The organism is Cellulomonas sp. NPDC055163, assembly GCF_053607065.1.
The window spans coordinates 209,404-260,364 of the sequence record NZ_JBSGSU010000001.1; the positions used below are offsets into that span (position 1 = coordinate 209,404).

Consider the following 50,961-nt stretch of genomic DNA (forward strand, 5'->3'; position numbering starts at 1 on the left):
CAATCTGGGGTCCCGCTAACCAACACACTGTCTCGAGGCCCCGGGGGGGTGTTGTTGTGGGGGACCGAACAAGACATGGCCTCCCCTGTTGCGGGGGGGGGGGGGACGGCTGGTCCGGCGGCCGTCACCGCCGCGCCCACCGGCTACGCCTGCACGCCCCGGCAGCCGCGCGTGCAGTCCGTCGCCCAGAGGCCCGCGAGCGCGGCGAGCCCGTCGTTGCGGACCAGACGCTCGCCGTTGGGCCCGACCCGGGTCGCGCTCGGGGTCGTCGGGGTGGTGCCCGGGCCGCCTCCCGGCGCCGGTGTCGTGGCGCCGGGGCCGGGGGCACCGCCCACCGGGGTCGGCGTCGGGGTCGGCGTGGGGGTGCCCCCGGCGGGCGACGGCGTGGTCCCGGGCGTCGGCTGCGAGCCGCCGGGCGCCGGTGTCGCGCTGCTGCCCTGGTACACGAGCCCGCCGGTGAGCACGCTGGTCCGCCCGTTCTTGAACAGCGTGACGTCGTAGGTCCCGGCGACCGCCGACGGGGTCCGGAACACGACCGACGTGCTCGAGCTGCTCAGGACGTCGGCGGTGCGCGTGCCGCCCACGCGGACGCCGATGCCTGCCTCCAGGGCCGTCCCGGTCACGGTCACGACGGAGCCGCCCGCGGTGCTCACGTGCACCGGCGAGATGCTCGTGACGCGGAACGCGCCGACCTGGTCGTAGCGCCGGACGTCGGGGGCCGCGGAGGGCGTTGTCGGCGTCGGCGTCGGCCGGACCGTCCCCGGGGTGGGTGATGTGCTCGGCGCGGGTGAGGCGGTCGTCGAGGGGCGCGGGGTGGCCGCAGGGCTCGGGCTCGTGCTCGGTCGCGGCGTCGGCCGGGGTGTCGTGCCGGGCGCCGGTGCCGGGCCCGGTGCGGGCGTCGTCCCCGGCGCCGGGGTCGTGCCCGGGCGGGGCGTCGCGCTCGTCGTCGGCCTCGGCGTCCCCGGCGCCGGGGTGGACCCGTTGCCCGGCGACGTGCTGGGCGCGGGGACGGCGCCCGGAGTCGTCGGGCGGGGTGTGGCGCCCGGCGTCGTCGGCCGGGGCGTGGCCCCCGGGGTCGGCGCGCCGCCGCCCGGCGCCGGGCCGCTCGGCGGCGGTGGGGTCGCGGACGAGCTCGGTGCCGGGGCCGGTTGCGCCGCGGCGGCGACGACGAGCGGCGCCGCGTACGGACGGGTGAGCGGCTGACCGTCCTTGAGCACCTGGGCGGTCAGGCCGAAGCTGCCGGCGCCGAGCGTCAGCGCCGGTCGCACGTCGAGTGCGCCGAGGAACGGCCGGGTCCCGAGGTCGATCGTGACCTGCCCGGCGTCGTCGGTCGTCAGGGTCCGCCCGTCGACGGTGACGTCCTCGCCGGCGACGGCCCAGATCTCCCCGTCGACGAGCATCGCGAGGCCGAGCACGAGCCGGTACGACCCGGCCTCCGCCGGCGACGTCACCGTGACCCGCGGCGTCTGGGCGCCCGGCGTCCCGGTCATCCCGGCGAACGCGTACGTCGCGGCGTCCGTCCCCACGACGGCTCCGACGTCCGCGAGGTCGAGCCTGGCCCCGGTGACCGACCGACCCGCGAACGCCGGGCGACGCTCCGCGTCGGACAGGATGTGGTCGACGACGTCCTGCACCGGCATGTCGGGACGCAGGCTGCGGTACAGCGCGGCGGCCGCGGCGACGTGCGGCGACGCGATCGAGGTGCCGTCGAGCACGACGTACCCACCGCCGGGCCACGGTGCGACGACTTTGGAGCCGGGCGCGAACACGTCGACCGACGCCGCGCCCCAGGCAGAGTGGCCGGCGATCGTGTCGGCCGCGGTCGAGGACCCGACCGTGATCATCCCGGGATTCGTGAACGAGGCCGGGTAGAGCGGGGCGGCGTCCCGGTTCGCCGAGTCGTTGCCGGCCGCGACGACGACCACCACGCCCTTGGCGACGGCGTAGTCGATCGCGCCGCGCAGCTGGTCGAGCGCGTACCCGCCGAAGCCGCCACCGAACGAGCCGTTGACGACGTCGGCACCGTTGTCCGCCGCGTACCGGATCGCCTTCGCGGCGAGCAGGACGTCGATGCTCGTGCCGCCCCCCACGACGAGCGGCATGATCTGCGCCTTCGGTGCGACCCCGGCGCTCCCGCTCCCGTTGCCGGCACGGGCAGCCGCGGCACCGGAGACGCTCGTGCCGTGCGACCCGAGCGTGCCGTTGTCGAGGTCCGACGAGCCGACGTAGAAGTTCCAGCCGTGGCAGTCGCCCGGGAGGCCGTTGCCGTTCGTGTCGGCCGACCCGCACGCCTCGGTCGGGTTCGTCCAGAGCGCACCCACCAGGTCCGGGTGGTCGGTGTCGAAGCCGGTGTCGACGACGGCGATGACGGCACCCTGACCCTGGGTGGCCTCCCACGCGGTCGGGGCGTTCACGTCGGCGCCCGCGACGGCGGTCTGCTGGTAGGCGTTCGAGCCGGTGTTCTCGATGTTGTAGCCGTACTGGGCCCAGAGCGGGTCGCTCGGCGGGGCCGCGAGCACCGGGGCCTGCGGCGACGCCTCCGCGGCCGCCACACCGGGCAGCGCGGCGACGTCGTCGAGGTCCAGACGCGTCGCGACGAGGACGCGCCCGCCGTCGAGCGGCTGGGCGGACACGACGCCGGGTTGCGCGCCGAGCGCGGACACCGCCGCCGGGTCGACGGGGAGGGCGAGGACCTCGGGGGCGGACGCCACGGTCGTCGGCGGGACGGCGGTCGGCGCCACGGCCGGCGGCGTGAGGGCGGGCGCGGCTGCGGGTGCGGGGTCGACCGGCGCGGCGAGGGACGGCGCGCCGGAGCCCGGGACCGGAGCCGGCGCGGCCCCCGCCGCCGGCTCGGCGAGCGGGTCGGCGAGCGCGGTGACCTCGCCGCTCCCGCCCTCGGTGATGACCATCGCGCCACGGTCGGTGACGTAGTACGCGACGGTCCCGTGGTCCTCCGTGTGCCCGTCGAGGCCGAGCTGGGCCTGCGCCCGGGCAAGCAGCGTCAGGTCGACGCGTGCACGGTCGGTGGACCAGGTGCCGGTCGACGGGGCGTCCGGTGCGGCCGGCTCGGGCCGGGTGCTCGGCGCCCCGGTGGCGGGTGTCGTGGTGTGCCGCGTCGTGGCCAGGGGCGCGGGAGCGGGGTCCGCGAGGGCGGGGCCGACGGGACCGGTGGCGGTGGTGCCGGGTCCCGACGGCGCGCCGCTCGGCGTCGCCGTGGCCTCGGCGGCGGCCGGCGAGCCCTCGAGCACGACCACGTACCGGTGCAGGCCGTCGCCGCCGCCGAAGTCGTCGGCGTACGCCACGGCCTCGCCCCCGCCCAGGACCGAGACGCCGAGCGGGACGGCGAGCGCGACCGCGGCGGCGGCTCCGGTCCAGGTGCGGCGCGGGGTCATGGGGTCTCCTTCGGGACGGCGTGCGCCCGCCCCATCGGCAGCCCACGCGCGACGTGAGCGAGGACCCCGTCGGCGAACGGGTGGCGCTGCACATCACCCCGGCCGATCGGGCGACGCGCATCCCTCGGGCGGGGGCCGGCCGCTCCGTGCGCCCTACCGGCTCAGCGCGGCGAGCACCTCGTCGGTGGTCGCCGTCTCGCCGAGCACCGGGAACACGCCGTCGACCGCGTGGCGGTAGCCGACCTCCGTCAGGTCGGTCGTGGCGTCGACCACGACGACCACGTGGAAGCCCGCGTCGTACGCGCCCCGGGCGGTCGACTCGACGCCGTAGGACGTCGCGAGCCCGGCGAGCACGAGCTGCGTGACCCCGCGCTCGCGGAGGCCGGCCGTGAGGGTCGCGTCGAGCGAGCTCCAGCCGTGGTGCTCCGCGCGCAGGTCGTCCGGCTGGGCGTCGAGCTCGGGCACGAGCGCGAGCGCGGCCTCAGGGACCGGCGGACGGTTGCCCCCGAGCTGCGTGCGTCCGGGCGGCGGGGCGTCGAGCCGCGCGGTCGTCAGCGCGACGGGGAGCCCTCGTTCGCGGAAGGCGGCGGCGAGCCGCGCGGACCGTCGGACGACGTCGGCGGTCGGGTGCACGGTCGGGCTCGCCACGGTCGCGAGCTGGAGGTCGACGACGACGAGGGCCGGCGTGGGGTCGAGGACGCTGAGCGGCATGAGGGTGCTCCTTCGGGTGCGGGGTGTCGAGCACCAGTGTCGACCGCCGGCGGGTTCGGATCTCATCGCCAGGTCGGCGTGCCGAAAGACTTGCCAGCGTCACATCAGCGATATATCGTTACCGCATTAACAGAGTAACCGCTCTCTCCCGGCGTCCGAGGCAGCCGAGCGTCCACGCTCGCGCCCCGCGCCGCACCTGCCGCCCCGATCGCCTGGTCCGCGGCGCCCACGAACCCCAGGAGACCTCCCATGCGACACCCCCATCACCACCACCGCGACCTCCCCTCCGACCGCGACCGCACCGAGCGCCGCGGACCCGACCCCGCCGACGCCATGACCGGCCGGGCGTGGCGCGTGCGCCGCAACCGCGGCGGCTTCCCCGGCTTCCCCGCCGACGACTCGGGCACCGAGCCCGGGCGCCGCGGCGGGCCGGGCGGACGCCGGGGCGAGAGCCCGTTCGGCACCCACCCGGGCGACCCCTCCGGCGGACCCGACGGCATGTCCCGCGGGCCCCGTGGCTCGTTCGGCGGGCCGGGCGGGCCCGGCGGACCGTTCGGCGGGCCCGGCGGACCGTTCAGCAGCCACGCAGGCGGCCCCGGCGGCCCGTTCGGGCACGGCCACCCCGGGGGCGGCCCGTTCGGGCCCGAGCACGGCTTCGGCCCGCACATGCGCGGCCGCGGACCGGGCCGCGGACCCGGGCGGCGCGCCGGGCGCGGCGACATCCGCGCCGCCGTCCTCCTGCTCCTCGTCGAGCAGCCCATGCACGGGTACCAGCTCATCCAGGAGATCGGCGAGCGCACCGGCGGTCGGTGGCGCCCCAGCCCGGGCGCGATCTACCCGGCGCTCTCGATGCTCGAGGACGAGGGCCTCGTGACCATCACCGCCGAGCAGGGTCGCAAGCTCGCCCGGCTCACGGACGCCGGCCAGGCGTACGTCACGGAGCACGCCGACGAGCTCGGCAGCCCCTGGCAGGACGCCCAGGACCGCCCGGTCCACCCCGGCCGCGCGCTCCGCGAGGCCGTGGAGGCGCTCGGTGCCGCCGCCGGGCAGGTCGCCCGCACCGGGGACGAGGCGCAGACCGCGCAGGCGCTCGCCGTGATCGACCGCGCGCGCCGCGAGCTCTACCTCGTGCTCGCGGGCGAGCCCGGCGTCGGAGCCGGGGCCGGCGGCACCACACCGCCCGCCCCGGGCCCCGACGCCTGACCTCGGACACCACGCGGCCGTCGCCCTCCCCGGGCGGCGGCCGCTGCCCGTCGTCGTCGGCCGAGCCGTCGGGCCGCACCCGGCAGGCCGCGCCCGTCACGCCCGAGCCTTCAGGCCGCAGCAGTCACGCCCGAGCCGCCGGGCCGCAGCCGTCACCCCCGAGCCGCCAGGCCGCGCCCGTCACGCCCGAGCCGCCAGGCCACGCCCGAGCCGCCGGGCTGGTGCCGTCACGCCGGCGTCGTCGCCCGGTCCTCGTCCCGGACCACCGGGCGCAGCTCGACCGTGCCGTCGCCGGGGAAGACGAGCCCCGCGACGAGCTCGACGAGGTCCGCCGGGTCCTCGGTCTCGATGACGTAGAAGCCGCCGAGCTGCTCGACAGTCTCCGAGTACGGCCCCTCGGTCACGACGTGCCGCGTCTGCCCCTCGGGGATCCGCACGAGCGTCGACGTCGTCGCGCGGCGCAGCTCCTTGCCGGACGTGATGCGGTGCCCGCGCTCGGCGCACGCCCGCGTGAAGTCCTCGTGCTGCCGGTCGATCGTGGCCGCGCGCTCGGCGTCCATCGCGACCCAGACGGCCTCGTTCCCGTGCAGCAGGACGGTGTACTCCGTGGTCATGTCGTTCCCCGTCGTGTCCGGGGGGCACCCGGTGGGCGCCCGTCACCAGCATGACGCGCAGGACCGGCGCCGATCGACAGCCGGCGGCAGCTCGTCCGCGCACCGCGTCCGGCGCCGTCGCACCGGGCCGTCGCCGACGCCGTCGCTCGGGGCCGCCCCCGCCCCCGCCACACCGGGCCGTCGCCGCCTCCGCCGTCACGCCGAGCGGCGCGCCCCGACGAGAGCGACCCCGTCCCGCACCGGTGCGGCCGCGAGGAGCTCGCGCGCCGCGACGCCGATCACCGCGCTGTACGTCGGGTACGCGAACTCGACGCGCGCGAGCGTCGCGAGGTCGACGCCCGCCGCCATCGCCGTCGTGACGGCCTGGATGACCTCGACGGCGTTCTCCCCGACGGCGTGCGCGCCGAGCAGGAGCTCGCGGCGGCGGTCGGCGACGAGCTTGAGGAAGCCGCGCGGGCGGTCGTCGATGATCGGGCGTTCCATCGCGGAGTACGGGACGTGCGCGACGAGGCACCCGGCGTCGCGGGCGCGCGCCTGCTCCTCGGTCAGCCCCACGCCGGCGTAGTCGGGGTCGGTGAACCCGCCCGCGGGCAGGAGGTGGTGCGGGGTCCGGCGGGTCGCGCCGAGCACCGCGTTGCGCGCCGCCGCCTCGGCCTCGACGTGCGCGGCCTGCACGAGCATGGCCTGACCGTTCGCGTCGCCGGCCGCGAGCACGTGCGCCGCGCTGGTGCGCAGGTACTCGTCGACCACGATCCGCCCGCGCTCGACCTGGACGCCCGCGGCGTCGAGCCCGAGGCCCTCGACCGACGCCGGCCAGCCCGTCGCCATGACGACGTCGTCGAACGTGTCGTGGTGCTCCGCGCCGCCGGCCTGCCAGGTGAGCACGATGCCCGCGCTGTCGTCCGCCTGCCGCAGCGAGACGACCTGCTGGACCGAGGTGACGACCCGCACGCCCTGCTCGGTGAACGCCTGCGCGACGGCCGCCGACACCGCGTCGTCGGTCTGCGCGAGGATCCGTGGCGCCACCTCGAGCAGCGTGACGTCGCTCCCGAACGCGTTGAAGATCGTCACGAGCTGCGCGCCGGTGTTGCCGGCGCCGACCACGGCGACGCGGCGGGGCAGCCGCGGCAGGTCGAGCACCTGCTCGGGGAGCGTCGCGAGCTCGGCGCCCGGCACGGGGAGCCGGCGCGAGTGACCGCCGACGCACAGGATCACCTGGTCGGCGCGCAGCGTGCGCCCGGAGGCCTCGAGCACGACCTCGTGCGGCGAGACGAACCGCGCCCGGCCCTCGAGCACGAGGTCGACGCCGGCGGCGCGCAGCCGGTCGGGCTCGTTCTTGACCGCGAGCACACGCTCGACGGTCGCGCGCACGCGGGCGACCGTGGTGGGCCAGTCGATCGTCTGCTCGGTGACCGTGATGCCGTACGCGTCGGCGGTGCGGACCTCGCGCATGAGCCGGGCCGTCTTCGCGAGCACACGGGTCGGCACGCAGCCGGTGTTGACGCACGTGCCGCCCGTCCGCCGCGCCTCGACGACGGCGACCCGCGCGCCGAGCTCCGCGGCGCGCAGGGCGGCCGCCGTTCCCGCCGGGCCGGCGCCGATGACCAGGACGTCGTACGAGTCGTTCATGCCCTCACTGTCCGCGGCGGCGCGCGGTGCCGCGACCGCTCGGGAGGCGGTTCACAGGAAGCCCGTGCGGCGCCTCTCAGGAACGAGACGCACCTCACACAGCGCCGCCGCGCGCGCGTCCCCGCGCGCGGGCTCGCCGCGAGCGGCGGCGGCAGCGGTCGTCGCCCGGGCATCCCCAGGCGTCGGTCGCGCCGACGTCCGCAGGCGGTCGGTCGTGGAGCCGTCAGGCCGGCGGTGGAGCGGTGCTGCGGCGCACCACGAGCTCGGTCGGCAGCACGACGCGCTCGGGCGCGGCGGCCTCCCCGGCGCGGGCGCGCTCGATCGCGCGGGTCAGCGCCCCCGCGGCGGCGCGGCCCTTGGCGACGAGGTCCTGCCGGATCGTCGTGAGCGCGGGGCGCATCCGGCTCGCGAGCGCGCTGTCGTCGAAGCCGACCACGGAGACGTCGTCGGGCACGCGGAGCCCGAGGTCCTGCGCGGCGTGCACGACGCCTAGCGCCATGAGGTCGGAGAAGCACAGCACCGCGGTCGGCCGGTCGGGGGTGTCGAGCAGCAGCCGGGCGCCCTCGTAGGCGTCGGGCTCGGTGTTGCCGGGCACCTGCGCGGCGCTCACCTGCACGCCCGCGGGACGCAGCACGGAGAGCCAGCCCTCGACGCGCGCCCAGTCGACGTACGTGGTGCCCGCCAGCTCCGGCTCGACGAGCCCGTGCGTCCCGCCGTACCCCTGCGTGAGCAGACCGACCGAGCGGTGACCGAGCGCGAGCAGGTGCCGGGCGCCGAGCCGTGCGCCGCCGGCGTCGTCGAGCAGCACGCTGCCCGAGCCCGGCAGCGGCTCCTGGTCGACGAAGACGAGCGGGAGCCGGCGCTTCACGAGCCAGTCCAGCGCCGGGGCGCTGCCCGCGCAGGAGTAGACGAGCGCGCCGTCCATCGGGATGTCGCGCGCGGGGATCATCGCCGCCGATCCCGTCGAGGGCAGCAGCGCGAGGGCCAGGCCGGTCGGCGCGAGCTCCTCGGCGAGGGCGCCGAAGAAGCCGGTCGCGATCTCGTCCTGGAACGCGGTGCCGATCGACTCGGTGAGCAGGACGCCGACGGCTCCGGTGGTGCCGCGGGCGAGCGCGCGCGCCGCGGGGTCGGGGCCGACGTAGCCGAGCTCGTCGGCTGCGGCCAGGATCGTGCGGCGCAGCTCGGCGGAGAGCTGGTCGGGTCGCGAGAAGGCGTTGGAGACCGTCATCCGGCTCACGCCGACCTTCTCGGCGACCGTCTGGAGCGTCACGCGCCCCACGGCGCCACCCGGTTCCCCGTCATGGGGTCCAGGGTAGGTCGCCGCGGGGCACCCGACGGGCCCGGGGTGCGCGACCGCGACGGTCGCGGAGGCGTCCGGGCCCGACGGGTCAGTGCGCGGGGTGCGCACCGGACGGGGTGCAGCGCGGGGCGACCGCGTCACCGAGGTGGTGCAGGGCGGTCGCGAGGGCGCCGCGCGTGCGGCGGGCCACGGGCGGCCGCTCGTGCTGCGGGCGCGGCTCGACGACGGGCGCGCCGGGCCGTGCGCTGTGGGACTCGAGCAGGGTGGCCCTGCGGGACAGGAGCAGGGCGAGCTGCGGGCTCTCCATCATGGCGATCTCCTCCGTGGGTTCTGTACCGATAAAGTAGCGCGGTGGTCTGTACCGGTCAAGTGCTGCGTCGAAGCGCGATCACCCGCCCGGGGAGGAGCCCCGGCGCGTGCCGCGCGGTGCGCTTCGCCCGACACCTGCTCGACGAACGGGGACGCCACGGGAGGACATCTGGCGGCGCGCGGCCGACTCAGGCGCGCGGCCGACTCAGGCGCGCGGCCGACTCAGGCGCGCGGCCGACTCAGGCGCGCTGCGCGCTCACGGCAGCGGCCGGCCGGAGTCGTCGGTCGCGTCCGACTGCGTCGAGAACTTGGTGCAGAACACCGCGTAGGTGCCGTCGGCCCGGCGCACGACCGTCGCGCCGTCCTGCCAGATGCCGTTCTCGCGCGACCACGGCGAACCGATCGGGTCGCCCTGGTTCTGGTGGATGTTGTGCACGCCGCGCGTCCCGTCGTGGAACGGCTCGCCCAGGACGAGCACCCGCACCGACTGCGTGAGGAGCGGCTCGAGGACCGCGAGCGCGTCGAGGCTCGTCCCCCCGCTCCACGGGAGCTCGCTGGACGGCGCGACGACGAACTTCACCTTGTCCAGCAGCGGACCGAGGAGGCACCCGAGCCGGCGGGGCCGCAGGTCCGGGTTGCGGATGTAGTCCAGGGCCCCCGAGGCGGCGGTCTGGGCGAGCGGGTGCCAGCCGTCGGCGAGCGCGGGCAGGCCCTTCAGCCTCGCCTCGTCGAGCTCGACGACCTTCCACCGGATGCCGTTCGGCACGGACTTGCTGTCGACGTCGATCGCGCAGTGGTAGAGCCCCGCGGGCGTCGCCACGCGCAGGTTGCCGTGGAAGTACTGGCCGTAGTCGTTGACCGGGTCCCGGTAGTAGCTGTGCCGGGTGCCGATGACGACGCCGTAGCCGTGGGTGAGCGGCATGTCCGTCTCCTGCCGTGGGTCGGCGACTCACGCAGGAGGAGGGTGCCGGGCGCCCGGTGATACCCGGGAGACGCCCTGGGACGGCTCAGCGCAGGCCGGAGGCCTCGACCCAGGCGACGGCCTCGGCGCGCGTGGAGACGCCGATCTTGCGGTACGCGGTCCGCAGCTGCGACTTGACGGTGTTCCGGCTGACCCAGAGGCGCGAGGCGATCTCCTCGAGCGTCACGTCCTCCGCGAGCTCGGCGAGGACGACCCGCTCGCGCGGCGTCAGCAGCTGCACCCCGGCCGCGGTCCGGTCCGGCTCGACCATGGTTCCGTTCGTCATGACTGCCCCCACTGCGTCCGAGGCGCTCGGGCCCCGGAAGAGCCGCGCCGCACTGTGTGCTTGATGCTTCAATTCATCGGCGCCGCGCTCGGGAAGTTGAACGTTGCCGACGCACCGGTCGCGCGACACGCCGTCCGACCTCCGGCGGCCACGGGTGAATCCCCCGCGCGTCGCGGCCCCGGGTGCACCTCGCGTCCGCGGTGCGCGACCCCGGGTGCGCGTCGCGTCCGAGGCGCGCGGGGCCTGTGTGCACCTCGCGCTCGCGGCGCGCGCCCCGGGTGCACCTCGCGTCCGCGGTGCGCGGCCCCGGGTGTGCCTTCTCGCACCTCGGCGCACCGCGCAGCCGCTCAGGCGCGCGATACCCGGCCGCCCCGGCGCCCGACGGGCCGGCCGCGCGGACCCGCGTGGCGCCCGCTGTATCTCGACCGTGGTCCCGCCGCTCCTCCGGGAGTACGTTCGCACTACTGCGGCGCGAGGGGGCGACGGCGATGGGCCGGTTCAGCGCCGTCCGCGACAACGCACAGGCCGAGCGACGCGAACCCCCGGCAGCGCCCCCACGACAGGTCCGGCCCTCGGGCACGCTCGCCCCGAGCACGCGGGCGCCCGGGGTCCTGGCGCTCCAGCGCGCAGCGGGCAACGCCGCGACGTCCGCGCTCCTGCACCGGGACGCGAGCGGTGGCGGGCTGCAGGCACCGCAGGTCCAGCGCGCCGCCGTCGCGGACTACATGAAGACGGACCCGTCCCAGGTGACCGATGCGCAGCTCGACGCCACCGACGAGTTCAAGGCGTACATCGCGTCGAGCACGCCGGCGAAGAAGGTCAGCCCGGAGGACGCGCGGCTGGCGCTGCGGCTGCTGCTGCGCTACCTGAACGCGCTGTCCCCGGGAACGGTGTTCGGCCCGCACGACCTCGACGGGTGGCTGCGCACGGCACAGGCACGGTCGAAGGTCGCGGGCACGGCCGAGGGCGCGGTCGGCACCGGGGAGTGGGTCGGCCTGAGTCCCGTGGACGTGCGGGGGCCGACGACGTCGGGCAGCGACTTCATGCAGTGGATGCTGGGCGGTGGCTCGGTGCCCGCCGTGAAGACCGTCAAGGGGAACTGCTGGGAGATGGTGATGTTCTCGGCGTTCCGGGCCGGACAGCTCAGCGAGGCGCGGATGCGCGAGATCTACACCAAGGGTCAGGCGGCGGACAAGGCCCGCGGCGGGCTCGCGTTCCCGGAGACCGTCGAGGCGGAGCTCCGCTCGGGCTCCGAGTTCGTCTACGACCCGGCGAAGGCCGGCTCACCGAGGCCCCTGCGCGGGGACGTCGTGATCTTCAGCAGCGCGGCAGGTCACGTGGCCCTGGCGACGGGACGTCTGGTCGGAGGTCAGGTCGAGATCATCAGCCACTGGGGACCGCCGCACCACAACCTCAAGATCGAGACCACCACGGTCGAGGACCTGCTGAAGAACGGCGCGAAAGCGCCCGTCAAGTTCTGGAGCCCACGGTGGTAGCAGCCACGACTCTCGCGACCGTGCCCTGGTCGGCCGGGCCGGCCGGCCTCCCGCAGCGGCTGGAGGCGGACCCCCGGTCCGGCTGGGTCATGCCCGAGGACGTGCGCATGGTCCCGGTCCCGGTCCACGTCCGGCGGGACGGCACCGGCGCGCTGTGGGTCACCGACGGGACGGAGCGGGTCGTGCGCTGCGCACCGCCCGGCGTCATCGAGCTGCCGGGCGACTGCGGGCCGCTGCTCGACCTCGCCGTCGTGGACGCCGGGACGTACGGCCTCCTCGACCGGGTCGAGAGCGGCACCCGGCTGCGCTGGTACGACGGTGCGGCGCCGGCCTGGGAGCGGGAGGGCGACTTCGGCACGCTCCTGACGGACGGACGGCGGGTCCTCACGTCCGAGCGGCACGGCCCGGCGGTGTACGAGTGGGACGTCGTCACCGGGAACCTGGTCCGGACGCTGCTCCGCAGCCCTGACGCTGGCGAGCCGTTCCTCGTCGACGGCGCCCTGCACGCCGTGTTCACGGACCATGCCGCCGGGCACCGCGGTGTCGAGCGGCTCGACCTCGACGGCACGGTCCACCGCACCGTCCTGGCCGGCGCCGAGCAGTACGCCGTGCTGGTCCACCCGATCGGCTTCGACGCGGATCGCCGGCCCTACGCCCTCCGCGACGGCGAGGTCGTGCGCGTCGCGCCCGGTGGCGAGATCGAGCGCGTCGGGCCGGTCGGCGACCTCTCCCCGCGGCTCCTCCGGATCGACCCGGACGGTCGGGTGCTGTTCGCGGTCAGCACCGCGGACGGAGTCTCCGTGCAGTCCCTGAGCAGGGGCGGCTGACGGGGCGACCACCGACCGCCGACCGCCGACCGAGTCTCACTCACAGCCGCGGCGGCCCCTGCCGGACCCGCTCGAGCAGCGCGTCCGGGGTGTCGCGCTCGCCGTCCCAGCGCGACTCGATCCACCACGTCGCCCCGGCGTCGGCGTACGCGCGTGCGTGCGCCGCGGCGGCGCCGGGCCCGTCGGGGAGCACGCCCTCGACGACCACGTCGACGTCGCCGAGGAACCGCTCGGGCTCGGCGGTCGCGAGCGCAGCCCGGCGCTCGGCCACCCACGCGACGAGTGCGCGCACGTCCTCCGGGCTCACGGGCCCGGACCGGCCCTGCGGGATCACGCCGTCCCAGCGCGCCGCGCGGCCCATCGACCGCTCGCTCGGCCACGCGCCGACCGCCCACACCGGGATGCGCGGCCGCTGCACGGGCTGCGGGCGGAACACGAGGTCGGTGACGGTGTGGTGGGTGCCGGCGTAGGAGAACCGCTCGCCGGTCCACGCGCGCTCGAGGATCGCGAGCGCGTCGTCGAGCCGCTCGGCGCGTCCCCGTGCGGTCGCCGCCTCACCGCTGACGCGCGCGAAACCGCCGTCGTCGGCCGCCCCCAGCCCGACCGGGAGCACGAGGCGCCCGCCCGAGAGGTGGTCGACCGTCACCGACTCCCGCGCGACCTTCCAGGGCCGGCGCCGCGCGAGCGGGAAGATCATCGCGCCGAGCCGGATCCGCTCGGTGCTCACCGCGAGCGCGCCGAGCAGCGTCCACGGGTCCCACGTGTCGAGCTCACCGACGCTGATCCCGTCCCACGTGAAGAAGCCGTCCCAGCCGTGCGCCTCGGCCTCCTGCGCGAGCGCGACCGTCTGCGCCACGGAGCCGAAGCTCCCCACGAACCCGAACCGCATGCCGCACGCTCCCCTGCGTCGCCGTCAGCGCCCCGGAGGCGCCGCCCGCCGCGCGTGCCGGGCGCCGGCCGCACCGTCGGACGCTCGCGACGCTAGCGGCGGCCACCCACACGCCGGGCCGCCGCCGCCATCCGTGCGTGACTCGTCACCACCGGTGCGCGACGTCCACCACGACCCGCGACCCGGACCCCGGCCCGTCGAGCACGAACACCCGGAACGGCAGTCGCGCGCGGACACCGAGCCCGAGGTCCGTGTGCCCCTCGAACGTCCCGGCCCAGACGACCTGACGGAACGTCCGGTACCCGCTGACGTTGCGGAGCTCCGACGGGTTCGCCGGTGCGTAGGTCAGGTTGCCGTTGTCGTCGTAGGACGGGTTGCCGAGCGTGATCTGGAGCGAGGCACCACCGCGTGTGGGGATGACGTGCCCGGAGCCGTCGGCGGTCACCTCGTCGACGTACGCGACGCGGTACCCACCGCTCCCGCCCGCGAGGTCGACGACGAGCCGGTCGTAGCAGGTGTGCCGTCCGGTGCGGACGTCGAAGACGGTCGCAGGCGCCAGGCTGAGCGTCGACTTCTCGAGCGACCCCCAGCGGATGCCGCAGTAGGGCGCGGCCCCGGCAGGCGACGCCGGGACCAGCAGGAACGAGCCGACCAGCAGCAGTATCGCGAGAACGGATGTCCGCCTCATCGCACGACCTCCTCGTCGTACGGGCACCGGAGCGATGTCCGTGAGCATTTCAGGATATACCCGTGCGAATCGGGCAGCGACGGCGGCGCGGGCGACGTTTCGACGCCCGTCGCAGGGATGCCCTAGGGTCGTCGCGCCGGGCCGCGGCGGGGGGAGCGCAGCGCCGGCGGCACGACCGATCCGCACGACCGACCTGACCGGCAGGGAGCCCGTGAGCGCGTCGAAGACCCTGACCCCGCACCCCCGTCCGGACGACGCCGCCGCGTCGGCCACCCCCGCGCCGGGCACCTCCTTCGTGCGTGAGCGCCCGACGCTGCACGCCGAGGTCTGGGTCTACGACCGGGCGCTCACGCACGTCGTGCTCGTCGAGCACCCGTGGCGCGGGCTCGTCCCTCCGGGCGGCGCGGTCGAGCCGGGCGAGACCCCGCGCGAGGCGGCGCTGCGCGCCGTCACCGAGCTCACGGACCTCGAGCCTGCACTGCTCGAGTCCCCGGCCGCGGCGACGACGCGCGCCTACCGGTCGGGGTGGGCGCCGACGCTGTGCCTCGCCTTCGCCGCCGTCCTGGGCGGCCGGCCGGAGCTCACGAGCACGGCCGGCCACGCCGCGGTGTGGCACCCGCTCACGCCGTTGTGGTCCTCGTGGTTCCCGGGCGACGCCCAGCGCATCCGCACGTTCGCCCGCTCGCTGCGCGACTGACCAGCCCGGCGGCGCCCCGGTGCCGGCCGCAGGACCACCGCAGATCCGCGGCTCGCGGCTGTCGATCCCGCGGGTGCTCGCGCGTCATGCTGGTGACGGGCGCCCACCGAGCGCCCGCGGACGCGAGGGAGGCCGATCATGGCTCAGGAGTACGTGGTGCTGCTGCACGGCGACGAGCGGGTGTGGGCGGACGCCGACGAGGCCGCGCGCGCGGAGGCGTACGCGGCGCACGGCCGGTTCATGGAGCTGTGCGCGGAGCACGGCCACACCGTCACGGGCGGCGCGGAGCTCGCGCCGGCGGCGACGTCCCTGATCGTGCGGGTCACCGACGGGCAGGGGTCGCCGGTCGTCACGGACGGGCCGTTCCTGGAGACGGTCGAGCAGCTCGGCGGGTACTACCAGATCGCGACGGACGACGTGCGCGACCTCGCGCGGCTCGCGGCGGGGCTGCTGCTCTCCCCCGAGGACGGCACGGTCGAGATCAGGCCCGTCGTCACGGGCGGCGACGCCGACGCCGTGGCGTCCGAGAGCACGGTGGCCGACGTGGCGGCGCGCGCGACGGCGGACGCATGAGGTTCCTCGTCCTGCTCTACGAGGACGAGCGCGCCTGGGCGGCCCTCGACGCGGAGGCGCGCGCCGAGGTGTTCCGGCAGCACGACGCGTTCTCCGCGGCGGTCGCCGCGCACGGCTGCACGATCGCCGGCGGCGAGGGGCTCGCGTCGGTCGACGCCGCGACGACGATCCGGCGGGACGGCGACGACGTGACCGTGACCGACGGCCCGTTCGCGGAGACGGCCGAGCAGCTCGGCGGCTTCTACCTGGTCGACGCGCCGGACCTCGACGTGGTGAGCGAGCTGGTGCGGCTGCTCCCCGAGTACACGATCGAGATCCGCCCGACGATCGAGCTGTGACGCCGCGGTGACCGACCGCGACGCGGCGGACGCCGTCGACCGCGCGTGGCGCGCGCACTGGTCGCCCGTCCTCGGGCTGCTCATCGGGCAGTTCGCGCGGCCCGACCTCGCGGAGGACGCGCTCGCCGACGCGTTCGTCGCCGCGGCGCGGCGCTGGCCCGCCGACGGGGTGCCGTCGTCCCCCGGGGCCTGGCTGCTCACCGCGGCCCGGCGGCGGGTCCTCGACCGGCTCCGCGCGGAGGCCGTGCACCGGCGCAAGGAACCGCTCATGGTGGTGGACGAGCGCACCCGCGCGCTCGCCGCCGAGACGACCGACCCGGGGGCGCACGTGGGCGACGACCGCCTGCGGCTCGTGTTCGCGTGCTGCCACCCGGCGCTGGCTCCCGAGGCCCGTGTCGCGTTGACGCTGCGCTTCGTCGCCGGGCTCCCGACCGCCGAGATCGCCCGGCTGCTGCTGGTCCAGGAGCCCACGATGGCGGCCCGGCTCACGCGCGCGAAGAAGCGGCTCGCCGCGTCGGGCATCCCGTTCGCCACGCCGCCTCCCGAGCGGCTCGACGAGCGCCTCGACGTCGTCGCGACCGTGCTCTACCTCGTGTTCACGGCCGCGTACCACCCGACGGACGAGCCGGACCCGCTGCGGACCGCGCTCGGTGACGAGGCGATCCGGCTCGTGCGGGTGCTCGACGGGCTCCTGCCCGGCCGCCCGGTGGTGCGCGCGCTGCTCGCGCTCCTGCTGCTCCAGCACTCGCGCCGCGACGCCCGTCTCGACGACGCGGGCGCGCTCGTCCTGCTCCCGGACCAGGACCGGGGCCGGTGGCACGCCGACGAGATCGCCGAGGGCCTCGCGGTGCTGCGCAGCGTCCCCCCGGGTACCGGTCAGGCCGAGGAGTACCGCCTCCAGGCGCTCGTCGCCGCCGAGCACGCGACCGCACCCGCCGCGGACGCGACCCGGTGGGCCGTCGTGGCCGACCTGTACGGACGCCTCGAGGTCCTCACCGGGTCCCCCGTCGTCCGCCTCGCGCGCGCCGTCGCGGTCGCCGAGGCCGACGGCCCCGAGGCGGGGCTGACGCTGCTCGACGGGCTCGACGCCGCGCTGCCGACCCACCACCGCGTGCCGTCGGTCCGCGCGGAGCTCCTCGCCCGCGCCGGCCGCCCGGCCGAGGCCGCCACGTCGTTCCGTGCGGCGCTCGCGCTCGTGCACAACCCGGTCGAGCGCCGCCACCTGGAGAACCGCCTCGCCGCGACCGAGCCGTGACGCGGGGGCGGGGGCGTCGCCGACGGCCCGGGCCGCCCGCGGTGGCCGGGGGGGTCACGGGCGGCCGCCGGGGCGTGGCCGCCCGCGCACGGTGCCCTCGTGGACGCCCGGACGGGCAGGCCTGACCGGACCGTCCGCAATTGCGTGGACCCCGGCGGAGCGCTGGTGGTTCCCTGGCGGGATGAGCGACTGGAGCATCCGCGAGGTCCCCGTCCCGGCCTCCCTCGACGCACCGGAGGCGTGGCTGCTGCACGGGTCGGTCGACGCCGAGCACGAGTCCCTGCGCGACGCGTGGGGCACCCTCGACCACGCGCGCAGCCCGCACGAGGTCCTCACGTCGCTGCGTCACCAGCAGTACGTCCGCCGCATGCGCCTCGTCGCGGTGACGGGCGACGACACCGACCCGGGCGACCCGGCACGCGTGCTCGGCACCGCGGCGCTCTACCTGCCGCTCGCCGACAACCTCCACCTCGGCATCGTCTTCGTGTCGGTGCGCCCCGGCTCCCGCGGCCGCGGGATCGGCTCGGCGCTGTACGACGCGGTCGTCGAGCTCGCGACCGCCGCGGGCCGCACGACCCTCCAGGTGTCGACGGACCAGCGGTCCGAGCCCGACGCAGGGCCCGGCACGCTCGTGCCGTCGACCGGAACCGGCCGCGTCCGCGCCGACGACGCCGGGGTCCGGTTCGCGGTCGCCCACGGGTTCGCGCTCGAGCAGGTCGCCCGCTACTCGGTGCTCGACGTGCCCGTCGACCCGGCCTTCCTCGCGGAGCACCGCGCCGCGGCGCAGGCGGCGGCCGGCGACGAGTACCGCGTCGTCACGTGGGGAGCCCGCTGCCCCGACGAGTGGGTCGACGAGTTCGCCGTCCTCAACACGCGGATGAGCACCGACGCCCCGGCGGGCGGGCTCGACCTCGAGGAGGACGCGTGGGACGCCGAGCGCATCCGCGTCTACGAGCAGGACTTCGCCGAGCGCGGCATGGAGTTCCGCGTCGTCGCCGCCGAGCACGTGCCGACGCACACGCTCGCCGCGTACACCTCGTTCGGGTCGTCGGGCTGGAACCGGGAGTACGTCAACCAGGAGGACACGCTCGTGCTCAAGGAGCACCGCGGGCGACGCCTGGGGATGCTCGTCAAGACCGCGAACCTCGAGCGCCTCGCCGTCGAGCAGCCGGAGGCACGGCGCATCGGCACGTGGAACGCCGAGGAGAACTCGTTCATGCTCTCGATCAACGTCGCGCTCGGGTTCCGCCCCGCCGGCGGCTCGGGCGAGTGGCAGACGAAGCTCGGCTGACCCGACGCCGGAGCTGCGGGGGCCGTGACGTCGACCGTCGCTCACCCGTCTTCGGAGAGTCCGTCGAACACAGCCCGGAGCATGGAGACGCGGTCGACGACCGTCCGGGGCATGTGGCTTGCGAGCAGCTCGATGCTGGCTTCGGGGAAGGCTTCTGTGAGCTGCACGGCTCCGACGCCCATCAGGACGCCCATCTCGGCACCGAGCCGGTTCGCGCCTGCGAGACCGACATCGAACTCGTAGCGTTCGAGTCGTTCGGTCGCCGACAGATACAGCCTGTCGAGGAGCGCTCCCTGGTTCTGCCAATCCAGAATCTCGGCCAGATCGCTCGCGTCGCGGCGAGTGGTGTGCTTTCGGTCGGTCCACGCGACCATCTTCAGCACGGTGAGCCCGGCCACGGTGGGCACATCCACGGTGACTCCGCCCGGGAGCAGCGCCTTGGTCCTCGACCGGTACGCCTCGTGCATGCCGAGCACGTTCATCTTGTGCTGGTTCGGCCACATCAGCGTCCGATCAGCCGACTCGACACCGCCGCACGGAACTACGTCGACCTCGACCCCAAGGACGTCGAACTTATGGCCGGCGTCACCGATCGGCTGAAGTCCCGACGTGAAATCGTCGAACGCCTCCCAGCCGTCCACCACCAGCGCAATATCAACGTCTGCCGTGGCCCTGACGCCACGGAGCCCGAGACTGCTGGCGAGTCTATTTCGAGCAGTCGCACCAACAACCATCACATGGGCGCGCAGATCAGACACGAGCTCCCGAAGCACGCGGGCAGCGACCCCGAGCTCAGGATCCGTCGATCGCGACAAATCGATCACTATTTTTCCTGATCCTTTCTGCATGCTCGATCTGACGAGGGTCACCCGATGCCATGAGATCCGCGTAGATCAGCAGTTCCGGTACGAGGCCGCCGGCATTGTCGAGCGACGGCGCTCGCCAGAACTTGCGCCGCAGGAACACGTCGCCGTCGGTTTCGTCGCGATGCAGGCGCGCCTCGACCAGGAGACGAGTCGGAATCTCCTCCGAATAAAGCGTCGCCGTCGCGGGTCTCAGGTACGGATCCAGCATGCTGGCAGCGAGTTCGCCGCCCAGAAGGACCCCGTGCTCTTCGAAGTTTCTCACCGCGCGCCACCACTGCTGAGCAGGTGCGGCAAATCGTCCGTGCTCGAGCTTCGCGCTCAGTCTCGTGGCATATTGTTCAACCCATCTGGACGCGAGCTCGCTCCCACGGCCCAGCCGTCGTCGCCTTCCATCTCCGTAGAGGTAGCCAGACTTCTCCAGGGCGTCGATCACCTTGTGTGCCGTGCCTAATGAAGTCATGCTTGCCGCCGCGACGTCGCGAAGGGGAGCCGACTGCAGTTGCGGCCATGAGAGGAGCGCGAACACTACCTGCAACCCTGAGCGGGAAAATATTCTCGACTGATCGGGAACATGCAGCTTCGGGTTGGGCCTGGCCGAGCGCACCGTTTCGGGCCGGAATCCGCGAAAGTGGATCATCAGTCGATCCCAATCGAAGTTCATGTTCCCCGCACCGTCCACATAGTCGGCGCCTCGGCGTCGCAGCGTCTCGGCCTGCACATCGCTGACATATCGAGCAACCAGCAGGGCGTTCTGGGGGGGCAAGGGCAGCACGGAAGCGCCAGTATCAGTCAGTTCGTCTTCGACGACCGCGAGGTAGGTCTTCGATCCTCGGCGTCCTGCGTCGAAAGTCAGCCGCACGTCATAATCGTCTTGCGCCTCGCCGAGGTCCATAGCGCTGAGCACGATGTCGTGCGAACGGACTACGTCGAGGATTCGATTCAATAAGTCAGTGTTCATTTTTTTCCGTGTTCATCCGCAGTGAACATGCATCTACAGTGAACATACCAGCGCGACGCGGCCCTCAAGCCAGTACACGGCACTCACGCCCGGCGCGCGCCCCACCACGTCGACCAGCGGCGCTCGACCTCCGCGAGGAGCGCGTCGTCGGCCCCGTACAGCGAGAGCGTCGCCGTGACGAGGCCGTGCGGCGGGCGGCTCGCGGCGGGTGTCTCCTCGATGACGAGCAGCGCCTCGGTGAGCCCGTGGAGCTGGATCCCGACCTGGAACTCGGTGCGGTGCCACAGCGTCCCGCCGAGCGGCGACCCGTCGGGCCGGCGCGCCTCGACGTGACCCCCGAGCGGGATGCCCCGCACCCCGTGCAGCCCGGCACGGTCGAGCAGCCGGTCCTGCGGGCCGCCCGCGTCGAGCTCCTCGGCGCGCAGCGTGCGGCGGTCCTCGCCTGGGTGGCGCTCGAGCGCGAACCGCAGCTGCTGGGCGAACGCGATCCAGCCCTCGTCCATCTCGTCGCGCACGCCGTCGAACCGGTGCAGCCCGTCGTGCTGCCGGGCGATCGTCAGGTGGCTGCGCCCCTCGTCGACGGGTGTGACGGTGATGAGGTCGCCGTGCTTCCACGTGAGGCTGCGGACCGGCTGGGCGGGCTCGTCGACGGCGCTCGTCTCGGCGGCGCGCGCCTCGTCCACGAAGATCTGCTGGATCTCGGCATCGAGCCCGTCGTAGTCCCAGCCGAACCAGCGGCGGATCTTCGCGGGCTCGCGCAGGTGCTCCCAGACGGCGGCCGCGTCGGCCGCGATGTCGAGGGACACGATCTGGCGGTGCTCCAGGCGCAGGGTCGTCATCACGCACTCCTCGTCGAGTCGGCGGGCTCCTCCGACCGTAGCGCGGGCCGCCCACCGGCGCACCGACCGGACCGGCGGGGCCGCCGGACCGGGCAGGTCGGGCCGCGGGACCGGGCCGTCTCAGCGGGTGAGGACCGCGACGCCGTCCGGGTCGACAGCGAGCTCCAGCACCGTCCCCGGGTCCGCGGCCGAGCCGGCGGGGGCGAGCACGGTGACCCGGCCGAGGTCCGGGACGTCGACGGCGTACTCGGCGCGCCCGCGCCGGAAGGCGACACCGGCGACCGTCCCGGTGACGGTCCCGTCGGCACCGCGCGGCGCGACGACCAGGGCACCCTCGACGAGCGCCGCGAGGTCGGGCGCCCACGTCGACGGGTCCGCCGGGCCGCGCCCGACCGCCGTGAGCGCCGCCCGAACCGGCGCTGCAGCCGGGTCGTCGAGCGCGACGAACGCCTCGTAGCCGAGGAACTCGGCGACCCGCCGGCTCGTGGGCCGGCGCCAGAGCTCGGCGGGCGGGGCGACCTGGAGCAGCCGGCCCGCGTCCATCACGGCCACGCGGTCCGCGACGGCGAACGCCTCGTCGTGGTCGTGGGTCACGAGGAGCGCGGTCGTGCCGGTCGCGGTCAGGGCGGCGCGCAGGTCGTCGGCGAGGCGCTCGCGCAGCGCGCGGTCGAGCGCCGAGAGCGGCTCGTCGAGCAGCAGCAGCCGGGGCCGCGGGGCCAGCGCGCGGGCCAGCGCGACGCGCTGCTGCTCGCCGCCCGAGAGGGTCGGCACGGCCCGCCGCTCGTAGCCCGCGAGCCCGACGACGGCCAGCAGCTCGCGCACGCGGGCGTCGCGCTCGTCGCGGGGCGCCCGGGCCATCCGCAGGCCGAACTCGACGTTCCCGCCGACGTCGCGGTGCGGGAAGAGCTGGCCGTCCTGGAACATCAGCCCGAACCCGCGCCGGTGCACGGGCACGCCCGCGAGGTCGGCGCCGCCCCAGGCGACCGTCCCCGCCGCGGCGGGCTCGAGCCCGGCGACCGCGCGCAGCAGCGAGGACTTGCCGCAGCCCGACGGCCCGAGCAGCGCGACGACCTCCCCGGGCGCCACGGCGAGCGTCACGCCGTCGACCGCGACGGTGCCCCGGTCGCCGGCGCCGTAGCGCACCACGAGCCCGTCGACGCGCAGCCCGCCGCTCACAGCTCGCCTCCCCGGACCGACCCGCGCAGCCGCTCCGCGAGCGCCATGATCCCCGCGGTGAGCAGCGCGAGCAGCACGGACGCGGCGAGCGCCATGCCGTAGTTCTGCTCCCCGGGCCGCCCGATGAGCCGGTAGACGACGACGGGCAGCGTCGGTCGGTCGGGGCGGGCGAGGAACGACGTCGCCCCGAACTCGCCGAGCGACACGGCGAACGCGAAGCCGACCGCGAGGCCGAGCGGGCGCGCGGCGATGGGCAGGTCGACGGCGCGCAGGACCCGGCCCGGTCCGGCGCCGAGCGTCGTGGCGGCCTCGCGCAGCCGCGGGTCGATCGCCCGCAGCACGGGCAGCACGGTCCGCACGACGAGCGGCACGGCGACGACGGCCTGGGCGACGGGCACGAGCAGCCCGCTCGTGCGCAGGTCCACGGGCAGCCCGAGGGGCCGGTCGAGCGTGAGCAGGAACCCGAAGCCGACGGTCACGGCGGAGACGCCGAGCGGGAGCATGAACAACGCGTCGAGCACCGAGACGGTCCGCCGGGCGGCGCGGGCGCGCGGGCGGCGGGACACGACGAGCGCGACGAGCCCGCCGACGACGAGCGCGATCACCGTCGCGTCGGTCGCGGTGCGCAGCGACGTCAGCGCCGCGTCCCACACGGTGACGCTGAGCGGGCTCCCGCCGCCCGTGGAGTCCCCGGTCGTGCCCAGCGCGACGTAGTTGCCGAGCCCCCACCCGGTGGGCGTGCGCAGCGAGCGCACGACGAGCGTCACGAGCGGCAGCGCGAGCCCCGCCAGCACGAGCGCGGTCACGGCAGCGGCCGCGGTGTCGACGCCGTGCCCGCGCCCGAGCCGCAGCGGGTGCGCCGAGGCGGCGGTCGCGGTCAGGTGCAGCGCGCGCTCCTGGCGCCGGCGGGCCCGGGCGGCGAGCGTGAGGGCCGCCGCGACGACGACGAGCTGGACCACCGAGAGCACGGACGCGGCGCGCAGGTCGAGGAACTGCGTGGTCTGCACCCAGATCTCGGTCTCGATCGTCCCGTAGCGCAGGCCGCCGAGCACGAGGACGGTCCCGAACGCCGTCGAGCAGAACAGGAACACGAGCGATGCCGCGGAGGCGATCGCGGGCCCGAGCGCGGGCAGCGTGACCTCGACGAACGCCCGCACCGGCGACGCACCGAGCGCGCGGGCGGCCTGCTCGGCGCGCGGGTCGAGGTGCTCCCAGAGACCCCCGACGGTCCGCACGACGACGGTGTAGTTGAAGAACACGAGCGCCGCGACGATCGCCGCGAACGTGCCGTCGAGGTGCAGCGCCCCGAGCGGCCCGCCCTCGGCGAGCACCGCGCGGAACGCGACCCCGACGACGACCGTCGGCAGCACGAACGGCACGCTGACGAACGCCCGCAGCGCCCCGCGCCCGGGGAACCGGCACCGGAACAGCACGTACGCGCCGGGGATGCCGAGCAGCACCGCGAGCACCGTCGCGACGCCGGCCTGCGCGAGCGTGAGCCCGAGGATCCGCCACGTCCGCGGGCGGGAGAACACGTCGGCGAACCCGCCGAGGTCGAGCGCGCCGCCGGCGACGAAACCGCGGGCGACCAGCGTCGCGACCGGCCACGCGAAGAAGACGGCGAGGAACGCGAGCGGCAGCCCGGCCGCGAGCACCCACAGCGCCGCGGACCCGGCGGGCAGCCGGCTCCGTCGCGTGCGGGGGTGGTCGCGGCCGGGGAGGAGCATCAGCCGATCACGACGTCCGTCCACTCGGCGATCCACGTCTCGCGGTTCGCCTCGATGTCCTTCGGGTGGATCGGCGCGGGGTCGGTGGCGAGCGGCGCCCACCTCTGCCACTCCTCGGGCAGGTCGACCGCGGAGCTCACCGGGTACATGTACATCGACCCGGGGATGTCGGCCTGGACGGCGTCGGAGAGCAGGAAGTCGAGCAGGCGCTGGGCCCCCTCGACGTTCTCGGCGCCGGCGAGCACCCCGGCGTACTCGACCTGGCGGGTGCACGTCTCGAGCAGCGCACCCGTCGTCGGCTCGTCGGCGCCCGCGGGGACGGTCGACGGCGGCGACGACGCGTAGGACAGGACGACCGGGCGCGGGCCCTTGCCGTCGGCCCCGGAGAAGTCGGTGTAGTACGCGTCGGACCAGCCCTCGGCGACCTTGACGCCGTTGGCCCGCAGCCTCGCCCAGTAGTCGAGGTACTGCTCGGTCCCGAACCGGGCGGCGGTCCCGACGAGGAACGCCAGCCCGGGCGACGACGTCGCCGGGTTGGTCACCACGAGGAGGTCCTTGTACTCGGGCTTCGTGAGGTCCTCGAGGGTCACGGGCTCGGGCACGCCCCGCTCGGCGAACCAGGCATGGTCGACGTTGAGGCACACGTCCCCGAAGTCGACCGCGGTGAGCAGGCCCTCGTCGTCGTCGGGCACGGCGTGCTGCGCGGCGTCGGCGCCGGCCGGTGCGCCGGTGCTGTACGGCTGGAGCACGCCCTCGTCGATCGCGCGGGACGCGAACGTGGTGTCGATGCCGTAGACGAGGTCCCCCAGCGGGTTGTCCTTGGTCAGCACGAGCTGGTTGACGAGCGCGCCGCCGTCGCCGGGCGCGACCTGCTTCACGGTGAGCCCGGTCTCCTCCTCGAACTGCGCGAGGATCCCGTCGCTGAGGGCGAACGAGTCGTGCGTGACGAGCGTGACGGTCCCGCCGGACGCGTCCGTCGCGTCACCGGTGGCACCGTCGGACCCGTCGCCCGCACCGATCGCCGAGCAGCCGGCGAGTGCGAGGACGGTGAGCGCTCCGGCGGCGAGCCGGGTGCGCGGGGTGGTGCGTGCCATGCGTGGTGCTCCTCCTCATGGGATGCAGGAGGGGGTCGTCGCCGGGCCGGCGCGGTGCAGCTGCCCGGGGGCGGCCGTGCGGCACGGCGACGGCGAGGACTGAGAAGCCCGACTCCCTACGCCGGTGCGAGCCGGATCAGGTTCGAGGGTCTGCGGCGGACCGCACTCTCAGCGCCGGGACCCGGGCCGCCCGGGGGCCGGTGGTGTCCGGTCACGGGCGGGTGGGCCGAGGCGCTCCCCTGTCGTTCGACGCGACCCTAACACCGAGTCTCACGGCGACCACGGTGACCGTGACGGACACCGGGAAGCCGAGCCAGCTCCACGCGGCCGGCACGTGCTCGCCCGCCACCACGACGCCCGAGACCGTGGCCGCGACGACCAGGACGGCGGCGACCGCAGCGGGGTCGACGGCGCGCCGGTGGTCCCCGCGCCGCCGGGCTCGCGCCGCGTGCACGGCGCGGAGGCCGGCGACGCCTGCGGCCACGACGGCGAGGAGCGCGGCGGTCGCCAGCCCGTCCGGGAGCGCGTCGTCGGCGAGGTGGCGCACGTCCTCCTCGAGCATCGCGCGGGTCGGGTCGTCGGGGTCGTACAGCACGACCATCGTGGCGGCGTCCTCGTCCGCCCGGTCGGTCCGCGAGCCGACGGCGTTCGCGACGACCGTCTCGCCGCCCGCCTCGAACGTCACGCCGAGCCGGCCGCCCGGCTCCTCGGCGGGCCGCACCGCGACGCGCTGGACCTGCGCGGGGACGCCCGTCGCGGCCAGGTCGCGGGCGACGGCGCGCGCGCCGAGGTCGCCGGCCGTGAGGACGAGCACGGTGAGGCAGAGCCCGAGCGCGGTGAGCCCGACGGTCGCTCCGGCGCGGTCCCACCACAGGGTGCGCCGCTCGGCGCGCGAGAGCGGCCGCCAGTCCACGTCGTCGTGGCGTCGCGGCTCGTCCGGCCAGTCGAGGGCGACGGGCGACGCGGGCGCGTCGGTCCCGGGCGGGACGCCGGGCACGTCCGGCGAGCCGGGCGAGCCGTGCGCGTCGCGTGCGGCCGGGGCGGTCGGGGCGGCGGGTGCGTGAGGGCCGCCGTCGAGCTCGGGTGCGGGCGGCAGGGACGTCACGTGTCACGTTGTACCGCATGCCCGAGGCCCACCGGTCGGCGTGTGGGCGAGGTCACGCCCGCCCGCCGCGGGCACCCGTGCCGACGTCACCCAGAACCAGGGACGGGCGTTGACGGCGCGCATCCGTCAGTCGTAACTTACCGTTCGTGACCACTTACGGAGGTGTGCTCGACGCGCTCGCCGATCCCACGCGGCGCAGCGTGTTCGAGCTCGTCGCCGAGCGGCCGCACGCCGTCGGCGAGCTCGCGGCCCGCCTTCCCGTGAGCCGTCCCGCCGTCTCGCAGCACCTGCGCGTGCTCAAGGACGCCGGCCTCGTCACCGACACCGCCGTCGGGACCCAGCGCGTGTACCGGCTGGACACCCGCGGCCTCGCGGCGCTGCGCGCGTACCTGGACCGGTTCTGGGACGACCAGCTCGCCGCCTTCGCCCGTGCCGTCGAGCACGACCCCGCCGCACCCGAGGAGTCACCATGAGCACCGAGGAGCAGGTCAGCGCCACAACGAGCACCACCACCACCAGCACCGCCGGACCGAGCAGCACCGCCGGCAGCACGGCACCGATCGTCCGCACCCTGACCGTGGCTGCACCGCTCGAGCGCGCGTTCGACGTCTTCACCGCGGGCATGGCGCGCTGGTGGAAGGCGGAGTACCACCTGGGCGAGCAGCCCCTCGTCGACGTGGTCGTCGAGCCGCGCGCGGGCGGGCGCTGGTACGAGCGCGACGCCGCCGGCACCGAGTGCGAGTGGGGCCACGTCGTCGCGTGGGAGCCGCCCGGGCGCGTCGTCCTCGCCTGGCAGGTCGGGGCCGACTGGGCGTTCGACGCCTCGCTCGTCACCGAGATCGAGGTCCGGTTCACCGCCGAGGCGGCGGCCGACGGGTCCGCCGCGACGCGCGTCGACCTCGAGCACCGCGGTCTCGAGGCCTACGGGGAGCAGGCGGCGGAGATGCGCGCGTCGCTCGGGGCGTCCGACGGCTGGGCCGGGCTGCTCGACGGGTTCGCGGCCGCGATCACCGGCTGACGGCGACGGGCGTCCATCTCGCCGGCGCTCGGCGCACAGCACGGAGGACGCCGCGCGCCTCGGACGCGCGGCGGCCCGGGACCTCCGAGCGGGGTCCCGGGCCGGCGTGGACGTCGTGCTCGCGAGGGCTCAGACCTCGCCGAACGCCACCGTCGCGTGCAGCTCGCGCGTGTGGTCGACGGCGCGCTCGGCGCCCGTCAGCGTCACGGTGGCGGTCAGGCGGGTGTCGGCGCTCGACGCCCCGAGCCGGACCTCGAGCTCGCCGGGCTCGACGACCCGGCGCCCGTCGCGCCCGGTGTACGCCGCGACGTCGGCGGGCACGCGCACGTGCACGCGCGTCTCCTCGCCCGCGCCGAGCACCACGCGCCCGTACCCGACGAGGCGCTGGACCGGGCGCACGACCGTGGCGACCGGGTCGTGCAGGTAGACCTGGACCACCTCGGTGCCCGTCCGCCCGCCGTCGTTGCGCAGCGTGAACGCGAGGGTCGCGGCGCCGTCGGTCGGGACGTCCGGGCAGGCGAGCTCGACGTCGGACCACGCGAACGACGTGTAGGTCAGGCCGTGGCCGAACGCGAACGCCGCGGTCGGGTCGAGGTTCGAGACCCCGTTCTGGCGGCCGAGCGGCGGCGCGAGGTAGGTCGTCGGCTGCAGGTGCTCCGAGGCCGGGACGCTCAGCGGGAGCCGGCCCTGCGGCTCGACGGCGCCGGAGATCACCCGCGCGATCGCGGGCGTGCCCTCCTCGCCGGCGAAGAACGCCTGCACGATCCCCGCGGCGGAGCCGGTCGCGGCGCCCAGCGCGTAGGGGCGACCCGAGAGCACCACGACGACGACGGGGGTGCCCGTCGCGAGCAGCGCGTCGACGAGGTCCTGCTGCACGCCGGGCAGCCGCAGCGTCTCGGCGTCGCAGCCCTCGCCGCTCGTGCCCCGCCCGAACAGCCCCGCGCGGTCGCCGACCGCCACGACGACGACGTCCGACGCCGTCGCGAGCGCGACTGCCTCGTCGAGGCCCGACACGTCGCCGGAGTCGATGTCGCACCCGCGCGCGACCGACACCTCGGCGCCGGTCAGCTCGGCGCGCAGCGACTCCGCGAGGGTCGGCAGCGCGATGCCGTGCGGGAGCTCGGGGTGGTGGGTGCCGACGTGCGCCGGGAACGAGTAGCAGCCGAGCACGGCCATCGGGTCCTCGGCGGTCGGGCCGACGAGGGCGACCTTCCGGACGCCCGGCCCGAGCGGGAGCGTGCCGTCGTTGCGGAGCAGCACGACGGCCTCCTCGGCGAGCGCGCGGGCGATCTCCCGGTTCCCCTCGGGGTCGAGGTCGACCGTGCCGCGGAGCGCCTCGGTGTCGGTGAGGTCGCGCCCGCGCAGCACCTCGGGGACCGGGTCCCAGTCGGCGTCGAGCAGCCCGAGCTCGATCTTCTGCGCGAGCACGCGGCGCAGCGCCCGGTCGACGAGCGCCTCGTCGACCTCGCCCTTCTCGAGCGCGGTCAGCAGCGGCTCGCCGAACGTCTTGACGGTCGGCAGCTCGACGTCGACGCCCGCCTCGAGCGCGAGCGCCGCGGAGTGCGCCCACGTGCCCGCGACGCCGTGCAGCAGCTTGAGGAACGCGACGCCGAAGTAGTCGGCGACGACGGTGCCAGTGAAGCCCCACGCGTCGCGCAGCAGCCGGGTGAGCAGCTCGGGGTCGGCGTGCGACGCGACGCCGTCGGTGTCGGTGTAGGCGGCCATGACGGAGCGGACGCCGCCCTCGCGCACGGCCATCTCGAACGGCGGGAGCACGACGTCGGCGCGCTCGCGGGCGCCCATCGACACGGGCGCGTGGTTGCGGCCTGCGCGCGACGCGGAGTACCCCGCGAAGTGCTTGAGCGTCGCGACGACCCCGGCGCGCTCGAGGCCCTGCACGTACGCGGTCGTGATCGTCCCGACGAGGTACGGGTCCTCGCCCACGGTCTCCTCGACCCGGCCCCAGCGGGCGTCGCGCACGACGTCGAGCACCGGCGCGAGGCCCTGGTGGATGCCGACGGAGCGCATGTCGCGCCCGATCGCGTCGGCCATGCGGCGCACGAGGTCGGGGTCGAACGTCGCGCCCCACGAGACGGGCACGGGGTACGCCGTGGCCCCCCACGCCGCGAAGCCCGCGAGGCACTCCTCGTGCGCGACGGCGGGGATCCCGAAGCGGTTCGACGAGCGGATGCGCTCCTGGGTGCGCAGCAGCGACAGCGCGCCGAGCGCCGGGTCGACCGGCGCCGTGCCGAACGGCCGGGTGAGCTGGCCGAGCCCGTCGGGCAGGAGCGCGTCGAGGTCGACGCCCTCCTCCATGTCGTGCTGGTGCGGCGCGACCTCGCCGCCCTCGGCGGACGCGCCGACCCACACGCCGACGAGCTGGGCGACCTTCTCGCGGGGCGTCATCTCGCGGACGAGCGCCTCCACACGGTCCTCGGTCGCCGCCGCCGCGTCGGCCCACACGGGCACCTCGGCGTGCGGCGGTGTGGCCGTGGACGTGCGGGTCCCGCTCTCGTGCTTCGTGTGCATGACGCTACTTTCCGCCGGCGCGCGGGGCTGTGCCCGGGCGCGACCGACCCCTGCGGAGCGAGCAGTTCGTGATCGACAGTACGACGCGAGAGCGTCGAACCGCTTCCGCATCACAGGGGAAGCAGCGGGAGATGCCCGGCGTCGGCCGTCGAACGTTTCGAGGCTCGCGCCGAAACTTGCCAGACCTTCCGGAGCGTAGTCAGCGCCCAGGAACAGCGTCAAGGATCCGTCCGCGCTCGAAAGTTCCCGTTCGCGGGGCGACCTGGCCGCTACCCTGGGCGCATGAGCATCGACGCCCGGGCCGACCGCGTGACCCTGGCGGCCGTCGCGGCCGAGGCCCGCGTCTCCATCTCGACCGTCTCGAAGGTCCTCAACGGCCGCGCCGACGTGTCCGAGGCCACCCGTGAACGCGTCGAGGGCCTGCTCGGGCGGCACGGCTACCGGCGCCGGACCAGCCCGTCGAGCGCCGCGCCCCTCATCGAGCTCGTCTTCCACGAGCTCGACACCATCTGGGCGATGGAGCTCATCCGCGGCGTCGAGGACGTCGCCCGCGAGAGCTCCGCGAGCGTCGTGCTCACCGAGAGCGGCACCCGCCACGCGCCCGGCCCCGAGTGGCTCGAGGGCGTGCTGCAGCGCCGCCCGCTCGGGGTCGTGCTCGTCTTCTCGACGCTCCCCGCCGCGGTCAAGGACCAGCTCCGCTCGCGCGCGATCCCGTTCGCCGTCGTCGACCCGGCCGGCGACCCCGACCCCGACGTCCCCTCGGTCGGCTCCGCGAACTGGTCGGGTGGCCTCGCGGCGACGCGCCACCTGCTCGAGCTCGGCCACCGGCGCATCGCGATGATCACCGGCCCCGAGGACATGATGTGCTCGCTCGCGCGCCTCGACGGCTACCGCTCCGCGATGAGCAACGCCGGCCACGGCGTCGACCCGACGCTCGTGCGCTTCGGCGACTTCCACGTCCAGGGCGGCCACGACATCGCGACGGAGCTGCTCGCGCTGCCCGCCGACCGCCGCCCGACCGCGATCTTCGCCGGCAGCGACCTGCAGGCGCTCGGCGTCCTCGAGGCCGCCCGGCGCCAGGGCCTGCGCGTGCCGGAGGACCTCTCCGTCGTCGGCTACGACGACGTGGCGGTCGCCCGCTGGTCCAGCCCCGCCCTCACGACCGTGCACCAGCCGCTCCGCAACATGGCCCAGGAGGCCGCGCGCCTCGTCCTGCGGGCGCGCGAGGGCGCCTCGGTGAGCACCCGCATGGACCTCGCGACGAGCCTCGTGGTCCGCAACAGCACCGCGCGCCTCGTCGACCCCGCGCACGCCTGACCGGCACCGCGACGGTGCCCGCCCGCACTCGCGCGGACGTGGGCGCCCGAGCCGTCGAGGTCCTGCGACGACGCCTGCGACGCCGCCCACCTGCGCGGACGCCTCCCCAGCGCAGGACGCGGGCACGCCCCCGCGTTAGCCTGGCAGCCACCCCCAGCCGCCCTCCAGGAGGACACCCGTGGCCACCAAGAAGACGAAGTCGACCGTCGCGACGATCACCGGCGGCGCGTCCGCGCTCGCCGCCACGTGGGTCGCGCACAAGGCGGTCAGCACGGCGTGGAAGGCCGTCGCCGGGCACGAGCCGCCGAGCGCCGACGACGAGGGCGACGCGCGCTTCGCCGAGGTCGCGATCGCGGCCGTCATCACCGGTGCGGTCGTGGCGCTCGTGCGGGTGCTCGCGACGCGCGGGACCGTGAAGTTCGCGAACCGGGTCGACGAGGGTCGCCTGTCGGTCCGCGGCTGAGCCGTGGCACGCTGTCGCCATGGCAGCCCTGAGTGAGCTCTTCGCCTCCGACCACGCGCGTGCCCTGGCGCACGCGACCGCGCTCGACGGCGGGTCCGACCCGCAGGACGCGCCGCGGCTCGAGCTGACCGCGATCTCGCCCCTCGACCTCGAGGTGCTCGGGGAGATCGCGTGCGACGTCGTGCACTTCGGCACCGGCGACCTCGAGTGCCAGGAGGTCGACCTGGACTACGACAACCTCGTCGAGCTGCCGCCGTTCCTGGTCGAGGTGATGCTCGAGCTCGCGACGCACGAGGACCCGGACGCGATCGGGGAGGTCGCCGAGCGCTGGGCGGCGACCGAGGAGCTCGCGACGACGCCCGAGAACGCGCTCTCGGTGCTCACGGACGTCCTGGCGCTCGTCCGGGTCGCGGACCGCGAGGACCTCAGCCTGTACCTCTGGACCGAGCCGATCGCCTGACCGCGCTGCGTGCGCGGCCGGGCCGCCGGCCGACCGTGCCGGCGGGCGAGTGGCCGCATGCCCTGGACGCGACTGGTCGGGCGGGTGGCTGCTCGCCCGACCAGTCGCCCTGGACGCGACCGGCGCTACTGCTCGGCGTCGCGCTCGCCCCGGTGCGGCTCCGTCGCGTACAGGTCCGGCTCGCCGCCGTGCGGCTCCCGGCTGCGCGGGTCCACGTTGTCCGGGACGGTCGCTGCGCTCAGCGCGCCCTGCGCGGCAGCGTCCCGCGACGCCGTCGCGTCGGCCTGGTCGCGCGTGAGCTCGTCGACCACGAGCAGGTCGGTGCGGACCTTGCCGGTGCGGTAGCCCGCGCGGCCGACCATGTGCGCGGCGACCGGCGCCGTGAGCATCTGGAACAGCACCACGAGGACGAGCGCCCACACCGCGCCGCCCGAGCGGAGCCGCAGCGCGAGGCCGACGAGGACGAGCACGAGCCCGAGGGTCTGCGGCTTGGTGCCGGCGTGCATCCGCGAGAGCAGGTCGGGGAAGCGCACGATCCCGACGCCGGCGGCGAACGCGAGGAACGCGCCTGCGAGCATGCACACGGACGCGACGACGTCCGCGACCGTGTCCCACGTCTGCGCGGTCATCGGGCCTCCCCCACGTCGCGCCGCTCTCCCCGGGTGTCGGCCTCCTCGAGCCGGCGCCGCTCGGCCTCCTCGGCCGCGATCTCCTCGCGCGTGCGCAGGCGGCCCTCCCCGGGCGGCTCGACCGAGGCGAACCGCGCGACGGTCACCGAGCCGACGAACGCGACGAGCGAGAGCACCACGAGGATCGGCACGATGTCGGTGCGGCGCTCGAGGCTCGCGTAGAGCGCACCGCCCGCGATCATGATCGTCAGCACGATGTCGAGCGCGACGGTCCGGTCCAGGATCGACGGTCCACGCTCGGCCCGGACGACCGCGAGGACCGCCCCGGTCGTGAGCAGCACCGCGCAGACCGCGACCACGACGTCGTTCATGCGCCCACCTCCGTGCTCGTCGTCCCGCCCGGTCCCGGAGCCCCACCGCCGCGCGCCCCGCCGCCACGCAGCCCTCCGCGCGGCGCCAGCCCCGCCTCCGCGAGCTCCGCGTCCGACGCGAGCGCGCGCAGCACGCGCTCCTCCTGGTCGAGGACGACCTGCCGCGCCGCCTCGATGCCGCCCGACTGCTCGACGTCGAGCACGTGCAGGTAGAGGACCCCGGTCACGCGGTGCGCCTCGACGACGAGCGAGCCGGGCACGAGCGAGCACAGCTCGGCGGTCATCGTCAGGTAGAGGTCCGAGTGGCTGCGCAGCTGCACACCGATGACCGCACCGCGGGGCGTGTACCGGGGCCGCAGCGCGATCAGGCTCACCTCGAACGACGCCCGGGCCAGGTCGAGCAGGAACCGCGTGACGAGGTGCGCGAGCCCGAGCGGGCGCAGCCGGCCGTGGAAGTCGATGGGCGTCATCCGCAGCCCGTGCGTCACGAGGTACCCGAGCAGCAGCCCGACGAGCAGGTTCGCGACCGAGAGGTCGCCCCAGAGCAGCACCCAGACGGCGGTGAGCCACAGCGTCGTGCCCCACTGGGCCCGCACCGACCAGCGCCCCGCGCTCACGGCTGCGCCCCCGTCGTCGTGCCCGCGTGTGCGTCCCCGCCCGACACCCCGCCGTCCCGCTCCGCGTCCCCGGACGGGTCCCCGGAGGCGTCACCGCCCCGCCCCGCCCCGCCGTCGTCCTCCGCGACCTCCGCGGACTCGCCCTGCCCGCGCTCGCCGTCGGGCAGCACCGACGCGATGTAGACCGAGCGGTCCTGGAGCGTCTGCGCGGCGCGCTCGGTGTAGCCGTAGAGCGGCCCGGCGGCCACGGTCAGCAGCAGCCCGAACGCGACGAGCGCGGCCGTCGGGCCGATCATGCCGAGCGGCAGGGCCGTGCGCGGCGGCTCGACGGGGGGCGTCTGCCAGAACGCCTTGTTCCACGCCTTGACCAGCGCGTACAGGGTCAGCAGCGACACGAGCACGCCGCCGACGACGAGCGTCAGCGCGAGCGGCGTGCCGACCGCGACGCCGGCCTGCAGGAGCCCGACCTTGCCGAGGAACCCGGACAGCGGCGGGATGCCGCCGAGGTTCATCGCCGGGATGAAGAACAGCAGCGCGAGGACCGGCGCGAACTTCGCGAGGCCTCCGAGCCGGTCGAGCGACGTCGAGCCGCCGTGCCGCTCGATCAGCCCGACGACGAGGAACAGCGCGGTCTGCACCGTGATGTGGTGCGCGACGTAGTAGATCGAGGCGCTCCACCCGGCCTGCGTCGCGAGCGCGATCCCGAAGATCATGTAGCCGATGTGGCTCACGAGCGTGAACGAGAGCAGACGTTTGATGTCGTCCTGCGCGACGGCGCCGAGGATGCCCACGACCATCGTCGCGAGCGCGGCCCACATCAGGACGTCGTCAGCGCGGCCCTCCGGGAAGAGCAGGGTCTGCGTGCGGATGATCGCGTACACGCCGACCTTGGTCAGGAGGCCCGCGAACACCGCGGTGACGGGCGCCGGGGCGGTCGGGTAGGAGTCCGGCAGCCACGCGGACAGCGGGAAGATCGCCGCCTTGATGCCGAACGCGAGCAGCAGCATGATCTGCAGCAGCAGCCGCACGCCCGGGTCGATCTCGGGGAGCCGGACCGCGAGCTGCGCGAGGTTGACGGTGCCGGTCGCGGCGTAGACGAGCGCGATCGCGATGAGGAACAGCACCGACGAGAGCAGCGCGACGACGACGTAGATGCTGCCCGCGCGGATCCGCTCGCCGGTCCCGCCGAGGGTCAGCAGCACGTAGCTCGCCGCGAGCAGGATCTCGAAGCCGACGTAGATGTTGAAGAGGTCGCCGGACAGGAACGCGTTCGCGACGCCCGCGGTCAGGATCAGGTACGTCGGGTGGTAGATCGAGACGGGGGCCGCCTCGTCGCCGTCGGCCTCGCCCTCTGCGAGCGAGTACAGCAGGACGCACAGCGTCACGGCGCTCGACACCGTGAGCATGAGCGCCGAGAGCCGATCCGCCACGAGGTCGATGCCGACGGGCGCGGCCCAGCCGCCCACGTCGATCACGAGCGGCCCGGAGTCGGCGAGCACGAGCAGCGCGACCGAGACCGCGAGCACGAGCGAGAGCACGACGACGCTGATCAGCCGCTGCGCGCGGGGCCGGCGGTACAGCGCGAGCGCGAGGCCCGCACCGAACAGCGGCAGGACGACGGGCAGCGGGACCAGCCAGGTCGGGTCGCCGGTCACGGGACCTCCACCGGGGTGGACCGCTCGGACGGTGCGTCGTCGGTCTCGTCGCGCGTCTCCGCGGCCTCCTCGTCGAGCGTCGAGCGGGTGTCCTCGGTGTCGGCGTCGGTCGTGGCGCGCTCGTCGCGTGCCGCGAGCCGGGCGATGCGGCGGTCCTCGACGTCGTCCTGGACCTCGTCGTGGCGGTGCAGCTGCCACGACCGGTACGCCATCGCGAGCAGGAACGCGGTCATGCCGAGCGTGATGACGATCGCGGTCAGCACCATCGCCTGCGGCAGCGGGTCGCTCATCTCGGACTCGTCCGCACCCCCGATGATCGGCGGCCGCCCGGCGGCGCCGCCCGCGACGAGGAACAGCAGGTTCGCGCCGTTGCCGATGAGGATCACGCCGATCAGCACGCGCGAGAGGCTCCGCTCGAGCAGCAGGTAGACGCCCACCGTGACGAGCGCCGCGATGACGACGACGAGCGTGACGTTCGGGCTCATGTCCGGGTTCAGGGGCATCAGCGGTGCACCTCCAGGTCGCCTTCCGCGGTACGGGCCAGGCCGTCGGTGTCGGCCGTGCCCTGCGCGCCCGGCCCGAACACGGAGCCGGCACCGTCGCGCGCGTGGTCCTCCGAGCCGCCGGTGTGCTCCCCGGCCTCGGCCTGGCGGTCGATCTCCGCACCGAGCGAGCGCAGGATGTCGAGCACGAGCCCGACGACGACGAGGTAGACCCCCACGTCGAAGAACAGGGACGTCACGAGGTGGATCGTGCCGAGGACGGGCACGTGGATGTCGATGATCCAGGACTGCAGCACCGACCCGCCCGCGAGCAGCGCGACGAGCCCCACGCCGGCGGACAGGAACAGCCCGCTGCCGAGCAGGAGACCGGGTTGCACCGGTGCCGCCTCGCCGAGCTCGTAGCGGCCGCCCGCGAGGTACCGCACCACGAGCGCGATGCCGGTCACGAGCCCCGCCGCGAAGCCGCCGCCGGGCGCGTTGTGCCCCGAGAACAACAGGTACGCCGAGTACACGATCATCGTGTGGAACAGCAAGCGCGTCGTGACCTCGAAGATCACCGAGCGGCGCCGCGGCGCGAGCGTCCGGCCGGCCCGGAGCCACTCCTTGGACCGCTCCCCCGTGCGCCGGACCGCGTGCGCGAACCCCGGGTAGGTGCCCGACGGCGTGGGCGGGAGCGGCGCGTGCACGGGCTGGCGGAGGGCCGCCGCGGGGTCGTGCCCGCCGATGGCCCACACCTGCCGGCCCTCGTTGGCCTCGTCGGCGCGGAAGATCGCGCCGCTGCGCTTCTGCAGGAACACGAGCGACGCGACGCCGGTCGCGGCGACGAGGAGCACCGAGATCTCGCCCATGGTGTCCCACGCGCGGACGTCGACGAGCGTCACGTTGACGATGTTCTTGCCACCGCCGAACTCGTACGCCTCGGCCGCGAACAGGTCGGAGACGGGCACGTGCACGCGGGCGCCCGGGACGACGAGCGCGAGCCCCCCGACGGTGAGCCCGGCGGCGAGGCCGATCACGAGGCGCACCCAGCGGCTGGCCGCGAGCGGGCGGTCCGAGAAGTACGCGGGCAGGCGGCGCAGCACGAGCACGAAGACGACGAGCGTCACGGTCTCGGTGAGCACCTGCGTCAGCGCGAGGTCGGGCGCGCCGTGCAGCAGGAACAGCCCCGCGACCCCGTACCCGCTGATGCCGAGCAGGATCACGGCCTTGAGCCGGCGGCGGGCGCGCGCGGTGAGGACCGCGGAGACCACGACGAGCGTGCCGAACAGCACCTGCGCGGGGTGGTCCCACGCGCGGACGTCGTCGGGCAGCGCAGCGACGGTCAGCATCGCGCCGCCCACGGCGACGACGAACACCAGCAGGATCCCGCCGAGGTACACGGGCAGCGAGCCGCGCTGGGTGAGCGCGGTGACGTCGGCCGCGAGGTCGTCGAGCTTGCGCATGAGGCGCCGGTACAGGTGGTCCGCCTCCGGCACCGGGGGCATCCGCGCCTGGAGCCGTTCGACCGGCTCGCGCAGCACGAACAGCGCCACCCCGGCGGCCACGACCCCCAGCGTCGTGAGGAGCGTCGGCGTGACGCCCGCCCACAGCACGAGGTGCCCGGGCTCGCCCGGGAACTGGTCGGCGTAGGGGGACAGCAGGTGCTCCCCGAGTCCCGGCAGGACCGCGGCGGCGAGCCCGAGGACCGCGAGCACGAGGGACGGGTAGACGAGGACGAGCGACGGGCGCGTGATCGTCGCGGGCACGGCGGGCTCGTGGCGGTCCGGCGGCGTCGGGCTGCCCGCGGGCGCGGTCCCGGCGTCGGGCACGGGCGGGTGGGCGACCGTGGACTTCGTCGCGAACGCACCCCAGAAGAACCGCAGCCCGTACGCGACCGTCAGGGCCGACCCGACGACGACCGCCCAGAAGACGACCTGGTCCGCGACCCCGCCGTCGTGGTGCGCGATCGCCTCGAGAGCGGCCTCCTTCGCGACGTACCCGGCGAACGGCGGCAGCCCGACCATCGACGCGGTCGCGAGCCCGCCCGCGAGCGCCGTCACGGGCAGCGCCCGCCCGACCCCGGAGAGCCGGCGCAGGTCGCGCGTGCCGGTCGCGGCGTCGACCACGCCGACGACGAGGAACAGGGCGGCCTTGAACATCGCGTGCGCGCCGAGCATGGCGAGCCCCGCGAGCGCCGTCGCGCGCGTCCCGAACCCGACGAGCACCACGAGCAGGCCGAGCTGGCTGACCGTGCCGAACGCGAGCACGAGCTTGAGGTCGTGCTGGCGCAGCGCGCGGTACCCGCCGAGGAGCAGGCTCCCGCAGCCGAGCGTCAGCACGACGACCTGCCACGCGGTCAGGTCGGCGTACGCGGGCGCGAAGCGGGCGATCAGGTAGATGCCGGCCTTGACCATCGCGGCGGCGTGCAGGTACGCGCTGACGGGCGTCGGCGCGGCCATCGCGGCGGGCAGCCAGAAGTGCAGCGGGATCATCGCCGACTTCGTCACGGCCCCGACCAGCAGGCACACGACGCCGACGGTCACGGCGGTGCCCTCCGGCGGGTCGGCCAGCACCGCGGAGAGGCGGTACGTGCCCGCGGCCTCGCCGAGCAGGATGACGCCGACGAGCATCGTCAGGCCGCCCGCGGTCGTGATGACGATCGCCTGCATGGCAGCGCGCCGGGACGCCTTGCGCTCGTTGTAGTGCCCGATGAGCAGGTACGAGAAGACGGTCGTGAGCTCCCAGAACACGAACACGAGCAGCAGGTCGTCGGCGATGACGAGCCCCAGCATCGCGCCCGCGAACGCGGTGAGCACCGCGCTGAACCGGCCGAGCCCGGTGGCCCGCGGGGAGAAGTACGCCGAGCAGTAGACCAGCACGAGCGCACCGACGCCGCCGACCAGCAGCGTCATGAGCCACCCGAGCGTGTCGAGCCGGAACGCGAGCTCGAGGCCGAGCTGCGGGATCCACGGGACCACCTCGACGGGCCCGTCCCCGGCCTGCACCGCTGCGGTCTGCGTGAGCGCCCACACCGCGGCCGACGCCGGCGCGAGAGCCAGCACCCAGAACGCCTTGCGACCCATCCACCGGACGAGCAGGGGCGCGACGAGGGCTGCGGCGAGATGGACAGCGAGCAGCAGCAGCACGTCCGGCTCCGTCCTGTTGAGGGGCGGGTGGTCGGTCGGTCCGGCACACCCGGCGACGTGCGCCGGGACCGGTGTGTGGTGTTGTCAGCGGATCGGTCGAGCACGCGCGCGGCACGGGGCCAGCAGCGGTGCGCTCACGGGTGGATGACGGAAGTCTACCAACTGGCCGGTGCGGGGCCTGCGGGAGATGCGTCCCCGCGACGTCCGAGGCCGGCCCGGTGGTGGCACGCTGGGCGCCGTGATCGCCTTCTTCCCGGTCGACGACGTCGCCGTCCCGCTGCCGGTCGCCGCGCTCGCGGGAGGCGACGCGGTCCGCGCGGTCTGGCGCAACGAGCTCGGCGGGCTGACGTTCGAGGTCACGGGCGAGCGCGAGCGGCGCTTCGTGAAGTGGCTGCCGGCGGGCGCGCCCGCCGACCTGTCGGCGGAGGCCGTCCGCCTCGCGTGGGCGGCACCGTTCACGCCGGTCCCGCGCGTGCTCGACGCCGGGGCCGACGCCGACGGCTCGTGGCTCGTGACCGCGGCGCTCGACGGGACCAGCGCCGTCGACCCCCGGTGGGCCGCCCGGCCCGAGGTCGCGGTCCGCGCGCTCGGCGCGGGGCTGCGCGCGCTGCACGACCGGCTCCCCGTCGCGGGCTGCCCGTTCGCGTGGGACGTGCGCGACCGCCTGACCCGCGCCCTGACCGGCGGCCGGGACGACCGCGCGACGTGGCACCCGGACCACGCCGACCTCACGCTCGCCGCGGCGGCGGCACGGCTCGCCGACGTCCCGCCCGTGGACCGGCTCGTGGTGTGCCACGGCGACGCGTGCGCCCCGAACACGCTGCTCGACGGGGACGGGCGGTTCGCCGCGCACGTCGACCTCGGGATGCTCGGCGTCGCGGACCGGTGGGCCGACCTCGCGATCGCGACCTGGAGCACGCACTGGAACTACGGTCCCGGGCTCGACGGCGTGCTGCTCGACGCGTACGGCGTCGACCCCGACCCCGAGCGCACGTCGTACTACCGGCTGCTGTGGGACCTCACGCCCTGATCCGGACCGGACCCGACCCGGGAAACGCGTCGACCCCGGCCCCCTCGGAGGCCTACCGTCCGCAGGTGAGCAGCCTCCCGCCCGTGTCCGACGAGCCACCCGGACCGCTGCTCGCCCGCGGCCGCGAGGCCACCGTGCACGAGCTCGGCCCGGGCCGCGTGCTGCGGCGGTACGACGACGCGCGCGACGTGACGACCGAGGTGACGGTCATGCGGCACGTGGCCCGGCACGGCGTCCGCGTCCCGCACGTGCACGGCGTGCACCTCGACGCGCGCGGGCGCCCGACCGGGATGGTGCTCGAGCGGCTCGACGGCCCGACGCTCGTCGAGGCGGCGCTCGTCGGTGAGGTCGAGCCCACGCAGGCCGGCCGGACCCTCGCGCGCCTGCACGCCGGGCTGCACCGCGTCCCCGTCGACGGCCTGCCCGCCGACCTGGGCCCGCCCGCGCGCGAGCCGGGCCACGTCGTCGTGCACCTCGACCTGCACCCCGCGAACGTGGTGCTCGTGGCCGGCGAGCCCGTGCTGATCGACTGGGCGATCGCGCGCACCGGCCCGGCGACCCTCGACACCGCGATGACCGCGCTGGCGATCGCGTGCGCGGTCGTCGACGGGATCCCGGCCGACGCGGGCGACGTCGCACGGCTCGACGTCCCGACGTGGTTCGTCACGACCGTGCTCGACGCCTACCTCACGGCGCTGCCCGAGCCGCCGACCCCGTCGCTCGACCGTGCGGCGGCGGTCCGGGAGTCGTTCGGTGCGCACGCCCCCGGGGTCGTGCGGGCGGGAACCGAGGTCGTCCGGCTCGCGCTCGACGCGATCGCCCGGCGCTGACGACGGCGGGTCGGCGCGCCCAGCGCCGGCCGGCACCCGTCCGGCACCGGGCCCGGGCTGTCCGTCCGAGCCGTTCCGCAGCACCGCCGCCGCTCAGGCACCGGCGGCGACCCCTACCCGGTGCACCTCGACGATCACCCGCTGCGCGCCCGGCTGCAGCGTCAAGAGCCCCACGAACACCCCGGTCCGCAGCTCGACGGGACCGCCCGCGCCGACGTCGAACCGGGGTGTCGTGAGGATCGGTGCGGGCGCGCCTGCCTCGTGCACCGCGGTGTTCGTGACCGACACGACCGCCCCGGTGCCGAGCCGCAGCTCGTAGCGCGCCCACAGCTCGGACGACCCGTCGGGCCGTTCGAGGTTCCAGTCCGCCCCGCCGGGCAGCAGGGTGCCCTCGAGGCCGCCGGTGACGACGCCACCGAGGATCGGGATGACCCGGCGGTGACCCGTCGGGGTCATGCCCACGTCCACGACCGGCCCGAGGCGGGCGTCGATCGTGCACAGGTGCGTCCCCGTCAGCGTCACCGGCTCAGCCCTGCACCGCGCCGGTGAGGCTGCCGAGGGTGCACCGCTCGAACAGGCGGCCCGCCACGTCTCTCATGCTGGCGCTGCCTTCCTGCTCCTCGTCGGGTGATGCCGCCGGTGCCGTGGGGACGGCGCCTGCGTGCGGCGGTGACGATGCCGCGTCGCGCGAGTCCTACACCGGTGTAGACGCCGTACGAGCGGCCACCCTGGCAACCGGGTGCGGGTGCTGTCAACCCGCCCCGACGACGCTGTCGCGGCTGCCGACGACGTCGCGCGTCAGACCCTCCGCGGCGCCGTGCTCTCGCGCTCGACGAGCCGCATCCCCGCGACGTGCAGCACCGGGGCGTCCCGCTCGGCGCCCGGGGCGAGCCGCTCCTGCACCCGGCGGCGGAGGAGGTCCACCGCGACCCGGGCGATCTCGCGCCGACCGGGGTCCACGGTGGTCAGCGTCGGCACGGAGAACAGCGCGTCCCCGATGTCGTCGAAGCCCACGACGCCGACATCGTCCGGGATCGCGAGCCCGCGCACCTGCAGCTCGTACATCGCGCCGATGGCGAGCGCGTCGTTGAGCGCGACGACGCCGTCGACGCGGACGCCCGAGTCGAGCACGGCGGCCATCGCCCGCGCGCCGTCGGCCCGGTGCCAGCCGGCGTCGGCCCAGCCGAGCAGCCGCGGGTCCACCTCGATCCCCCGCGCCTCGAGGGCCTCGCGGTACCCGCGGAACCGCAGCGCCGACGAGCCCGCGGTCTCGGCGTGCAGCATGCCGACGACGGCGATCCGGCGCCGGCCGGCGTCCAGCAGCAGGTCCGTCGCCGCGCGCGCACCCTCGACGTTGCGCATCGTCACGTGGTCGACGTGCGGGGAGAAGATCTGCTCGCCGAGCAGCACGAGCGGGTAGCCGAGGTCCTGCAGCAGGCGCTCGTCGGCCTGCACGAGGGCGGCGGGGCTGAAGATCAGCCCGTCGATCAGGCCGCGGCGCGGCTCCCGGAGCGCCGCGAGCTCGCCCTCGCGCGTGAAGCCGGTGGGCTCGATGAGCACCTGGAGCCCGTGCTCGCGGGCGGCTGCGAGGATCTCGTCGGCGAGCTCGCCGAAGTAGGGCTGACCGAGCTCGGGCACGGCGAGGCCGACGACGCCGCTGCGGCCCGAGCGGAAGATCTTCGCGGTCACGTTGATCTCGTAGCCGAGCTCGTCGACCGCGGCGAGCACGCGCTCACGGGTCGCGTCCCGGATGTAGGGGTAGCCGCTCAGCACGTTCGAGACCGTCTTGACGGACACGCCCGCCTGGCGCGCCACGTCGGCCATCGTGGCCACAGCGCCTCCCGTCGGACCCCGCGTCGTCGGCCCTCCATGCCCCCCAGGAGCGGGAGTCCGGCCGGTCGCAATCTACCGGAGTGCACCCGCTCCGACCTGCACGGATGCCTTCGTCGGCGCGCAGAACGGGCTGGAACCGCTTCCGGCCGACCGGCCGAGCCGCGGTCCGGCGGGACTGCTCCACCGCCTGCGCGGCCACCGGTTGCCCCCGTGAGAATCGTTTCATATCCCCCGGAACCGCTTCGATCTGGGCCGCGGCCGTGCCAATGTGAGCGCGAACATTCGACGGCCACGGCCTCCGAGCGGGCGTTTCTACACCGATGGAGAACTGTCTGCCGTGGCTGCGCGCCGACGTCGACGACGACGGCGGTCCTCAGAGAGAGGTACGCATGAACACGACGTCACGACGCACCCGGCACGCGCTGGTCGCAGCAGGCCTGACCGTCGCCACGGCGGTCGCCGGACTGGTGGTCGCCGCCCCCGCACAGTCGGCGGCGAGCACGCTCGGTGCAGCGGCTGCGCAGAGCGGGCGCTACTTCGGCACCGCGATCGCCGCGGGCCGCATGAGCGACTCGACCTACATCGGCATCGCCAACCGTGAGTTCACCATGATCACGGCCGAGAACGAGATGAAGATGGACGCGACGGAGCCGTCGCAGAACCGGTTCACCTACACCAACGGCGACCGGATCGTGTCCTGGGCCCGCTCCAACGGCAAGCAGGTCCGCGGGCACACCCTCGCGTGGCACGCGCAGCAGCCCGGCTGGATGCAGAGCATGTCGGGGAGCGCCCTGCGCAACGCCCTGATCAACCACGTCACCCAGGTCGCCACCCACTACCGCGGCCAGATCCACACGTGGGACGTCGTCAACGAGGCGTTCGCCGACGACGGCCGTGGCAGCCGCCGCGACTCCAACCTCCAGCGCACCGGCAACGACTGGATCGAGGCCGCGTTCCGCGCCGCCCGCGCCGCCGACCCGGGCGCGAAGCTCTGCTACAACGACTACAACACCGACGGCATCAACGCCAAGTCCACGGGCATCTACACCATGGTCCGCGACTTCAAGGCCCGCGGCGTCCCGATCGACTGCGTCGGCTTCCAGAGCCACCTCGGCACCGGCATGCCGGGCGACTACCAGGCGAACCTCCAGCGGTTCGCGGACCTCGGCGTCGACGTGCAGATCACCGAGCTCGACATCCAGCAGGGCTCGAACCAGGCCAACGCGTACGCACAGGTCACGAAGGCGTGCCTCGCGGTCGCCCGCTGCACCGGCATCACCGTGTGGGGCGTGCGTGACACCGACTCGTGGCGCACCGGCACCAACCCGCTGCTGTTCGACGGCTCGGGCAACAAGAAGGCGGCCTACACCTCGACGCTCAACGCGCTGAACGCGGGCGGCACGTCGACGCCGAACCCGACCACTCCCCCGACGGACGGCTCCATCGACGTCAACGCGTCGTACGTGCTGCTCAACCGGGGCAGCGGCAAGGCGCTCGACGTCTACAACCTCTCGACGGCCGACGGCGCACGCATCACCCAGTGGAGCCGCAACGACGGTGCGCAGCAGCAGTGGCAGTTCGTCGACGCCGGCAACGGCTACTACAAGATCAAGTCGCGGCTCTCGGGCAAGGTCCTCGACGTCTCCAACTTCTCGACCGCCGACGGCGGCGCGATCGTCCAGTACACCGACCGCAACCAGACCAACCAGCAGTTCCGGCTGCAGGACTCGACCGGCGGCTCGGTGACCCTGGTCAACCGCAACTCCGGCAAGGCCGTCGAGGTGCAGGGCGCCTCGACCGCGGACGGCGGCAACATCGTCCAGTACACGAGCTGGGGCGGGGCGAACCAGCAGTGGCTGCTCGTCCCGGTCGGCGGCAGCAACCCGAACCCGAACCCCACCCCGACGACCACGACGCCGGCGCCCAGCCCGGGCACCTGCACCCTGCCGTCGTCGTACCGCTGGTCCTCGACCGGCTCGCTCGCGACCCCGCGCTCCGGCTGGGCCTCGCTCAAGGACTTCACGGTCGCGCCGTACAACGGCAAGCAGCTCGTCTACGCCACGACGCACGACAACGGCGAGTCGTGGGGCTCGATGAACTTCAGCCCCTTCACGAGCTGGTCGGACATGGCGTCCGCGAGCCAGAACTCGATGCCGTTCACGGCCGTCGCGCCGTCGCTGTTCTACTTCGCGCCCAAGAACATCTGGGTCATGACGTACCAGTGGGGCGGCCCGGCGTTCTCCTACCGGACGTCGACCGACCCGTCGAACCCGAACAGCTGGGGCCCGCACCAGACGCTCTTCTCGGGGAGCATCACCGGCTCGGGCACCGGCCCGATCGACCAGACGATCATCGCCGACGACCAGAACGTGTACCTGTTCTTCGCCGGTGACAACGGCAAGATCTACCGGTCGAGCATGCCGCTCGGGAACTTCCCGGGCAGCTTCGGGTCGAGCTACCAGACGATCATGAGCGACACCACGAACAACCTGTTCGAGGCGCCGCAGGTCTACAAGCTCCAGGGCCAGAGCCGGTACCTCATGATCGTCGAGGCCATCGGCTCGCAGGGCCGCTACTTCCGGTCCTTCACGGCCACGAGCCTGAACGGCACGTGGACGCCGCAGGCCGCCACGGAGAGCAACCCGTTCGCGGGCAAGGCCAACAGCGGCGCGACGTGGACCAACGACATCAGCCACGGTGAGCTGCTGCGGGTGAGCGCGGACCAGACCATGACGGTCGACCCGTGCAACCTCCAGCTGCTCTACCAGGGCCGCTCCCCGAGCTCGGGTGGCGACTACGGCCGGCTGCCGTACCGGCCGGGCCTGCTGACGCTGCAGCGCTAGCCCTCGACCGGCCAGGGCAGCCGCAGCGGCTGCGACTCCCTGCTGCTGCCCTGGCCGGTGGCTGCGCTCGGCGCCCGTCCCGAGCCGCACCACCTCGGACGACCCGCTCGACCCGCACCACCCGCACCACCCGACCGCCCGATCAGCTCGGCCCGACCTGGAGGTTCCCGATGAGACGACCGCTCGCCCGTGCCGCGCTGACCGCCGTCGTGGCGGCCGGCGCCCTGCTCGGCACGTCCGCCCTCACCCCCGCCGCCGCGGCGCCGGGCGGCTCCGGCCCCTACCCGGCCGACTACAGCACCGCGTCGAGCCTGCCGAACCACACGATCTACCGGCCTGCGACGCTGCCGTCGGAGCGGATGCCGGTCGTCGTGTGGAGCAACGGCGCGTGCTCCGCGGACGGCACGTCGGCCCAGAACTTCCTGCGCGAGATCGCCTCGCACGGTTTCCTCGTGATCTCCAACGGCAACCCCGGGGGCGGCGGCAGCTCGACGTCCGCGTGGCTCGCCCAGTCGATCGACTGGGCGGTCGCGGAGAACTCCCGGCCCGGGAGCGCGCTGTACAACCGGCTCGACACGAGCGAGATCGGCGCCGCCGGCTTCTCGTGCGGCGGGGTCGAGGCCTACGCCGTCTCGCGCGACCCGCGCGTCACCACGACCGGGATCTTCAGCAGCGGCCTGCTGAACGACGCCGACGACTACCAGCTCCGGCGACTCGACCACCCGATCGCGTACATCATCGGCGGCCCGAGCGACATCGCGTACCCCAACGCGATGGACGACTGGGGCAAGCTCCCGGCCGGGCTGCCCGCGTTCATGGGCAACCTCGACGTCGGCCACGGCGGGACGTACCACCAGACCAACGGCGGCGAGTTCGGCCGCGCGGCGCAGCTGTGGTTCCGGTGGCAGCTCAAGGGCGACACGCAGGCCGGCCGCGCGTTCGTCGGCCAGGACTGCGGGCTGTGCCGGTCGCCGTGGCGGGCGCAGCAGAACAACCTGACGCTCGGCGTCGACCCGACACCCACGCCGACGCCGACGCCGACAGTCACCCCGACCCCGACCCCGACGGTCACCCCGACCGCGACGCCCACGCCGACCCCCGGGACGTCCGCGTGCACCGCCGCGTACACCGTGACGAGCCAGTGGCCCGGCGGGTTCGTCGCGAGCGTCAACGTCTCGGCGCGGTCCGCGCTCGACGGCTGGGTGGTCCGCGTGACGCTGCCCGACGGCGCGTCCGCCGGGCAGGCCTGGAACGGGACGCTCACGGGCACCGGGCGGACGGTCAGCGTGACCAACGCCGCCTGGAACGGCCGGGTCGCCGCGGGGCAGGCCGCGACGTTCGGCTTCCAGGGCACCGGCACGGGGGCGGGGGCCTCCGTGACGTGTGAGGCCGCCTGACCGCAGGCGGACCTCACGTGCCGTGCCCCTCGCCCATGGACGGGCGGGGGGCACGGCGGCCGTCGAGGCGCGGAACGTCCCCCGACGGCCGCCCCTCGACGGGCTAGCGTGACCGCGTGGACGCCCTGCATCTGACCTGCCTCGTGCTCGTGGTCCTCGCGACCGTCGTCGGTGTCGCGGTCTTCGCCCGCGGGCTCGCGGCGATCGTCCGGACCGTGCGGATCGGCGGCCCGACGCCGACCGACCGCCTGCGTCCCGTCGGTCCCCGCGTGGGTCTCGTGCTGCGCGAGATGCTCGGGCACGGCCGGTTCCAGCACACGCCGGTCGTGACGGCCGCGCACTGGGCCGTGATGGTGTCGTTCCCGGTGCTGTTCTTCGCGCTCGCGACCGGGTACGGGCAGGTCGTCGACCCGCGCTCCGCGCTGCCGCTGCTCGGGCACCTCGTGCCGTGGGAGTGGCTCACCGAGGCGATCGCGTGGGCGTCGCTGCTCGGCATCCTGGCGCTGATCGCCCGGCGGGTCCGGGTCCAGCCGCGCGCGGGGCAACCCGAGGGCGAGCAGCGACGGTCCCGGTTCTTCGGCTCGGACGCCGCCGCCGCGTACTTCGTCGAGGCGACCGTGCTGCTCGTCGTGCTCGCGGTGCTCGTGCTGCGGGGCCTCGAGTACGCACTCGCCGCGCAGGAGGGCCTGCCGCTCGCGTCGGCGCTGCACTTCCCGCTGACCGCCTGGTACGGCTCCGCGTGGGCCGGAGCGTCGACGGGCGCGCTCGAGGCGGCGGTCGTGGTAGTGGCGACCGTGAAGATCCTCGTGTCCATGTCGTGGTTCGTCGTCGTCGGCCTGCAACCCACGATGGGCGTCGCGTGGCACCGGTTCCTCGCGGTGCTGAACATCTACGCCCGCCGTGACCTGACCGGCGCCCCGGCGCTCGGGCCGCTGCAGCCGATGACCGTGAACGGCGAGCCCGTCGACCTCGCGGCGCTCGAGGACCTGCCCGACGACGCGCGGCTCGGGGTCGGCGCGATCGAGGACTTCACGTGGAAGGGCCTGCTCGACTTCTCGACGTGCACCGAGTGCGGGCGCTGCCAGGACCAGTGCCCGGCGTGGGCGACCGGCAAGCCGCTGTCCCCCAAGCTCGTGACGCTCGCGCTGCGCGACCACGCGTACGCGACCGCGCCGTACCTGCTCTCCGGGCCGGCCGGCGGCGCCGAGCAGGGCGAGGGCTCGATCGCGTCGGACGGCCGCGCCGCCGACGCCCCGGTCGACACGACGCACGCGAACGTCGACCTCGTCGGCTCGGGCGTGATCGACCCCGACGTCCTGTGGGCGTGCACGACGTGCGGCGCGTGCGTCCAGCAGTGCCCCGTCGACATCGAGCACGTCGACGCGATCGTCGACATGCGCCGCTACCAGGTGCTGATGGAGTCCGCGTTCCCCAAGGAGCTCGGCGGCGCGTTCACCAAGCTCGAGCGCCAGGGCAACCCGTGGGGCCTGCCCGCGCGCAACCGGTTCGCGTGGGCCAAGGACCTGCCGTTCGACGTGCCGCAGGTCGGCGTGGACGTCGAGTCCGCGGCCGAGGTCGACTACCTGTTCTGGGTCGGCTGCGCGGGCGCCTACGAGGACCGGGCGAAGAGGACGACGCGCGCGGTCGCCGAGCTGCTGGACACGGCCGGGGTCGCGTTCGCGGTCCTCGGCGACGGCGAGACCTGCACCGGCGACCCGGCCCGGCGCGCCGGGAACGAGATGCTGTTCCAGATGCTCGCGTCGCAGAACGTCGAGACGCTGAACGAGGTCGGCGCGCAACGCATCGTCGTGACGTGCGCGCACTGCTTCAACACCCTCTCGCGCGAGTACCCGCAGCTCGGCGGGCGGTACCAGGTGCTGCACCACACCGAGCTGCTCAACCAGCTCGTGGCGGACGGGCGGCTGACGCCGGTGGCCGCGCCGGGTGACGGTACGGCCACGGACCAGAAGGTCACCTACCACGACCCCTGCTACCTGGGCCGGCACAACAAGGTCTACGCCCCGCCGCGCGAGCTGCTCGGCGCCCTGCCCGGCGTCGAGCTCGCCGAGATGCCCCGCACGCAGGAGCGCTCGTTCTGCTGCGGCGCAGGCGGCGCGCGCATGTGGATGGAGGAGAAGCTCGGCACCCGGATCAACCTCGAGCGCGCGGGCGAGGCCATCGGCACCGGCGCGGACGTCGTCGCGACGGCCTGCCCGTTCTGCACGGTCATGCTGTCCGACGGGGTCGCGGCGCACGCGGCGTCGGCGGGGGCGTCAGCCGGTGCCGCTGCGACCGACGGCGGGGCACCGGCGCAGGTCGGGGTTCCGGAGGTCGTCGACATCGCGACGCTGCTGCTCGACCGGGTGCGGTCTCCCGGCTCGTAGCGGCGCCCCTAGTCCGAGGTCGGCCGTCGCCACGCGCGGAGGGCCTCGGCGACCACCGTGACGTCGGCGACCGCTCCGCTCGCGACTGCGAGGACGAGGTCGATCGCCTCGTCGTGCGGGGCTTCGACGACGTGCCCGTTGAGCTCGTAGAAGACGAGCGCCGACACCCAGCCGAGCCGCTTGTTGCCGTCGATCAGCGCGTGGTTGCTGACGAGCGACAGGAGCAGTGCAGCGGCCTTCTCGTCGAGCTCGGGGTAGGCGTCGTCACCGAAGACGGTTGCACGCGGACGCGCCAGCGCTGACTCCAGCAGCCCGAAGTCACGGACCTCCGCGTCGTGCCCGAGGATGGCGTTCCCGAAGAGGATCAGGTCACGCAGCTCCAGGTAGACGAAGCTCACGCGAGCGCGTCGAGGATCGGCTTGTCGCGCTGCAGGACGCGCGCGAGCGCTGCGTCACGTCGACGGTCCCGCTCCGAGGTGTAGCGCTCGATCGCCTCGACGATCACGGCGTGCTCGGAGCGCTGCTCGCGCGCTGCGGTCTCCTTGACGCGCGCCTGCAACTCAGGGGAAAGACGCAACGTGGTCGCCATCCGACGATGATACCGAGCGCTACGACGCGATGTCACCGTGAGGTGGTGGCCGTCGCGACGCTGCCGGACGCCTGGGTGCGCTCAACGCACGGCCGAGCCCGTTTCACCCGGTCGCGGGAACGCTTCACCCCCGGGCTTCCTCCCTGCGCGTCAGACCGGGCGATACCGTCACAAAGCGGGTCGGAACGGAACGCAGTCGACTCGTCTCACTCCACACAGGGGGCGGTCGACGTGGACCGGACGGCATCGCAGCAGCACAGGACGGGAACCTCAGCCGGGGCGGCGCCGAGCCCGAGCGCTCCTCCACCGTCCGGGTACCCGCCTCGGCCGCATCCGGTGCCCACGACCGGTCGCCGGGTGCGCAACCCGAACACCGTCGCCGCCTCGGTCATCGCAGGACTCGTCTTCGGGCTCCTCGTGGGCGCTGGCTGCCAGCCCTCGGCGACCGCGTCGCAGGAGTACAGACAGCTCTCCGATCACCTCGACGCGACGACGGAGCGCCTCGAGGCAGCGCGTGCGTCGGAAGCCCGGACGCGCGAGGAGGCGGAGTCGGTCAGGGCCGCTGCGGCGACGACGCAGCAGTCGGCCGATGCCGCTCTCGCCGACGCGACCGCCCGCCAGGCAGCCGTCGACGTGCGCGAGCAGGAGCTCGCTGCCGCCCAGGCGGAGATCGACGCGACGAAGGCCGATCTCGACTCGCGCGAGGCCGCGGTGGCTGCCGCAGAGGCGCGCGTCTCGGCACGCGCTGGGTCCTCCGCCCCGGCGGCCCCCGCGCCCGAGCCGGCGCCCAAGCAGGTGACCGGGGCGTACGAGAACTGCGCGGCGGCCCGTGCGGCGGGAGCGGCGCCCGTGCTCCGGGGCGAGCCCGGCTACGGCAGCCACCTCGACCGGGACGGTGACGGGGTCGGGTGCGAGTGACCTGAGCGGAGGCCCACCTCACCCGTCGCCTCCGTACGCGCGCAGCCGTCGACCGTTCACCGTGGATCCGCGCCTGGAAGCGCTGTCCCCTCTGCGCAGGACGCGGGTGGCTCGGGGGGGGGGGGGGGGAAAAAAAGAAAAAAAAAAAAAAAAAAAAACAAAACCGCCCCCCCCCCCCCCCCCAAGAGGTGGTTTTGGGGAGGCACAGGGGTGTCCCCCACCCCCC

The 50,961-nt window shown here is 74.8% G+C and carries 47 protein-coding genes; 19 read left to right on the plus strand and 28 right to left on the minus strand.

The features are described 5' to 3' along the window. Positions 1-143: 143 nt before the first annotated feature. Together ACWFNE_RS00935 and ACWFNE_RS00940 are read right to left on the minus strand one after the other, a co-directional pair. A complete protein-coding gene (locus ACWFNE_RS00935; RefSeq protein WP_452120578.1) occupies positions 144-3,392 on the minus strand; it encodes a S8 family serine peptidase in 3,249 nt (1,082 codons plus the stop codon). Positions 3,393-3,545: 153 nt separating this feature from the next. Further along, positions 3,546-4,103: a cysteine hydrolase gene (locus tag ACWFNE_RS00940; protein ID WP_452120579.1), complete on the minus strand. Its 558-nt coding sequence runs from the start codon at positions 4,101-4,103 to the stop codon at positions 3,546-3,548. Between the two features lie 249 nt (positions 4,104-4,352). On the opposite strand from ACWFNE_RS00940, the gene ACWFNE_RS00945 reads away from it, so the two are divergent. Then, a complete protein-coding gene (locus ACWFNE_RS00945; protein WP_452120580.1) occupies positions 4,353-5,306 on the plus strand; it encodes a PadR family transcriptional regulator in 954 nt (317 codons plus the stop codon). A gap of 227 nt (positions 5,307-5,533) precedes the next feature. Here the strand turns inward: ACWFNE_RS00945 and ACWFNE_RS00950 are convergent, their stop codons facing one another. From ACWFNE_RS00950 to ACWFNE_RS00975, 6 genes are all read right to left on the minus strand, one after another. Then, complete coding sequence (locus ACWFNE_RS00950) at positions 5,534-5,920, minus strand: YciI family protein (protein WP_452120581.1); 387 nt, start codon at positions 5,918-5,920, stop codon at positions 5,534-5,536. Positions 5,921-6,115: 195 nt separating this feature from the next. After that, complete coding sequence (locus ACWFNE_RS00955; protein ID WP_452120582.1) at positions 6,116-7,549, minus strand: dihydrolipoyl dehydrogenase family protein; 1,434 nt, start codon at positions 7,547-7,549, stop codon at positions 6,116-6,118. Between the two features lie 223 nt (positions 7,550-7,772). Next, on the minus strand, positions 7,773-8,819 hold the full coding sequence (locus ACWFNE_RS00960) for a LacI family DNA-binding transcriptional regulator (RefSeq protein WP_452120583.1): 1,047 nt from the start codon (positions 8,817-8,819) through the stop codon (positions 7,773-7,775). Between the two features lie 118 nt (positions 8,820-8,937). After that, positions 8,938-9,159, minus strand: coding sequence for a hypothetical protein (locus ACWFNE_RS00965; protein ID WP_452120584.1), 222 nt, complete (start codon positions 9,157-9,159; stop codon positions 8,938-8,940). 255 nt (positions 9,160-9,414) lie between these two features. Further along, positions 9,415-10,080, minus strand: coding sequence for a DUF2278 family protein (locus ACWFNE_RS00970; protein WP_452120585.1), 666 nt, complete (start codon positions 10,078-10,080; stop codon positions 9,415-9,417). An 85-nt stretch (positions 10,081-10,165) separates the two neighbouring features. Next, positions 10,166-10,405, minus strand: coding sequence for a LuxR C-terminal-related transcriptional regulator (locus ACWFNE_RS00975; protein WP_452120586.1), 240 nt, complete (start codon positions 10,403-10,405; stop codon positions 10,166-10,168). 488 nt (positions 10,406-10,893) lie between these two features. On the opposite strand from ACWFNE_RS00975, the gene ACWFNE_RS00980 reads away from it, so the two are divergent. Both ACWFNE_RS00980 and ACWFNE_RS00985 read left to right on the plus strand, forming a co-directional pair. Then, positions 10,894-11,901 carry a hypothetical protein gene (locus tag ACWFNE_RS00980; protein ID WP_452120587.1) on the plus strand — a complete coding sequence of 336 codons (1,008 nt, stop codon included), beginning with the start codon at positions 10,894-10,896 and terminating at the stop codon, positions 11,899-11,901. Positions 11,902-11,921: 20 nt separating this feature from the next. Next, positions 11,922-12,728 (plus strand): hypothetical protein, encoded by an 807-nt coding sequence (locus ACWFNE_RS00985; RefSeq protein WP_452120588.1) that lies wholly within the window; start codon positions 11,922-11,924, stop codon positions 12,726-12,728. 40 nt (positions 12,729-12,768) lie between these two features. On the opposite strand, the gene ACWFNE_RS00990 is transcribed toward ACWFNE_RS00985, so the two are convergent. Together ACWFNE_RS00990 and ACWFNE_RS00995 are read right to left on the minus strand one after the other, a co-directional pair. After that, a complete protein-coding gene (locus tag ACWFNE_RS00990; RefSeq protein WP_452120589.1) occupies positions 12,769-13,617 on the minus strand; it encodes an LLM class flavin-dependent oxidoreductase in 849 nt (282 codons plus the stop codon). A 145-nt stretch (positions 13,618-13,762) separates the two neighbouring features. Beyond that, entirely contained in the window at positions 13,763-14,305 is a 543-nt protein-coding gene (locus tag ACWFNE_RS00995; RefSeq protein ID WP_452120590.1) for an AMIN-like domain-containing (lipo)protein, read from the minus strand. A gap of 211 nt (positions 14,306-14,516) precedes the next feature. Between ACWFNE_RS00995 and ACWFNE_RS01000 the strand changes: the two genes are divergently transcribed. From ACWFNE_RS01000 to ACWFNE_RS01020, 5 genes are all read left to right on the plus strand, one after another. Continuing rightward, on the plus strand, positions 14,517-15,002 hold the full coding sequence (locus ACWFNE_RS01000) for an NUDIX hydrolase (protein ID WP_452120591.1): 486 nt from the start codon (positions 14,517-14,519) through the stop codon (positions 15,000-15,002). 138 nt (positions 15,003-15,140) lie between these two features. After that, complete coding sequence (locus tag ACWFNE_RS01005; RefSeq protein WP_452120592.1) at positions 15,141-15,575, plus strand: YciI family protein; 435 nt, start codon at positions 15,141-15,143, stop codon at positions 15,573-15,575. Then, the gene (locus ACWFNE_RS01010) at positions 15,572-15,913 is read left to right on the plus strand and encodes a YciI family protein (protein WP_452120593.1); all 342 of its coding nucleotides are present in this window, start codon (positions 15,572-15,574) and stop codon (positions 15,911-15,913) included. The genes ACWFNE_RS01005 and ACWFNE_RS01010 overlap by 4 nt, the downstream gene beginning before the upstream one ends. Positions 15,914-15,920: 7 nt before the next feature. Further along, positions 15,921-17,168 carry an RNA polymerase sigma factor gene (locus ACWFNE_RS01015; RefSeq protein WP_452120594.1) on the plus strand — a complete coding sequence of 416 codons (1,248 nt, stop codon included), beginning with the start codon at positions 15,921-15,923 and terminating at the stop codon, positions 17,166-17,168. 181 nt (positions 17,169-17,349) lie between these two features. Beyond that, positions 17,350-18,459: an N-acetyltransferase family protein gene (locus ACWFNE_RS01020; protein WP_452120595.1), complete on the plus strand. Its 1,110-nt coding sequence runs from the start codon at positions 17,350-17,352 to the stop codon at positions 18,457-18,459. Between the two features lie 41 nt (positions 18,460-18,500). Here ACWFNE_RS01020 and ACWFNE_RS01025 read toward each other — a convergent pair whose 3' ends face one another. From ACWFNE_RS01025 to ACWFNE_RS01055, 7 genes are all read right to left on the minus strand, one after another. Further along, on the minus strand, positions 18,501-19,283 hold the full coding sequence (locus ACWFNE_RS01025) for a hypothetical protein (protein WP_452120596.1): 783 nt from the start codon (positions 19,281-19,283) through the stop codon (positions 18,501-18,503). Further along, positions 19,252-20,283, minus strand: a complete 1,032-nt coding sequence (locus ACWFNE_RS01030) for a type IV toxin-antitoxin system AbiEi family antitoxin (protein ID WP_452120597.1) — start codon at positions 20,281-20,283, stop codon at positions 19,252-19,254. The genes ACWFNE_RS01025 and ACWFNE_RS01030 overlap by 32 nt, the downstream gene beginning before the upstream one ends. Before the next feature lie 83 nt (positions 20,284-20,366). Then, entirely contained in the window at positions 20,367-21,122 is a 756-nt protein-coding gene (locus ACWFNE_RS01035) for a hypothetical protein (RefSeq protein ID WP_452120598.1), read from the minus strand. 120 nt (positions 21,123-21,242) lie between these two features. Next, positions 21,243-22,298, minus strand: coding sequence for an ABC transporter ATP-binding protein (locus ACWFNE_RS01040; protein ID WP_452120599.1), 1,056 nt, complete (start codon positions 22,296-22,298; stop codon positions 21,243-21,245). Then, on the minus strand, positions 22,295-24,025 hold the full coding sequence (locus ACWFNE_RS01045; protein ID WP_452120600.1) for an ABC transporter permease: 1,731 nt from the start codon (positions 24,023-24,025) through the stop codon (positions 22,295-22,297). Before ACWFNE_RS01045 ends, ACWFNE_RS01040 begins: the two co-directional genes overlap by 4 nt. Then, positions 24,025-25,119, minus strand: coding sequence for a thiamine ABC transporter substrate-binding protein (locus ACWFNE_RS01050; protein ID WP_452120601.1), 1,095 nt, complete (start codon positions 25,117-25,119; stop codon positions 24,025-24,027). Before ACWFNE_RS01050 ends, ACWFNE_RS01045 begins: the two co-directional genes overlap by 1 nt. A 211-nt stretch (positions 25,120-25,330) precedes the next feature. Then, positions 25,331-26,224: a hypothetical protein gene (locus ACWFNE_RS01055; RefSeq protein WP_452120602.1), complete on the minus strand. Its 894-nt coding sequence runs from the start codon at positions 26,222-26,224 to the stop codon at positions 25,331-25,333. Between the two features lie 146 nt (positions 26,225-26,370). Here ACWFNE_RS01055 and ACWFNE_RS01060 point away from each other — a divergent pair, with 146 nt between their 5' ends. Both ACWFNE_RS01060 and ACWFNE_RS01065 read left to right on the plus strand, forming a co-directional pair. Further along, the gene (locus ACWFNE_RS01060) at positions 26,371-26,697 is read left to right on the plus strand and encodes an ArsR/SmtB family transcription factor (protein WP_452120603.1); all 327 of its coding nucleotides are present in this window, start codon (positions 26,371-26,373) and stop codon (positions 26,695-26,697) included. Next, positions 26,694-27,242, plus strand: coding sequence for an SRPBCC family protein (locus tag ACWFNE_RS01065; RefSeq protein ID WP_452120604.1), 549 nt, complete (start codon positions 26,694-26,696; stop codon positions 27,240-27,242). The genes ACWFNE_RS01060 and ACWFNE_RS01065 overlap by 4 nt, the downstream gene beginning before the upstream one ends. Positions 27,243-27,371: 129 nt before the next feature. Here ACWFNE_RS01065 and ACWFNE_RS01070 read toward each other — a convergent pair whose 3' ends face one another. Beyond that, entirely contained in the window at positions 27,372-29,771 is a 2,400-nt protein-coding gene (locus ACWFNE_RS01070; protein ID WP_452120605.1) for a beta-xylosidase/alpha-l-arabinosidase, read from the minus strand. A 282-nt stretch (positions 29,772-30,053) separates the two neighbouring features. Here ACWFNE_RS01070 and ACWFNE_RS01075 point away from each other — a divergent pair, with 282 nt between their 5' ends. From ACWFNE_RS01075 to ACWFNE_RS01085, 3 genes are all read left to right on the plus strand, one after another. Next, positions 30,054-31,088 carry a LacI family DNA-binding transcriptional regulator gene (locus ACWFNE_RS01075; protein ID WP_452120606.1) on the plus strand — a complete coding sequence of 345 codons (1,035 nt, stop codon included), beginning with the start codon at positions 30,054-30,056 and terminating at the stop codon, positions 31,086-31,088. Positions 31,089-31,266: 178 nt separating this feature from the next. Next, positions 31,267-31,551, plus strand: coding sequence for a DUF4235 domain-containing protein (locus ACWFNE_RS01080; RefSeq protein WP_452120607.1), 285 nt, complete (start codon positions 31,267-31,269; stop codon positions 31,549-31,551). Positions 31,552-31,570: 19 nt separating this feature from the next. Continuing rightward, positions 31,571-32,011 carry a hypothetical protein gene (locus tag ACWFNE_RS01085; RefSeq protein ID WP_452120608.1) on the plus strand — a complete coding sequence of 147 codons (441 nt, stop codon included), beginning with the start codon at positions 31,571-31,573 and terminating at the stop codon, positions 32,009-32,011. 125 nt (positions 32,012-32,136) lie between these two features. On the opposite strand, the gene mnhG is transcribed toward ACWFNE_RS01085, so the two are convergent. The 6 genes from mnhG to ACWFNE_RS01115 are packed head-to-tail and all read right to left on the minus strand — an operon-like array spanning position 32,137 to position 38,911. After that, the gene (mnhG, locus tag ACWFNE_RS01090; protein ID WP_452120609.1) at positions 32,137-32,640 is read right to left on the minus strand and encodes a monovalent cation/H(+) antiporter subunit G; all 504 of its coding nucleotides are present in this window, start codon (positions 32,638-32,640) and stop codon (positions 32,137-32,139) included. Continuing rightward, entirely contained in the window at positions 32,637-33,011 is a 375-nt protein-coding gene (locus tag ACWFNE_RS01095) for a monovalent cation/H+ antiporter complex subunit F (protein ID WP_452120610.1), read from the minus strand. The genes mnhG and ACWFNE_RS01095 overlap by 4 nt, the downstream gene beginning before the upstream one ends. Beyond that, a complete protein-coding gene (locus ACWFNE_RS01100; protein WP_452120611.1) occupies positions 33,008-33,628 on the minus strand; it encodes a Na+/H+ antiporter subunit E in 621 nt (206 codons plus the stop codon). The genes ACWFNE_RS01095 and ACWFNE_RS01100 overlap by 4 nt, the downstream gene beginning before the upstream one ends. Further along, the gene (locus tag ACWFNE_RS01105; RefSeq protein WP_452120612.1) at positions 33,625-35,283 is read right to left on the minus strand and encodes a Na+/H+ antiporter subunit D; all 1,659 of its coding nucleotides are present in this window, start codon (positions 35,281-35,283) and stop codon (positions 33,625-33,627) included. The genes ACWFNE_RS01100 and ACWFNE_RS01105 overlap by 4 nt, the downstream gene beginning before the upstream one ends. Continuing rightward, positions 35,280-35,786 (minus strand): Na(+)/H(+) antiporter subunit C, encoded by a 507-nt coding sequence (locus ACWFNE_RS01110; RefSeq protein WP_412869730.1) that lies wholly within the window; start codon positions 35,784-35,786, stop codon positions 35,280-35,282. Before ACWFNE_RS01110 ends, ACWFNE_RS01105 begins: the two co-directional genes overlap by 4 nt. Continuing rightward, positions 35,786-38,911 (minus strand): Na+/H+ antiporter subunit A, encoded by a 3,126-nt coding sequence (locus tag ACWFNE_RS01115; protein ID WP_452120613.1) that lies wholly within the window; start codon positions 38,909-38,911, stop codon positions 35,786-35,788. Before ACWFNE_RS01115 ends, ACWFNE_RS01110 begins: the two co-directional genes overlap by 1 nt. Before the next feature lie 238 nt (positions 38,912-39,149). Between ACWFNE_RS01115 and ACWFNE_RS01120 the strand changes: the two genes are divergently transcribed. Together ACWFNE_RS01120 and ACWFNE_RS01125 are read left to right on the plus strand one after the other, a co-directional pair. Further along, positions 39,150-39,941 carry a phosphotransferase gene (locus ACWFNE_RS01120; protein WP_452120614.1) on the plus strand — a complete coding sequence of 264 codons (792 nt, stop codon included), beginning with the start codon at positions 39,150-39,152 and terminating at the stop codon, positions 39,939-39,941. A gap of 65 nt (positions 39,942-40,006) precedes the next feature. Next, on the plus strand, positions 40,007-40,771 hold the full coding sequence (locus tag ACWFNE_RS01125; RefSeq protein ID WP_452120615.1) for a phosphotransferase: 765 nt from the start codon (positions 40,007-40,009) through the stop codon (positions 40,769-40,771). Positions 40,772-40,864: 93 nt separating this feature from the next. Here ACWFNE_RS01125 and ACWFNE_RS01130 read toward each other — a convergent pair whose 3' ends face one another. After that, positions 40,865-41,293: a DUF3237 family protein gene (locus ACWFNE_RS01130; protein WP_452120616.1), complete on the minus strand. Its 429-nt coding sequence runs from the start codon at positions 41,291-41,293 to the stop codon at positions 40,865-40,867. A gap of 276 nt (positions 41,294-41,569) precedes the next feature. Continuing rightward, positions 41,570-42,595 (minus strand): LacI family DNA-binding transcriptional regulator, encoded by a 1,026-nt coding sequence (locus tag ACWFNE_RS01135; RefSeq protein WP_452121123.1) that lies wholly within the window; start codon positions 42,593-42,595, stop codon positions 41,570-41,572. 398 nt (positions 42,596-42,993) lie between these two features. On the opposite strand from ACWFNE_RS01135, the gene ACWFNE_RS01140 reads away from it, so the two are divergent. The 3 genes from ACWFNE_RS01140 to ACWFNE_RS01150 all read left to right on the plus strand — a co-directional run bounded on the left by ACWFNE_RS01140 (position 42,994) and on the right by ACWFNE_RS01150 (position 49,228). Further along, positions 42,994-45,447, plus strand: coding sequence for a non-reducing end alpha-L-arabinofuranosidase family hydrolase (locus ACWFNE_RS01140; protein ID WP_452120617.1), 2,454 nt, complete (start codon positions 42,994-42,996; stop codon positions 45,445-45,447). A gap of 170 nt (positions 45,448-45,617) precedes the next feature. Beyond that, positions 45,618-46,844: a cellulose binding domain-containing protein gene (locus tag ACWFNE_RS01145; RefSeq protein ID WP_452120618.1), complete on the plus strand. Its 1,227-nt coding sequence runs from the start codon at positions 45,618-45,620 to the stop codon at positions 46,842-46,844. Between the two features lie 116 nt (positions 46,845-46,960). Beyond that, positions 46,961-49,228 (plus strand): (Fe-S)-binding protein, encoded by a 2,268-nt coding sequence (locus ACWFNE_RS01150; RefSeq protein ID WP_452120619.1) that lies wholly within the window; start codon positions 46,961-46,963, stop codon positions 49,226-49,228. Between the two features lie 8 nt (positions 49,229-49,236). Here the strand turns inward: ACWFNE_RS01150 and ACWFNE_RS01155 are convergent, their stop codons facing one another. After that, positions 49,237-49,626 carry a type II toxin-antitoxin system death-on-curing family toxin gene (locus ACWFNE_RS01155; protein WP_452120620.1) on the minus strand — a complete coding sequence of 130 codons (390 nt, stop codon included), beginning with the start codon at positions 49,624-49,626 and terminating at the stop codon, positions 49,237-49,239. Further along, a complete protein-coding gene (locus ACWFNE_RS01160) occupies positions 49,623-49,817 on the minus strand; it encodes a hypothetical protein (RefSeq protein ID WP_452120621.1) in 195 nt (64 codons plus the stop codon). Before ACWFNE_RS01160 ends, ACWFNE_RS01155 begins: the two co-directional genes overlap by 4 nt. A 336-nt stretch (positions 49,818-50,153) precedes the next feature. Here ACWFNE_RS01160 and ACWFNE_RS01165 point away from each other — a divergent pair, with 336 nt between their 5' ends. Next, positions 50,154-50,735, plus strand: a complete 582-nt coding sequence (locus tag ACWFNE_RS01165; RefSeq protein WP_452120622.1) for an excalibur calcium-binding domain-containing protein — start codon at positions 50,154-50,156, stop codon at positions 50,733-50,735. Positions 50,736-50,961 lie beyond the last annotated feature (226 nt).

Bases quoted from the DNA above. Each gene is read 5' to 3' on its own strand.
- ACWFNE_RS00935 (WP_452120578.1), bottom strand. From the start codon at position 3,392: ATGACCCCGCGCCGCACCTGGACCGGAGCCGCCGCCGCGGTCGCGCTC.
- ACWFNE_RS00940 (WP_452120579.1), bottom strand. From the start codon at position 4,103: ATGCCGCTCAGCGTCCTCGACCCCACGCCGGCCCTCGTCGTCGTCGAC.
- ACWFNE_RS00945 (WP_452120580.1), top strand. From the start codon at position 4,353: ATGCGACACCCCCATCACCACCACCGCGACCTCCCCTCCGACCGCGAC.
- ACWFNE_RS00950 (WP_452120581.1), bottom strand. From the start codon at position 5,920: ATGACCACGGAGTACACCGTCCTGCTGCACGGGAACGAGGCCGTCTGG.
- ACWFNE_RS00955 (WP_452120582.1), bottom strand. From the start codon at position 7,549: ATGAACGACTCGTACGACGTCCTGGTCATCGGCGCCGGCCCGGCGGGA.
- ACWFNE_RS00965 (WP_452120584.1), bottom strand. From the start codon at position 9,159: ATGATGGAGAGCCCGCAGCTCGCCCTGCTCCTGTCCCGCAGGGCCACC.
- ACWFNE_RS00970 (WP_452120585.1), bottom strand. From the start codon at position 10,080: ATGCCGCTCACCCACGGCTACGGCGTCGTCATCGGCACCCGGCACAGC.
- ACWFNE_RS00975 (WP_452120586.1), bottom strand. From the start codon at position 10,405: ATGACGAACGGAACCATGGTCGAGCCGGACCGGACCGCGGCCGGGGTG.
- ACWFNE_RS00980 (WP_452120587.1), top strand. From the start codon at position 10,894: ATGGGCCGGTTCAGCGCCGTCCGCGACAACGCACAGGCCGAGCGACGC.
- ACWFNE_RS00990 (WP_452120589.1), bottom strand. From the start codon at position 13,617: ATGCGGTTCGGGTTCGTGGGGAGCTTCGGCTCCGTGGCGCAGACGGTC.
- ACWFNE_RS00995 (WP_452120590.1), bottom strand. From the start codon at position 14,305: ATGAGGCGGACATCCGTTCTCGCGATACTGCTGCTGGTCGGCTCGTTC.
- ACWFNE_RS01005 (WP_452120592.1), top strand. From the start codon at position 15,141: ATGGCTCAGGAGTACGTGGTGCTGCTGCACGGCGACGAGCGGGTGTGG.
- ACWFNE_RS01010 (WP_452120593.1), top strand. From the start codon at position 15,572: ATGAGGTTCCTCGTCCTGCTCTACGAGGACGAGCGCGCCTGGGCGGCC.
- ACWFNE_RS01020 (WP_452120595.1), top strand. From the start codon at position 17,350: ATGAGCGACTGGAGCATCCGCGAGGTCCCCGTCCCGGCCTCCCTCGAC.
- ACWFNE_RS01030 (WP_452120597.1), bottom strand. From the start codon at position 20,283: ATGAACACTGACTTATTGAATCGAATCCTCGACGTAGTCCGTTCGCAC.
- ACWFNE_RS01035 (WP_452120598.1), bottom strand. From the start codon at position 21,122: ATGACGACCCTGCGCCTGGAGCACCGCCAGATCGTGTCCCTCGACATC.
- ACWFNE_RS01045 (WP_452120600.1), bottom strand. From the start codon at position 24,025: ATGCTCCTCCCCGGCCGCGACCACCCCCGCACGCGACGGAGCCGGCTG.
- ACWFNE_RS01050 (WP_452120601.1), bottom strand. From the start codon at position 25,119: ATGGCACGCACCACCCCGCGCACCCGGCTCGCCGCCGGAGCGCTCACC.
- ACWFNE_RS01065 (WP_452120604.1), top strand. From the start codon at position 26,694: ATGAGCACCGAGGAGCAGGTCAGCGCCACAACGAGCACCACCACCACC.
- ACWFNE_RS01070 (WP_452120605.1), bottom strand. From the start codon at position 29,771: ATGCACACGAAGCACGAGAGCGGGACCCGCACGTCCACGGCCACACCG.
- ACWFNE_RS01075 (WP_452120606.1), top strand. From the start codon at position 30,054: ATGAGCATCGACGCCCGGGCCGACCGCGTGACCCTGGCGGCCGTCGCG.
- ACWFNE_RS01085 (WP_452120608.1), top strand. From the start codon at position 31,571: ATGGCAGCCCTGAGTGAGCTCTTCGCCTCCGACCACGCGCGTGCCCTG.
- mnhG (WP_452120609.1), bottom strand. From the start codon at position 32,640: ATGACCGCGCAGACGTGGGACACGGTCGCGGACGTCGTCGCGTCCGTG.
- ACWFNE_RS01095 (WP_452120610.1), bottom strand. From the start codon at position 33,011: ATGAACGACGTCGTGGTCGCGGTCTGCGCGGTGCTGCTCACGACCGGG.
- ACWFNE_RS01110 (WP_412869730.1), bottom strand. From the start codon at position 35,786: ATGCCCCTGAACCCGGACATGAGCCCGAACGTCACGCTCGTCGTCGTC.
- ACWFNE_RS01135 (WP_452121123.1), bottom strand. From the start codon at position 42,595: ATGGCCGACGTGGCGCGCCAGGCGGGCGTGTCCGTCAAGACGGTCTCG.
- ACWFNE_RS01140 (WP_452120617.1), top strand. From the start codon at position 42,994: ATGAACACGACGTCACGACGCACCCGGCACGCGCTGGTCGCAGCAGGC.
- ACWFNE_RS01145 (WP_452120618.1), top strand. From the start codon at position 45,618: ATGAGACGACCGCTCGCCCGTGCCGCGCTGACCGCCGTCGTGGCGGCC.
- ACWFNE_RS01160 (WP_452120621.1), bottom strand. From the start codon at position 49,817: ATGGCGACCACGTTGCGTCTTTCCCCTGAGTTGCAGGCGCGCGTCAAG.